Source organism: Polynucleobacter necessarius, from assembly GCF_900095175.1.
Lineage (GTDB): Bacteria > Pseudomonadota > Gammaproteobacteria > Burkholderiales > Burkholderiaceae > Polynucleobacter > Polynucleobacter necessarius_I.
In genome coordinates, this window is the sequence record NZ_LT606946.1 from 1,376,736 (window position 1) to 1,433,116 (window position 56,381).

Below are 56,381 nucleotides of genomic sequence, written 5' to 3' on the forward strand. Positions count from 1 at the left end.
CGCTACCTGCATGCCAATAAAGGAGCGGGTAGGCTTACCTGCTTTTGCCTGACGAATGATCTGCAAAACACCTGAGGAGATCACCCAGAATGCTAATAAGAAACCAAGGCTACTGAGCCAAGTAAATTCACCCATGATGAAGGGAATCAAAGCGGCAGCAATCACCGCCACTAGAGCTGCAATCCATAAGCGCCTAATGACATCCACAAGATTGGAGTTCTTCCAATTGGTCCAGGGCCCAATTCCCATTAAGACCAGCAAAGGAATCATGATGGGCACAAATACGCTATTGAAGTATGGAGGACCTACTGAGATCTTTCCCAGGTGGAGAGCAATCAGCAAGGGATAGAGCGTACCCAAGAGCACTGATGCGGCCGATACCACCAAGAAAACATTGCCGAGCAAAATAAAGGTTTCGCGGGAGGTGAAAGTGAACTTACCACCCAGCGTACTTTTGGGAGCGCGCCAAGCGTAGAGAGTTAAAGAAGAGCCCACTACCAGTACCAAGAAAATCAAAATAAAGATGCCGCGCTTAGGGTCAGTTGCAAATGCATGTACTGAAGTGAGCACTCCAGAGCGCACTAAGAATGTTCCTAAGAGTGAAAGCGAGAAAGCCGTAATTGCCAACAGCACTGTCCAACTCTTAAATCCACCACGCTTCTCAGTAACCGCAAGCGAATGCAGCAAAGCAGTGCCAACTAACCAGGGAATGAATGAGGCATTCTCAACAGGATCCCAGAACCACCAGCCACCCCAACCCAACTCGTAATAAGCCCACCAAGAGCCTAGTGCAATACCCAGAGTTAAAAATACCCAGGCAGCCGTTGTCCAAGGGCGTGACCAGCGCGCCCAAGCAGCATCAAGGCGACCAGATAATAAAGAAGCAATTGCAAATGCAAACGCTACTGAAAAGCCAACATAACCCATATACAACATGGGTGGATGAAATACCAATCCTGGATCTTGTAAGAGCGGATTAAGTGATCGCCCCTCCTGAGCAGCTGGCAACAATCGCTCAAAGGGGTTAGAAGTTAAAAGAACAAATAAGAGTAGTCCCGTGATGACCAAGCCCAATACACCAATGACACGAGCCACCATAAACTCATCCAAGGCTTTGGAAAGTTGGGCCACTAAAAATGTCCAAGTCGATAGCAAGAAAACCCACAACAATAGAGAGCCTTCATGACCACCCCAGACCGCACCCAAACGGTAGATGACTGGCATTTGTGAATTGGAATGATCTGCAACATAGAGCACAGAAAAATCATTCCTATAAAAGCTCCACGCCAAGATGACAAAGGCAATAGCGAGCAATAAGAAAACGGTTTGCGCAGCTGGCCTAGCTAACAAAATCCACTCACGGCGACTTTGATGTGCACCGACTAATGGAAGAATTCCCTGAAGAATGGCAACACATAAAGCGAGGATTAACGCGTAATGCCCAAACTCAGGAATCATTGTTTATTTCCATTTTTTTGAGCCTGCTCCAAAGCATGCTTGGCCTCTGGTGGCATGTAGTTCTCATCATGCTTAGCCAGCACTTCGCTAGCAACAAATTGTCCATCCGGATTTAGGTGACCTTGAATAACCGCACCCTTTCCTTCTTTAAATAAATCCGGAAGAATGCCTGTATAGGCAACAGGAATATCTTTCGCCATATCGGTAATCACAAAGTGGACAGTCAAACCATCTCGCTTGACTGATCCATCTTTGACCATACCGCCAATCCGAAAGACTTGACCAGCGGGTGACTTACCAGCAGCAACTTCGCTTGGGATGACATACAAAGCGATATTGCTATTTAGCGCATTCAAAATTAATACTGCCGCGATGCCAATCGCAATGAGTGCGCCAACAATAATGGCGGCCCGTTTATGTCTTGGTTTCACTTGCCGCCCTTTTGATCAAACCATTCCGCCATCACTTCACGCTGAAATCTTCGCACAATAAGCTTGTGTCGCGCCCGAACAGCCAAGGGCTCAAGCAAGAGCACTAAGGCACAAACGCCAAAGCTACTCCATACATAGAGCGCATAACCCTCCATTGCAAAGAATTCAGCCGGACTATTCCACATCAACGCTTTACCTCGTTTAATTGCTTAACCCAGTCAGTATGGGCCTCGCGCTCCAAAATGATGGCGCGCACACGCATTAACCCTACTGCGATTGAGTACATCCAGAAGCATAAAGCCATTAATAACATTCCCCACAGCATGGTCTGGGCCATGGCCGGAGCCTTAGTTAGGGAAACAGAGGCACCTTGATGCAAGGTATTCCACCATTTCACTGAAAAATAAATGATGGGGACATTGACTACGCCAACTAAAGCCAAAATTGCACCTGCTTTATCAGCACGGCGAACATTATCAATCGATGCTTGCAGGGCGATAAATCCAAGGTATAGAAAAAGCAGAATTAACTCGGAAGTTAAGCGTGCATCCCATACCCACCATGCGCCCCACATGGGTTTACCCCAGAAGGCTCCAGTCCATAGAGATAAAAAAGCCATCCAAGCACCAATTGGTGCAAGCGCCTGAGCCATCATGGCCGACAAACGCGCATTAAATATCAAGCCTAATCCAGCCCAAGCAGCCATCACTAAGTAGATGAACATCGACATCCAAGAGGCAGGTACGTGAACAAAAATAATGCGATAACCCTGACCTTGAACAGCATCTACCGGTGCCACAAAAAAACTGACCCACAATCCAGCAAGACCAAAAATAACCGTTAGCGCCCAAAACCAAGGAATCATTTTTCCAGCGAGTGGATAAAAGGTGCTCGGGCTCGAGAATTTGAACCAGTTAATGATGCGACTAGAAGATGGATTGTTTACATTACTCATTCGATAGCAATCTTTACTGCAATAGCACTGACCCAGGGGATAAATGCTAATGCCAAAATCAATAAGGCGCCCAATAGGGAGAAATGTCCCGTGATATCAAGCCCTACGCTGCTGGCGTACACAGCACCAGCACCAAAAATCAATACAGGAATATACAGCGGCAGAATCAGCAGGCTCATTAAAACGCTGCCACCCCTTACCCCTAGAGTTAAAGCAGCTCCAATCGAACCCACTAAAGATAAAACTGGTGTCCCCAACAATAAAGATGCCATTAATACCTGCAAAGACTGAGCATCTAAATCAAACTGAATTCCAATCACCGGCGCCAGCAAGACCAAAGGCAGTCCGCATACCAACCAATGGGCAAGCACTTTGCCAAACACCGCTACTGTAAAGGAATTCGGGGACAAGGCCAATTGCTCTAGAGTGCCATCCGCGTAGTCAGCCGAGAACATCCGCTGCAAACCAAGTAATGTAGAAAGCAAGGCAGCAACCCAAATGACGCCGGGCGCAATTTTTCTTAGTAAAGCAGTATCAACTCCGATTCCCAATGGGAACAGGCTGGTTACGATGACAAAGAAAAATAATGCAGTTAAGACCTCGCTCTTGCGACGCATCACTAGCAATAGATCACAATGAACAATGGCTACAAAGTCGTTCATAGATCTAACACTCGCAGACCAGGAATAGATAGGGGTTGATGACTTGTGAGCACCACCAAACCATTGCGCTCAAGATGATCTGCTATCAACCCTAGCAGCTCCTGGGCTGCATGAGTATCTAGGGCATTAAAAGGTTCATCCAAAATCCAAACTTGCGCCCGTCGCGTCACCATGCGAGCCATCAAGACACGCTTTTTTTGACCTGCAGACAAGCAATTGACAGGCAGATCTTCGCGTCCCTTCAGACCAAATCGCCATAGGGAGGCAAATGCATCTTGATCAGAAAGCAAGATGCCGTCAATCGCGGCATACATGCGCAAATTTTCAAGAGCGCTGAGATCTTCTTTCAAGGCATCGCGATGACCTAAAAATAAGAGCTTGCTGTGATACTCCGATGCCACTTCTTTGATGGAATGGCCATTCCATAAGATGCCACCAGACTCAGGGGAAGCTAAGCCGGTTAGTAAACGCAAAAGGCTGGTCTTACCAACCCCATTCTCACCCCGAATATGGAGGCACTGACCAGTAAGCAGCTGAAAATTCAATCCTGAAAACAACGTCCGCTCGCCTCGCACGCAAGCAATCTCCCGAGCTTCAAGAGCTGTATTTGGAGATGCTGGGAAGGAAGAATAAGTGGCTGTCATCGGAAGAAATGGCTTGAATCAAGCCACCTCAGGCATTGTCCAAGACCCACCAGGGACTGTCAAACGACCTAAAACAGCAATCGGAGAATAAATCTCTTTTAATTCAATCGCTTAGCTAATTATAGAGGCTATTCAAGCAGAATAGGCGCCCAGAACACCTAGGATTGCCTATGGCAAAGCGCCTTATTTCCAAAAAATAGCCAGTTTTTGGGGTCCAGGGCCCTGAATGAGTAAAGACTTCTTCTGGATGCTTCCCTGATAAGAGGCTTCGATCTGATATTGACCAGCAGTCAAATTAATCAACATATAGGGTCCATCGGCCTGTGCATCGAAAATCACTTGATTCTTTGTATTTAGCACTTTGATCTTTGCGCCAAAAATCCAAACGCCACGACCATTTTCCAATTGCGACAACTCAAGCAATAAAGGCCATTGCTTTGACTCTGTCAAGATCGCTTCTGATTCTCCCTCGCCAACCCCGCCAGAGATATAAGAGATTCCTTGGGAATATTGGGTGTCTGGTATTTGTGCAAACACCATTGAAGAAAACGCGAGACATGCTGCAGAAAGAATCAATCGGGCATTGAATTTCATGTGAGCCTCATTTCATTAGCGTAAGTGCTTACAACTTATTTTACAGCTAAGTGGAATGTTCAAGTAAGTTAAAGGGCAAGTAAAAAGCCCCGCGCAAGCGGGGCTTTTCAACAAACTGATTTAACCAAGCCAATATGCGGTAACCCACATTAAGGAATCATGATGATTGCACCCGAGACTTTTCGTCCTTCGGCTGCTTTATGTGCTTCAGCAGCTTGTTCAAGCGTGAACTTGGCACCAATTTGCACCTTCACTCGACCCTGTGCAATCGCATCAAACACCGCACGAGCATTTTCTTGAAGCAGTTCTGAAGTAGCGTTATGCGGAAATACAGAAGGTCTGGTTAAAAAGAGGCAGCCTTTCTTATTCAGAATCTCCGGCTGAATCTCTGGGGCTGGGCCTGAGGTAGCACCAAATAAGGCAACCATGCCAAATGGTGCAGCACAATCGAGCGATCCCAAGAATGTCGTTTTAGCAACCGAGTCATAAACCACATTCGCTTTACGTCCACCTGTTGCCTTGATCACTTCTTCCACCCAATTTGGGTTGGAATAATCCACCACAGCATCGCATCCCGCTTCCTTAGCTGCTGAAAACTTGGCTTGAGAGCCAACAGTGCCAACAACAAAAGCACCTAATGATTTTGCCCAGCCAGCCAAGATTTGACCAACACCACCGGCAGCAGCATGAACTAGTACGACATCGCCAGATTTCACCTGATATGTTTTCTGAATTAAGTACTGTGCAGTCATTGCCTTAAAGAACACCGCTGCAGCGACTTCATCGGATACGTTGCCTGGCACTGAGACCAACTTATCTGCTGCGACATTACGTGCGCTCGCATAAGCACCAATACCAGCATTGATATACATCACACGATCACCGATTTTGAATCGAGTGACACCTTCACCAAGCGCCTCAACTACTCCAACCGCTTCATGACCTAAGCCTGTTGGCAGCTCGAGTGGATAATAACCAGAGCGCTGATAGACATCAATAAAGTTAAAACCAATCGCAGTTTGACGAAGCTGAACTTCCCCTTTTCCTGGAGCTGGAAGCTCTTTATCAATTAACTGAATCACATCAGCATTGCCGAGTTCTGAAAGACTAACAATTCGAGCAGTTGTCACAAGTCACCTTATTATTTTTATAGAAAAAATTGTCTTACCGCAACAGCAGAAGAGACAAGCTCTTCATCCTCAACAACAGCCCAGGTGCTATCTCCGAGCTTTTTGACCGCCATAGAATAAGTCCAGGAATCAGGAATACCGCAACTCCATTGATCTGGGCCATTCTGAATCAGTACATTGGCACCAATGCGGCCATCAAAATACAGATGATATGTTTTGCCATGCAGAGGGTTAAAACTGAATTTGGCACTATGAACCATCTCAGTGGCATCTAATCGCGCTTGAAGCGAGCGCGCTTGCTTCATTAATACTTCAGCCTGCTCCATAATGCGATCGTATTCGAGCTTGGCATTTTGACGAGCAACATTGACTGCCTTGTCTTTTTCTTCCAAGACTTTAATCGGCGCAAACACAGGCGCGCCCACCTCCATAGGATATTCAATGCCGGCATGCCGTGCTGGATCGGTGTCTTCTATTCTCATGGCTTAATTAACCCACTGATTTATATAGCGAAAGTGTGACACAAATTCACAAAATGCGTTGCTGCCGCTTACAGAGAAAATAAGTCGACTATAGGGAGCTTAAATCCTTCAGAAGCCCTTTGGCATGCAGCTGGATTTCGTGCTGATCAGCATCGCTAATACGGGATAAGTTGGCAGTCATGAGTCTGATCCGAGGGCTAACCTCAAACTGCTGACGATGCTTTATTAAGAAACTCCAATAGAGGTTGGTCATCGGGCAAGCGCCTTCCCCAAACCGGACATCAGGCTTATATTGGCAAGAGTCGCAATAGTTGCTCATTCTCTTAATGTAGGCGCCACTCGCAATATAGGGCTTGCTGGTAAAGCGACCGCCACTCGCAAATAAGGCCATGCCCGCCGTATTAGGCAACTCCACCCACTCAATCGCATCGATATAAATAGCCAGATACCAATCACACACCTCTTTTGGCAGAATTTCTGCGAGCAAGGCAAAGTTACCCGTCACCATCAAGCGCTGAATATGATGAGCATAGCCATACTGCAAAGTCTGCCCTATCGCCTCTTGCATACATTTCATATTCGTTTTACCAGTCCAATACCAATTGGGTGATGGATTGCGATGGTCGTAAAAATTATCCTCAGCCATTTGGGGCATATCAAGGTAGTACATGCCGCGCACAAATTCTCGCCAACCTAGAATCTGACGAATAAAGCCTTCTACTGTCGCCAACTCCAAGTCATCTTTTTTCCAAGCCAGTAAAACGGCATTAATAACTTCTCTGGGGTTGAATAACTTTAAATTCAGCGAACTCGATAGTAGGGAATGCCAACCAAAAGGTGTATCTGTCCACATCGCATCTTCATAGATACCGAAGGTCGCTAAGCGGTGCTCAACAAATCCCTCGAATGCTTGGAGTGCTTGTTGGCGAGTCACCGGCCACTGAAAGTGAGCCAGCGATCCAGGGTGATCCGAGTAACGCTCTTCTACTTCAATCAATACGGCTTTAGTAATCGCATCTGGTTCAAATAATTCTGGAGGCGGAATAAGGCCTGGCCCCTTCTTAGGGAAGGGTTTGCGATTATCTCGATCGAAGTTCCACTGCCCACCCTCTGGATTGCCTTCTTTATCAACCAGGATGTTGTGGGTCTTGCGCATGAGTCGATAGAAATACTCCAAACGCAACTCTTTTTTGCCTGCAACCCAGTTAGAAAATTCATGGCGTGAACAATAGAAATGGGGATCCTCCTGCATCTCTAACTCAATACCTAATTCAGAGGTTAATGTTTCAATCTCACACTTGAGTCGATACTCCCCAGGCTCAAGACAAACTAAATGAGTGCAGTTATCTTTTTTCAGAATTTCCCGCAATGTGTCAGCAATCGATTTGGGGGATTGCTTGATATATTGCAGCGGTATACCAAGCCCCTCTAACTCCTTAGCGAAGTGACGCATAGCCGACAAAAACAAAGCAATTTTTGCCTTATGGGACCAAACATACTGAGCCTCATCCGCAGACTCAATCATGACTACCTGATCAGCCTGAGGATTGAGATTTTTTAATACCGGACTATTAATATCTAGCTGATCACCCAGAATGAGAACAAGCTTCTTCAAATATGTTTCCTCGCCAATCGCCGGGCTTAGCGCTTATAAAAGCTCAAGGTAACCTCACCAAGATCAATTCCAAATTTACTCATCTTGGCTTTATTCAGCATGGCCTTGGGTGTGACAAGGTACATCCAATCGTTAAATTGCACGTGATAAATTGTGCCGTCTACTGGCAATGCCAAGGTGTAAGCCCAGTTAAGGGCATTACCCGCTGATTCACCCAACGCATCACCCACCACATCATCTGCCCTGCCAATATATTTACCAGGAGCAGTTTCAGTCAAAGTCCAGATACGTTTTTGCTTAGTGCCATCGGAATATTTAAAGCTTTCATCGAGGGTGCCCACTTTTTTACCATCAACAACTTTCCACTGTGCCACCAAGAGAACCGTAAATCGCTTTTTAACTTCGCCGCTTCGATCGGTAAAAATTCCATAGGCATCTATGGTGCCATTAAAGTATTCACTCAGATCTAAATTGGGTTTCTCATTAGCGTACTGCGTTACCGAAGGTGAAGAACAGCCAAATAGACCGAATGCAATCAAGCAAGCACCCAAGCACTTTGAAACGACATGAATCTTGCGCATTAACATGCTCCTGAAATGAGTGGTGGTGGGCAGCCCCGTCCCAAGAGTTCTGTCCTGAGTTTTGGGACACTTGTTTTTGAGTCCAACCAAATGCCAAAAAAGGCTTTCGCAAAATCAGCACCCTGAATTTGCGATAGCTTCCTGCCCTCATAAAAGAAGCTGGTGCCCTGCCTAGGAATATAAACAGCAGCAATAGTCTGGCCAGGCTCCACGTTAGGGAGAATGCCTGCCAGCTCCTTACCCCAAGATGTTGCTTGGGCATCGGAAACACCCAAGCTTTTCATTTCATCAGCCGTACGGTTGGCAATTGCCTCACCTGAGAATGCCCTCTGATACTTCAGCTCGAGTGCGAACTCTTGAGAATCCTTAGCGGCACCACGATATAGATTGGCATCATAAACATGAAAGCCCCAAAAGTTGAGTCTGCCCAGCCCCTGCAATTGGGTTTGACCCATCATACTTTTAATATGCGGCGGCTCTTTAGCGAAACTCACAGGAGTAGCTGCGCCAAGGGCTAAGGTGATTACCAATATACGAGAGAGCTTCATATCCTTATGCCTTTCTATTCACCAGTCGCAAAGCAAGCGGTCCCAGTAGAGCTGAAATGGCATGGCGATGCTTTGCGAAGAATCGATAGCCCATATTCCAAATCGGCTTGAGTGTTGGCCTAGAAAATAGCCATGCCAATTTAGGAAGATTGGCCCGGCTATAGGCCGCTGAAAATACCTCTACTCCTTGGATCAGCTCTCCATCATCATATTGGGCGCACATAGAAGCCAAAGCTTGGTCGCAAGAGACACCAACACGATCAGGGGCATATTGCTCCGAATTAATATCCACGAAGCTGAGCAAGCCTGCTTGATTACGTCCAGAAAGAAACTGAATTTCTGCCTGGCATAAAGGGCACAGTCCGTCATAGAACATGGTCAGCTTTTTCATGATGCCGATTTTTGCTTGTACTGAGTTGCGCAGTAAGCGCGGTTTACCAATTTACTGCGTAGGGCGAGATGCTTAGTTGCTCTGCCAGTCACCCTCTTACGCCACAATTCAAAGGAGTTGCGTTTCAGCTGCTTTCTCATCAAAGCAATCACTTGGGGCTCTGAATACCCAAAAGTAAGTTCGATAGCATCAAAAGGCGTGCGATCCTCCCAGGCCATCTCAATCAACCTTGAGAGGTCCGCTTCTGAAAGCGTCTGGGGTAGTCGTGATGTCATCGAGCAAGTTTAAGACTTATTCAATAAACTGGCTGAGACCTCCTTCAATTACCCTATTCATGCCATTACTTCCAAATTCCTTCCGCGCACTCGTGATTGGCTCATCCGGAACCATCGGCTCTGCCTTCATGGAATTGCTGGAACAGCATCCCGCATGCACGAAAGTAATAGGCATACATCGAAACTCTGCCAATCCGATTGATTACCAAGATCTCAACACCATTGAAGAGGCAGCAAAAGCTCTTTCAGGAGAGGCGCCTTTTCAGCTGATCATCAATACCATCGGCATATTGCACTCTCCTGATTGGATGCCAGAAAAGAAACTAGATGATCTCAATGCCGAGCAATTGCAGCTGTTGATGCAAATGAACGCCATTGGTCCTGGATTAACTATCAAGCACTTTTCTAAGTTACTGGATCCAGCCAACTCGGTTATGGCAACGCTCTCTGCAAAGGTTGGGAGCATTGAAGACAATCGTCTCGGCGGCTGGTATAGCTACCGCGCCTCTAAGGCAGCACTCAATATGCTGATCAAGACGGCATCGATTGAATTCTCCAGAACTAAACCCAACACTGCACTTGTGGCACTTCACCCGGGGACAGTGAATTCTCGCTTATCAAAACCGTTTAAGGGCGAGCAAATTGGTAGACCTCCTTTGGATGCCGCCAACGATATGTTGAATGTTCTTCTCTCGCTCAACAAAGAAGATTCTGGAAGCTTCATCACCTACTCTGGCGAGAGACTGCCTTGGTAGGCAGCTCCCTTATTTAACTCCCCATCACGGAAAATATTTATGCAACACGATGCATCTTTGAATGTTTTAGGCCAACCACTGGTTCCCTGTTCTTTTGATCCTTTGACGGGATTTTTTCGAGATAGTTGCTGCAAAACCAATGAACAAGATCTCGGCAGTCATTTGGCCTGCGCAATCGTTAGCAATGACTTTTTGCAATTTAGCCTGAAGCGCGGCAACGATCTGATTACTCCAAGACCGGAGTACCAGTTTCCAGGGCTCATTGCAGGTGATCAGTGGTGCCTATGCCTCAATCGCTGGATCGAAGCTCTGGAAGCTAACTGCGCGCCAATGATTAAGCTAGAGAGCACCCACATCAAAGCTTTAGAGAAAGTCTCTCTAGAAGTGCTCGAGCAATATGCGGCAGTGGAACAGCTATAAGACCCGGCTAAGACGAGAGCCAAAGCTTGCGGTAGATTTCTTTTGGATCGTGATCCTGAGTTTGCTTGGCCACATTGAAAGGTCTACCACCTCTAGGGTCAGTGCCGCGCCCAGCGATATAGAGCCAATTACCTTGATTGCTGTAAACGTCATAGTCTATTAATTGAGACTCAAACCATGCAGCACCTGCACGCCAGTCACCCTGCATGTCAGATATCCAGTAACTAGCCACAATCTGACGCATCCGATTGGAGAGGTAGCCACTCTGATGCAGCTCGCGCATCCCTGCGTCCACTAAAGGAGTGCCGGTGTTGCCTGTGCGCCACTGCTCAAAGCTGGGCGCATAGGATGGCTTTACGGGCACACCAGTTAAACCACTGGCGCGATATAACTTCTGACCGTACTTAAAGTGAATAAAGCGGAAATAATCTCTCCACAGTAATTCAAACCAAAGCCAATAAGTACCATCATTAGCACCATAGCGATTTTCATAATCGCTTAATTGCGCCGCAATATCCCGCGCTGAAATACAACCTAAGGCAAGCCATGCTGAAAACTTACTGGAGTAATCCATACCAATCAGTTGATTGCGAGTCTCCTTATAGCTATCAGGCAAACGCCGCTCTAGATATTGCTTCAAATGGGTCTGGGCATGACTAGCCCCTCCCACAAAATACGGATGTGAAGCTGATTGAGTGCTAGAAGGTGCTACTGAGCGCTGAGGCAAAGACCCTGGTAGCAAAGGAATCTTCTTGGGCGCATTGATGGGCTGTGCAAACTTGAGCCCTGCCCGCTCGACCTCACGTCTAAATGCCGTAAATACATCGGGCATGTTTTCTAAAGCAAATGGCAAGTCTTGTGACTCCAACATACTCGATTGCCAGAACTCCTGAACCTCAACTCCCTGCTCTTGCAAAATTCGTACTTGCTCTATTTCTTCAGGTGCTTCAATTTGCTCGCAATAAATTGCTGTTGCAGCAGTATCCTGAACTAGCCGCAACAATATCTCTGTCGACTTGCCAGCCAACTCGAATAGATCTGATCCCTGGGCTTGTAGCTGAGCCTTTAGGTCATCGAATGCGGCTGGCAAGAAGGCTTTTCGATGCAGCCCTTGTCACTCAAAACCATAAACCATGTCTTGCTCTTTGGAATCATGGATGTACACCAGCAAAAGAGAATCCGCATTTAAGCAAGCTTGTGCAAATGCTGGGTTATCTGCCAATCGCAAGTCATTTCGAAACCAGTAAATTAAGGTGCGCATCGATTACACCTCAGCCTTACTGCCGGACTTTTTGGAGCGGCAGGCATCAGAGCAATATTTGACCTCATCCCAATTTTTGGCCCACGACTTACGCCACGTCATCTCCTTGCCGCAGACCAGGCAGGTCTTACTGGGCAAAAATGATTTATTCCCCTTAAAACCTGCTTTTTCAGATCGAGCCATGCCTACCTATAGAAATCGAATAGACTATTCAACACAATTAAAAGTCAAATGAAAACAAGATTGCTTTGAAAGCTTTTTATACCGACCACTATGTTTTACCACTTCCACTGGGACACCGCTTTCCGATGGAAAAGTACAGCCAGCTGCGCGACCTAGTTGCACAACTAGAGGGCATCGAGCTCGTAGAGGCACCTGCTGTTACCGATACACAAATTCTGTATGCACACGACCCTAGCTATCTCATGAAAGTGATTGCGGGGGATTTAAGCACGAAGGAGCAACAGGAGATTGGTTTTCCTTGGAGCGAAAAAATGGTGGAGCGATCACGTCGCTCTGCTGGTGCTACTGTGGCAGCGGCAAAGGCGGCGCTAGATGAAGGTTTGGCGGCAAATCTAGCGGGCGGCACCCACCACGCCTATCGGAATATGGGTAGTGGATTTTGCGTATTTAATGACTCCGCGATTGCAGTGAGAGTCTTACAAAAAGAAGTGAGCTCAACACTGAAAGTAGCCATCGTCGATTTAGATGTACATCAAGGAAATGGCACAGCATCTATTCTTCAACATGACAAATCCATCTTCACGCTATCGATTCATGGTGAAAATAATTTCCCATTTACTAAAGAGCAGAGTGATCTAGATATTGGCCTGCCCAATGGATGTGAAGATGAGGATTACCTCAAAGCTTTAGATCAGGGATTAGAGATGCTAGATACATTTAAACCTGACTTCATCATTTATCTAGCTGGTGCAGATCCCCATGAAGGGGATAGGCTAGGAAAGTTAAATATCAGCAAAGCGGGCATGCTGTCCATCAATAGATGGTTAGCAAAAACTGATCGATCGCATCCGCATTCTTAAAGAGAATAATTTGATATTGATATTGATCTTGATATCCCGCACCAATGCCCTCACCGGTTTTCATGGCTTGCATAAAAATAGGTTCTGGACGGCACTTATCAAATAAAGCACCCTCACCCCCTAGCTAGTACTAATAAGACTACATTGACATTAGTAGTGCTAAAGACCGCATATCCTGGAGCGGTCTCTATATCTTTCTTAATCGCAGGGTTTTGCTTAATGAGAGCAGCCAAACCCACCTTAGACATTTCGAGTGTTGCCTCTCTTTTCTGCGCAATCTCTTGAGCAGTTAAAGGCTTTCCATCGGCACCTGTCGACTGGCAGCCAGATAGCATCACCAAGCTAAATGCCATGCATAAGGCTGGAGATCCTTAATTTATAGACCTTATATCAGTTTTATAAAAGATATAGAAATGCACATTAAAATCGCCAGACTATGTTTAGGATTAAAAATCTCCTCATGCTAATGGCTTTTGGGCCAGGTTTAGCTTGGGCGATCGATTTACAGCCGAACGATATTGTTGCCCCTGCACCCAATAAAAACTACTTAACTTTGAGTTACATCAATTCAGAGAACACCACTCAATACAGAAACGGCTCCGCGCTACCTGGCAATCCAGTGATTGGTACGCAAAGCGCAATTTTGCGTGGCTCTCGCACCTTCAATATCGGTGACTTGCCTGCAGTCAGTTATCTACAGTTACCTTATGGAGCGATCAGTCCCGCCGGATCTTTTGCGAGCGCACCTGGCGATACCGGCATTGGCGACCTCAGCTTTGCTACAGCGATCTGGCCCTATGCCAATAAAAGCACCAGAACCTATTTGGGAATAGCTGGATATCTCATTACTCCAACAGGAAGCTACTCCAGCCAGAGAGCCTTTAATCTTGGTGAAAACCGTTTTCGAACAGACTTGCAGATCGGTTTTCAGACTCCAATCACTTCAAACGTCGATGGCATGATTGCCGTAGATACGATGTGGTTTGGTGGGAATAGTCAGTGTGGAGCAGCTTGCGGACTCAGTACCAACGGCGCTCCTTAAGCCAAAAACCTCTCACCACCACACAGCTTGGCCCAATCTATCGTATCAACCAAATCTTTACTGTTGGTGCCTCCTATTTTTATGTAGCAGGAGGCGCAACCTCAATTAATAACAGCTATCAAAATAATGTGGTGAACACCTAAAGATTTTTGCTAAGCGGTCAGGCGCACACACCTATTGGAAGATTCTCCCTGCAATACGGCAGAGATATGGAAATCAAAAATGGGTTTGTGCAGACTCGAGTACTCGCAATAAGACTCGCGAAAGAGTTTTAAAGCTATCTTGTGGGTGGTAATGGGGAGCCGCAAGAAGAGCAATAGTGATCCTCAAGGCCATATCCATCGCGCATACAAATTAAACAGGCACGATCACCATTTGCTCGATGCGCCCTTTTTGTATAAGACATTTCTGCTGTAACAATTCCGGTGGGTGCTGCTAGAGTTCCCCAGCCCATTAGCATCATGAGCAAGGCAATTAACTTACCCAAATCTGTTTGTGGGGTGATGTCACCAAAACCTACCGTGGTCATTGTGGTGATCGCCCAATAGATCGAAACCGGGATGCTCGTATAGCCATGAGCTGGGCCCTCAACCACATACATCAATGTTCCCATCACCATCACCACCATGAGAACAACAGATAGAAAGACCAAAATTTTTCTTCTGCTAGCTGCCATCGCATCAGCTAGATGCTGATATTCAGACATGTATTGAGTCAGCTTAAAGATTCGGAAGACCCTAATGAGGCGCAAAATTCTGACATCAATTAAGGCGTGCAACTCTGGGAAGATTAAAGCTAAATATGTTGGCACGACAGCAAGAAGATCGATGATGCCAAAAAACTGGTGATGTATTTAATACGATTCGGGGCAGAGTAGATTCTGACAAGACATTCCACCGTAAAGAGTCCCGTAAATACCCACTCAAGAAACGAGAGCTCTGTATGGAAGTTTTTCGATACCGACTCGATGCTATCCAATACCACCACAAATAGGGAGAGTAGTATGGCAAAAATTAATACCTGGTCAAATCGAAGACCTAAAGGTGTGCTCGTCTCAAAGACAATTATTCTCAGCTTTTCTTTGAAGGAAATTTGTCTAGGCATTTTGTCTACTCAGCCCCATTCGATCTAGATGAAGTCCAATACTTTTGCATCTCGATAAAGAGAAATGAAGCAGACCAGGTGATCAGGATGAAGCCTGTGAGAGCCTCTACTCCAGTCAAATAACGTAAGTAGCCTTGTGCCACGATCTCACCATAGCCTAATGTCGTAAAGGTAACAAATGACAGGTAGGCGCAATCTAATAACATGCCATGGCCTGAAAGCTCCCCAACGAGTCCACCCATAATAGGGAACTGCAAGGTAAAGAAGTAACCTAAGGCAAATAGCCAGATCTCCACCACGTGCGCCATGAAGATGGCGCCGACCCCTATTAGCACCCGAAAACGCGGTGCAATGTGGGCTAGCTTGGGGAGCAGCTTATCAGGCTGAAAAAGGGCCTCGTAATGCAAGAGGATCGCAATAAGTGCTAGAGATCCATTGATGACGAAGGCAGTAATGAGCAACATCGTTAAATTATCCCCCATTTTCAGGGGGATAAAAACATCAACCAGTAATAACGGTATCGCCTTTTAGAGCATCTACTTTGGCAAAGTACTTTTTAGCGTAAGCCAATAATTGCCCATTGGTAGGATGATCTACGGTTTCAATACCAACTACCTTTTCAGCAATAGTGTGATCGTGTTTAGCGGCATGCTTCATCAAATCCAATTTTGCAGAGCCAGGGCCCACAATCAAAATCTCTTTAGATTCCATCACCGCTTGAATCACTTCATGTAAGTAATGCTGATCTGGTTCAGCACGTGCGCCACTGACAGAGCCACTTTTGTGATGAACATTCTTATGAGTAGATCTAGTCTTAATGACTTCGCTCTCACTAGCAGCGGGGTTGAAGTAAATAACGTGCGCCTCTTGATGATCTATCCAAATTACTGAGTGATTAAATGACATACTTTCTCTTTCAAATTAAAACAACAAAATATTAAATACAGTAGACCAGGAATACTTAATCTAGAACTAAGTCATGACTAAACACATGTACTGCGTCATCTACTGCATGACCGGCTAGAATTTTATTTTCCGCAATCGATAAGAGCTTTAGCTGATGATTCTGGAATAAACGCAAAGAATCCTTTTCGACTCCATCTGAATCCAAATCTTGCAGCGCTTCAAAGCTAAAAATACACTGCATTGGCTTAGCATCAAGTAATGCCGGAAATGCCACATTACCATTCTCTAATAGGCTGGCAGGGCCAATAAACTCAAGCTTCATTATAAGACTCACTTTATTTAAAAATATACAAATCGCTTTCTTACTGTGGTCTTATTTGGTGTGAAAGTGTTGATATATATCAAAGATCTATCTTTCGCACTCAGAATGAGTCAAATTTCTTTGTAAAAGAAAATTCTGCGCCGTTCTAGGAAGATGAATTTCATGGGATTTACTGAGCTGGGCAGATCGACGCAATAAATCCTCGGCCGATATCTTTAATGAATCCCCTTTACAGACAAAGAGAATTTGATTCATCCGATCATCCTCCATGACTGCGATAGATTGATATTCAAAAATGCGATCAATCCTCTCCTGATAAACCTGATTTAAGCCTGCAGCTCCAGACAAATTAATAGCCATGATTCCGCCTGGATTCAAAAACGCTAAGCAGCTGGCGTAAAAGTCTTCACTACAAAGCTGGGGCGCTTGCCCTGACTTGGTATATCCATCAATGAGCAAAACATCAAATGATTCCTCAGTATTTCTGAGGTATTCGGCGCCATCCGCCTTAATCACCTTAAAACGTGCATCGTTATCAGGGATGTGGAACTGATTCTTTAGCGCCATGACCTTGGCATTATTTTCTAGCACCAGGATGGAGGATGCAGGCAAATGATGATGGCAATACTTAGCAAGAGATCCGCCACCTAAACCAATCATGGCAATACTCTTGGGGTCAGGATGAAAGAGGAGGAAGCCCATCATGGTCTCGGTATAGCTGACTACCAAGCGCATGGGTGCCTGCATATCCATCAGGCTTTGAGTGGACTCACTATCAAAATAGAGCGCCTTGAACTTCCTGCTCTCAACGATATAGGGCTCACCCTGAATACCATCAAACCTTTCTTTTAATTTAGAAAGGCTCTCCTTGAGATTTTGCATTCCAGATGACGGGATGTGAGACATCCCTCATCATAAAGCCCCACCATCAAGGATTACGTACTAGTTTAGGGGTCTGGGTTTCTTAGTTTCTGAAACGGGAATCACCTTGCCACCCAAGATAGTTGCGAGAACAGAAACATTTTTAATATTGTTCACAGGAATTGTCTGCGGGTCAGAGTCAAGGATAGCGAAGTCAGCAAACTTACCAGTCTCAATAGTCCCAACTTTGTCTTCTACCCCTAGGGTGTAGGCGGCATTAATCGTAATCATCTTCATGGCGTCTGATGCCGTGACAGCTTCAGCGGGAGCCCAGACTTTGCCGTTGTTATAGACATCCTTACGAGTAACTGCTGTCCAAGCCTCTTTTAAAGGGGCAGGCGCCGATACCGGTGCATCAGAGCGAATAGAGGTCACGATGCCACTTTTAACTAAAGTGCCCAATCTTGTTGCATAAGATGCACGATCCATTCCAAGGGCCGGGTATTCCAAATTGGCGCGCTCAGAAATATAGGACATATTGGCACTCACAACCGCACCAAGCGCCTTAATCTTCATCACCATTGCTGTCGTTGGAATTCCAAAATGATTGATGGTGTAACGATGGTCAAAGCGGGGTTTTGCATCAATCATGAGTTGCAAAGCATTGATGGAGTGCTGGTTACCAATATCTCCATTGCTATGGATATGAATGTGGAAACCGGCGTCCCACCATGGCCTCATGGTGTTAGCAAACTCTTGTGATGACTTGAAATTAGAAGAGCCTAAGGTGCCATTGGTATAGCCTGGGTGCTCCATGCGCATCGTCTCTGGAAGATAACCCCCCATCGCTATAAAACTTCACACCTTGAAAAATGAGGCGATCGTTATCTTGTTGCTTTAAATTCTGAGCTTCAGCAATGGCCTTATCTCCATACTTCTGAATAAATGGCTCTGCATAAACCACTGGGACAAGACGTAATGCAGTATTGGGAGATTGGGTATATGCCTTGGAAATCTTGGTTTCCATGTCAATATTCATAGTGCCAAATGCCAAATCTCCCGATGTCGTAATGCCAGCCTGCTGCATCAAGTCATTGATATACATAAAATCATTTGGAATCTCATGTGGCTTCAGAATATCTTTCCCTGCAACTTTGAGAATGTATTGCATTGCTGCAATCTCTAAAAATTGTCCATTTAACTGACCATCTTTATCTAAACCCACACCTTTGATATTTTTTACCTGATCTGGTGTGATTCCGTAGGACTTAATAAATGCACTATTAACGTACATATCATGGCCGGAGATATCCCACACAATAATCGGCCTTGTTGTTGATGCTTGGTCTAAAAGCTGGCGATCAGGCTGCTTTCCCATTGACACCGCGTCATACCCCCAGGTCAGCAGAGTCTCATTGGGGTCCTTGATAGGATCCGAATACTTCTTTAACTGCGCCATTGCAGCCGGCAGGGTTGGCACACCAGGAAACGGTGCACCCCATGGATTGGGCATTGGAGATGATGTTAGTAGTGGCTTATTAAATAGAATGCCCGCTAGCAAAGGATGAGCATGTGGCTCAATAAATCCTGGATACATTACTTTGTTTGCGAATTGGCGGTCAATTTTTGTTGGGTATTTATCTGTCCAAGGCTTCATATCTTCCAATGAGCCCACCGACAGAATACGGCCATCAGCTATAGCAACTGCAGTGGCATTTGGAATCGCAGGATCCATCGTCACAATTTTCTTAGCCACAAAGACAGTTACTTCAGAAACCTTGGGGGTTGATGGCGGATCAATCAGTTGAACAGCAGAAGCCATTCCTGAAACAAGCCCCAGTGCACATAAATAAATAATTTTGATTTTAGATTCATAAGAACTCCATCAGCCTCTTCATCTCAGATGAAATAAATTCTCATTAATTTGAGCAAAAAGAAACACCCGCATCAGCGAGTGTTTCTTTTACAAACTGTATTGATTAGGACTTACTTAAGACTCACCCGCTTACCATCAACCCAAGTTGCCTTGACTTTGATATTACGAATTTCTGCAGGTGGTGTCTTACGTGGATTCTTCTCCAATATCACCAAGTCAGCCCGCTTGCCGACTTCTAGGCTACCAACAAGATTGTCAGCAAAGATTTGATATGCGGCATCGATCGTAATCGCACGAATCGCATCATCAACCGAAACGGCTTGGGTTGATCCAAGCACTTTCTGCGGAGGCAGTTGCCATAAGCGTGTTACTTCTTCGCTCACATAGTTCAAGGGGCCAACATTAGAAACTGGCGAGTCACTATGCAGCGTAAATTTACCGCCCGCACGCTTAAAGTCTCCTGCCGGATCGATACGCTCAGCGCGCTCAGACCCAATAATATGGTTATTAAACGCTGCGCCCCAGTAATCAACGTGGCCGATAGTAAAGCTTGGTATCACACCCAATTTGACTGCTTTTGTAACGTGATCTGGATGATTGACCGTGAAATGCTCAATACGCAAACGACGCTCTTGCGGCTTAGGATTACCCGCCAATAATTTAGCGTAGCTATTCAGAGCCTGATCAATTGCCTTTCACCATTGGAGTGAGAAGAAATTTGCCAGCCTTGATCAAAGTATGACTTCATAGATGCATAAATATCAGCATCCTTATAGTTGAGTGAGCCACTCCATTTACTATCTTTGGGATAGCTATACGGCTGATTGAGTGCCGCAGTTAAACCCTGAGTAGAGCCGTCGGTAATATATTTAATACCGATGAAGCGTAACTTATCGTCCCCCTCATTCGGCTTAATAGCCTTATACCCAGGCGGCAAAGTCTCGCTGAATAAGTATCCACGAACTCGAATCGGTGATGCATTCTTTGCAAAAATAGCTTTATAAATAGCTACTTCTTTATCAACACCAAAATTACCACCAACACTCATATCGGAGACTGTTGTTACTCCAGTGGATGCCATTTTCTTCATGGTGCCTTCAATAGCAGCAAACAATTGCTCTTCTGTTGGGTTTGGCATTTTGGTCATAAATGGCAAATAAGTTGGTGGCTCCACTAACTTGCCAGTGAGCTGACCCTTTACATCTTTCACATAAATACCGCCGCCAGCAGGATTTGGAGTTTTGCTTGTAATACCGGCAAGCTCTAAAGCCTTGTGATTAACGTAGCCGATATGTCCAGATTGATTGACGATAAAAATGGGGACGGTCGTTGATACTTTGTCCAAATCATCGGCAGTGAGTTCTGCCATAAATGGCGTTGTACGTGATGGATCAACACCAAAACCAAATAATCAACCACCAGTAGGCACATCCTTTAGTCCTACTTTCATTTTTTGAATTAAAGTTTCTTTAGTGTCATAAGGCAAAGTGAAGTTACTTAAATTCAATCCTAAGCCCTCAAAGACTGCAGTCACCATGATGTGCACGTGAGGCTCTACAAAGCCCGGCATCAGTGTTTGGCCTTGCAGATCAATGACCTTAGTATTGCCAGCCTGCCACTCTTTGGTAACTGCATCTTTAGCCCCAACAGCAACAATCTTGCCATTTTGGACAGCTAATGCTTGAACTTCTTCGTTCTTCGCATTAACGGTAACGATAGGGCCGCCATAAAAAATAGTGTCGGCATTGCCTTTAGCAAAGGCAAGGGCACAATGAGCCATCAATAATGTGACTAGTAATTTTGGTGCAAATTTCATACTTATTTCCTTGATGTAAATAGCGATTATTTGAGACTTACTTAAAATTTGAATGTCACTGCTACTTGTGGGCCCTGCATAGTGGTCTTTTGCAATACGCCACCATCCTTCATATCGTAGTAGAGTGCGCGATAAGTTAGCGAAGCATCAACCAAGCTACCAAATGATTATCCTACGCCGGCCATTACCTGCCATGTTAGGTTAGTAGTGCCTCCACCGCTACCAATATCAGCATACGCAGGGATATACCAACTAGAGTCTGCAATACGGTAGCGCCCCTTAGCGCCAATAATCGGATCTATCGTAGAAGTCGTTTTAGAAATAGACTCCTTTTCAGTTGTACCAACGAGGTTACCAAAAAGCGTAGCGGTAACATTAATTGATCGTACGCCAAGTAAACCATCAACGTAGGCATCTTTCGTATTAGCTAGCGTATAAGTAGCAGCACCAGTTAAAACAGTCTGCTGCAAAGTAATTCTGTCTGCAACAGTAGCAGCTCCACCCGACACTGGAATTGAACCTGAGTTTTGTAAGGTAGCTGAAATGAGGTCGCCCATAATCCCCCAATTACCTTTATGCGCCTCCGCTGCGATCATGCCGCCAGACTTCAGGTTGCTAAGAACATCGCTAGAAGTAAAACCCGCAGATTTAGCAATGCCGTTATCAAAATTCATAGTGCCTTTGATACCGGTAAGCCAAAGATAAGGGGTTACTTCAAAGCGCCACTCATTTGAGGCCCTGGGAATTGGAGAGACTTCTTGGGCAAGAGCAAAACTTGAGGAAGCCAGTAGTGCGAAGATCCCAAAGAAAGCATTAAAGATGGGATTTTTCATAAGGGGTGAATAATTCAGAGTCAATTAGGAAGGTGATAAAAATAACAATCATTATTTTAAAGGGCTTTACCTATTTAAAGGCTTATTGGAAACCCCAATAATGGTGGTGACTCTGCAATTAAACCTAGCCTCCGCTAAACTCATTTGAAACAACCATACACAGCCTAAAAGGATGAAAAATGAGCTTAATTGATAAATTACAGTGGCGCTACGCGACCAAAAAGATGGATGCCAATAAGCTGGTTCCAGAAAGTAAGGTCGAGCAAATTCTCGAGGCTATTCGTCTGACTGCAAGCTCAAGCGGACTGCAGCCCTACGAAGTGATTGTTATTACCAATAAAGATATTCGCCAGAAGATTAGAGCAGTTGCTAATGATTAGTCTCAAGCAACCGATTGCTCCCATTTACTCGTTTTTGCTGCATGGAATAACTACACCGCAGACCGTATCAATGCTGCCTTTGATATGACTGAATCCATTCGTAACTTTACTAGCGAATCTGGCACCGCATATCGCCAAATGCCCCTTAAAGCATATCCAGCTAGAGACGCTGAAACAAACTTCACCCACGCTGCTAAGCAGGCCTATATTGGTTTAGGTGCGGCTTTAATTGCTGCAGCCTATGAACAAGTTGACCGCACTCCTATGGAAGGTTTTAATCCAAGCGCAGTTGATGACATTCTGGATCTACCTGCCAAGGGCCTACGAAGCGTGATCTTGCTTCCCTTGGGATATCGTAATGCCGATGAGGATTGGCTTGTCAAACTCAAAAAGATACGGAGAGTGAAAGAGCAATTCATCTCTTGGATTAAATAATGCAATATCAGTTTGCATTCAATCTAGATTAAATGCCCGGTCTTAACAAAGATCGTGCAACCTTCTTTACTAAAAGGTTGATGCAAGCTCATATGAGGACTGCGAATCCATGAACCAGCTGGATAGCGTCCATGCTCATCCTCAAATACGCCATCGACTACGAAAATCTCTTCGCCACCATAATGCTTATGTGGGTTGAAGTAAGTTTGAGGCGCCCACCTAACTAATGTAAAGCCCACACCCTGCCTCATCAGAGGCATTACGGTTAAACCAGGCACCATCCCCTGAAACCATGGCGCAGAGTGGGTATCGACAATCTCGCGCTCAATCTGCTCAGACCCCAAGTGTCGTAACTTTACAAAAAGAGTGCAGCCATTCTCGCTAAAAGGCGCATGAGATGAGCCAGGAGGATTCATGATGTAGGTCCCGGCTGGATAGTTGCCAGTCTCATCACTAAATACCCCATCCAACACCAAGATCTCCTCTCCAAATTCATGGGTATGGACTGGAAACTTCGCTCCGGGTTCGTATCTAACGATCAAAGTAGCTCTCGCCACCTCATCGCCCTGTCGATCAAGCATGCGCCTCTCAACACCCTTTATGGGGCTTGAGGCCCATGGCAAATCATGATGATTCAGTACTACACGCTTACTGTAGTCAGAATGAATATCCATAAAAATCTTTTTAGTAATTAATGATTGGATATAAGAATAACAATGGAACAGAATTGCTGCTCAAAAGAGAAAAAACCACCCGAAGGTGGTTTTCTTGCTTATGAGAATTACTAGACCTACTTTTGAGGGCAACTATTCGCCAATGGTTTTCCAGCCATGCGGTCTTTGACCCACTCCAGATACATGGGCGCTGAGACGCCAGGCGTTGAAAAGTGCGTTTGCTCTCCTGGAAGCTGAACTCTGCCGATATTTGCCCCCATGGCGCACATCTGCTTTTGATAAAGCTCATGCATGATTGGAGGAACCGCGGTATCTTTAGTGCCCCAGTAAATCACAACTGGTGCTATTGGTTTTACCGGTTTCACACTGCCAGCAATAAACGCCTTAACCCACGCTAAAGAGTTGCTTGGCTCAGACTTCAATAGTGATTTGTATTGATCCCCATAAGCATAGCTAAAAGTATCTGCCAGTACATGCATGCATTTATTGCTGGATAGCTTATCAACAACCTTTACACCCTCATCAGTCAATACATCGCTTAGTTTTAGATGAGGATATGCAGCTTGAGCGCCCCAAAGCCCCATTACATAATGGGCAAATAAGAATACATTCGGAACATTGGCTTGCGTAAACTCCTTCATGAGCTTCTTTGCCCCAGCTTCATCACTTGGAACTACTGGCAGCATGGCTGCAACATCATCTGGCGCCAAGGCAACATAACCAAGATACTGAAGATTATCCGCAGCAGTCCCTTTAAGGGCCTGATAGTCCAGTAAGCTTGCAGCAGCAATAGTAGCTCCACCACCCTGTGACCAACCATATACAACGGTCTTTTTACCGGCTGCCACTTCTTTCATGGAGCTAGCTGCCCTTGCGGCATTGATAACGTCTCTACCATTTGTGCCAGCAACCGCATATTGATGCTTGCCGCCACCACCTAAGCCTTGGTAGTCAGTGGCAACAATCACATAGCCTTCTTTAATAAATTGCTCCACATTAGGAATGCCGTAATCCGTCCAAGAGTTGCCATCCATTAAAAAATATTCATTCAAAGGGGCTGTTGGATCAATCACTTGAGATGGTCCACAATTTTGAGCAGAGCCTGTTGTCCCATGAGCCCAGGACATAATGGGTCTACCTTCTTCTGGGGCAGCCCCATTAGGCGCAATGATGGCCCCGGTAGCAATCGTCTTACGCTCGCCAACATCAGATGAGATGTAAGCGATTCTCCAAGCTTGTGCGCCTTTAACAGAAGTTTCTATCTTTTCCCGCTTGACTACTTGCCCCAACTTACCCTCAGGAGCCATTTTCATTACAGAAGAATAAAAAGGCGGCATTGGTGGATCAGCATAAACAGCAGCGGAGAAAATGCCGAGAGCTGCGCTAATCGCAATAAGTGAAAGACGTGTAATTTTTTTCATGATCCAGGGAAATAAAAAAGGTATAAGTTCAATACTAAACGACAACTTTACATACTAAATTAGGGACGAATATACAGATCTTTACCATTTTTAATCGTCTTCACAATCTGAATATCTTTAATCTCCATTGGATCAATCTTCAAAGGATTGCGATCAAGCAGCACCATATCAGCAAGCTTTCCAGCGGTGATACTGCCCTTTGATCCCTCTTCCTTGTATTGATAGGCGGGGCACAGAGATAAGCGCACGAAGAGCAAGATACGGGTCGATACGCTGATCGGGGCCCAAAACTCCCCCTCCATAGATATTACGGTTTACAGCGGTCCCAATCGTAAACCAGGCGCTTGGGCCAGATGAGGGGGTGTCATTATGAATACCAAATTGCATCCCTTTTGTATGAGCCAAATTGAGCGGCACCATATTGCTAGCCCTCTCTTCTCCAAGAATTTTTCTATACACATCACCATACATCCAAATGTGATTAGGCATAAATTGAGGAAGGATCTTATTAGTCTTGTATTGATCTAACTGATCATCGCGAATAAAGAATGAATGGGCAATTAATGTTCTGCGATCTTCAGTAATGCCTGTTTCTTGAATTGCTTTAGTAATCCCAGCATCGCCGTTGGAATAGCCGTAATACTGAATATTCTTTTCGTAGGCTAGCTTTGCATAACGATTAACTAAATCCTGAGTGGCGACAGCCATACCACGCCAATCTTTTGGGAAGCCCGTAGTGTCTGCATAGGGTTTCGTGAAATACGCTAAACGTAGCTGTGGTGCGCCATCAGTAGAAACCAAAATTCCAGCAACCTTAAAACCACCATCGCCTCTTGTATAAATACCAAATGGATAGTTTTGGTTTGTTTCTAGTAATTTATCAACCACATCATAAGTTGGCAGTGCAATCAGATCCAGGCTAATCACATTGCGATCAACTGCTTGACGCATATTGCGAATATCCTCAAGTGTAGTTTCATAACTCTGTGCAGTCGTAAATCCATTAGAGGCATAAATCTTTTCGGCTTTGCGATAAGTTTCCATCATTAAGTCTTGGGAAGACTTACCGAATACCTTAGCGGTTGCACTGATATTGGGACTGCCAATCAATTCACCGGTAAGTTTTCCTGTTTTTGGATCGACAGGAATTATCCCTTGCACAACTTTGGTGGACTTAGTAATTCCTAATTTTTTCAAGCCTGCTGAATTCACAATCCCCGTCAAGGTAGAAATGTTATTAACAAATACCGGTTGATTGGGAAATGCTTCATCCAATTGTGCAATTGTCAAAGGCCCATCAGTTAGGAAAGCATCTGCATACTCGGCCCCAATGATCCAACCATTAAATGGGCGAGTCTCAGCTTTCAATCGACCTATTAACTCTTGGGTTGTATGAGGAGGCTTCTTTGAAAAATAACCCAGATTAACGCCCAAAGTATTTTGAGCAATTAAAGTAAAGTGGCCCCAAGCATCAATAAATCCCGGAATTAAGGTTTGGCCTTTTAAATCCTGGATATCTGGATTAGCCCCAGCCTCATTTAAAGCCTCTTGCATATTACCGACATAAGCGATCTTCTTACCCTTAACCACAACCGCTTCAACATACTGTGGCTTATCACCCTCCATCGTCAGAATGTCACCATTGAAATAGATGCTTGCGCCACTAGCCAATGCATGGGTAGCCATCAAATACAAGAAAGCAGGTAAACCTATTTTGAGGATTTTCATGATTGAATCACTAATTAGTGGATAGGGAGTTCAGTTGGGCAAGACTGCAAAAAGCAGGGCTAACCAAAAAATGGATGACCCATTATTACAAAAAGCGAGCCTTAGCCCAACAAAAAACCACCCGCAGGTGGTCTTTTTCATACTGAATAAATCAATTACAGAAGATTAGCTCAGGAAATTAATTGACTGGAACCATCAATTTTGGTTGATCCAACTTTGTGTACTTAATTTCTTTTGCATTTACATCCATCTTCTTCATATCAAAAGTATAGATATTAGTGTTTGCATACATTTTGACGTTGTAGGTCATGCTCTTGTTGTTTGCAACAACAACCCACTCGGTAGTTTCATATCCACCTGCGCCACCACCATAAGGATTGCTAGCTGGCAATGTGACTGACCCTGGAGGAATATCAAAGCTACCTAAAATATGCCAGGCTGCAGAATCCATTTCGGCAGTTGTAAAGGTCTTCGGAACTGAATCAGCTAAGAAGAGCGCACGAATAAAGCGGCTAGGACTCAAGTAATCCCCTGGAAGGCCATGCAAGCCATTGCCAGAGCTGGGCGCTGGGAACACGACGCCACCAATAACTCGCGGCGCTTGCTCGACCTTAGAGAGATTCGAGTAGTTATCAATATTATTGAGATGATTTTGAAATGGCGGATCATTTGTCATTACGCCTACTGGGTTATCAGCAAGCACCAACTGCCCTTTGATGTACTCAACTACTACACTTTTTCCGGCAGCATCATGGAAGGTGAAATGCGCAGCAGGCACTTGATTGCCATAGAACCCAAGCTTTGCGCCATTCACTTTGAGGCTGCGTAAGCCAGCCTTAATCTCATCTACCGTTGAATAATTGGTCAGCACGTAAGTCAGCAACTTACTTGCGTTGATGCTATTCGCTGAGTCTGCTGGAGCAACCACTGGAAAGGATGCGGTATTTGGGAAATTCAGAAGTCCAGCACTTAAACCTTTTTCATTCATGCCATCAAATAAGATTGGCTGATTGAGCCCATTCATTCCTGCTGCGGCGTACTTGGTAGTCCAACTCATTCCAGAGCCATATTTACCATCAGCTCCAATGCCCTTAAATTGATAGCCTCTGGGAATGGACGTCATCTGCGAGCCCAACTCCAAACCAAACTCCATAGAGCGACCATAGACGGTGCCGCCATCACTGCCTTTAAGCAAGAAGCTGGTGCAAGCATTACTTGTCAGAGGGGCAAATGCCAAAGTAGCAGAAACCGAAGCAGCCACTATTTTTTTAATCATTTTTTGTTTCACTAGAACTCCTTAGAACAGATCAAATTCATATTGAAAGCATAGCATTGATGAGGCATCGATAGTTGTCAGCCACCAAGGAAACTTCAACCCATCAGAATCTAAGCGGACATCCAAAAACGTTTCATCTCTGGGAGATCTTGCATGCCCCGCTCATACCCATACTTGATGGCTGGCTCCATAATTTCTGGGTCTACAACACTCATGGTTTTCCTACCTGGCAACATACCCACCACTACTAGTTTAGTTTTGGTTCCGCCCGCTTCCAAATCTTTTACTTCTTGCTAAATCGTATTAGGCAAATGATTCAAACGCAGACCTTCTTTTTCCTGCTGAATCGTATCTGCTAAAGCAACGACGAGAGCCCTTCTTGATCCAGCCACAATATCGCAATGCGTTTCTGTCGATCCAATACTTCCATCCATACAAACACGATCTTTTACCCATGTAGGTCCAGTAACACCCGGTGCGGAAGCGCTGGCAGCACATGCGTCAATCACAGATACGCCCGAATCCGGAGCAATCACTAAACGCTCAGCGGTGTAGCAATCTATGGTGGTGATATACATTTTTTTCGGGATGGTCTTCATGTCACCCAGGAATACTTTAATGTTTGTTTGAAACTTGTCAGATGGAATTGATCTTGCAGCCATCGCTGCATGACCAATCGCCTAGATAGTATCAGGATTACCATCCTTAGCATTGAGACCCATCTTCATTACCCGCTCTTGGCTGGGTGAGAATTTCTTGGTTGGAACTAACTTGGCCATGATCTTTGGATAATCAGCTAATAAATTAAATTCTGCAGAAAATAGATCTAGACGGCTACCCAATAAAGCGCTGCCCAATACTGCACCTGCCGAGGTGCCCACAACGATATCAGCCAAGCGAAGATCAATGCCATTTGTCAGCATGGCATGAAAATAGCCAACTAGAAATGAGCTCATGTATTCAGAGCCACCACCCAAAACGATTGCCCGATCCTTGCCTTTTCCTGGAGGATTTTTATACGGTATAGGATGCGCTAGGCCATCATTCCAACCTGAGGTCGTTTTCTGAATTTCTTTAGCCTCTAATGCCCTGACCTCGGCTATCGTTTTCTTTGACGGGGCTGGGGATTGTGAAAATGCCTGAGTGCTTGCGACAGCGGCAACACCCGCGGCAGAGGATTTTAAGAAATGACGTCGAGAATGTCGATGCATGGTAGCCCAGTTAATAGTTATCCTAATAACTATCTTTATATCAAAACTTTCTTGATGTACTGGAATCCCTATCCCTCGAAAAGTATCTGCACCCTGCTTGGATACCTTAAGGCGACAATAGAAGAAGACTTAGGCATTTTTTCCTAAGTTATTAAGCTACTTTATAAATTTGACTGCTGCGCCTGATGCTGGCATCCAAAGAGGGCCGTTTAGTGAGCCAGTCATCACAACAATCACGCCTTTACTATTTTTGTAAGTAGCAATTTCATTACCCTCACCCGGATTAATGCCGCCGCCAATCATAAAGAAAGGACTCTCAAATTGTGAGAGATCTTTCATTGCGTAAATAATTCCATTTGCTTTTAAAGTAGCTGAGCCAAAATTATTCCCCATTGTTAATGCTTGCACTGTAAATGGGTAATCCTTACCCTGAAATGTAAGGACTCCTTTAGAAGTTGGCAGAGCGGTTTCACCCGAGTACATTGGGAGGGCTTTTACCTCCAGGGTAAAAGTGCCTGATGCAGTTAAAACTGGATCCGCCGCAGATGCACTGCCCCAAATAAACCCAAGAGTAAAAATAGGGGTTATTAATAATTTGACTATATTTTTCATATTGTTAAATGCAGGGCAATTTAGATCGGAAAACTATAGCAGATATCAACTTCAAAATCCCGCATACAAATGAAGATGAGAGCATTGATGCTCCTCATGGTACTGGCCAATTAAAAAGCCACCCGAAGGTGGCTTAATAAATAAATAAGCTAGATTTACTTATAAAACAAAGTAAAAGCATCGGCCCCAGCCTGATCAATCTCATATGTATTGATCGACTTTAACTCCTTCACATCATTGAGTTTGTTCAAATCAATCACTGACCAATTTAATGAGTTGATGGTGCGAACAAAGAAAAGATTTCTAGACAAATCTTGTAGGAACATGACCCAAGAAACTTCCGACGATTGGGCATCCCCTCTAGGACCATCACCTTCTCCACCTGCACCATCAACAGTAAGATCGTAAGGGCGATCAAAATTGTTCATGATATGGCCCAATGTAGTAATGGCTTCACCTGGAGTGTTGGCCTTACGAACATAATTTGCGTAAAAAGCGGCTTTAACAAATCGACCAACGGATGTCTGGGAAGATGGCAATGCAGTTAAGGCAATACCAGCATCAGTAGAGTTAAGGTTAAGCTTACCGAGCTGCCCAGTATTCTGATCCAGATTAGAGAAGGTGTAGTTATTCAAATTCTCTAAATGCCATGGAAACTCTGGTTGATTTGTCATGACATTAACTGGATTGTCGTAGACATTTAATTTGCCATGCTGGAATTCAATAACAATTGCTCCGCCATCTTTATCAAAAACCCCAAAGTGCTCAGCATAAGGAGTATTTCCAAAATACGTCACCGGGGGTAGCCAAAATTCTGTTTCCCCACTCAAAAATGCTGCTTTAGTTTCAGCAGCAGTCTTAAAGTTAGCCAAAATCCACGTTCCAAGATCGGCAACTGAAAGTATTTTTGAGGGATCGTTGCCAATAGCTGGGCCACTTGATTTTGTTAATGTATTTGAAGAAAAAGCGAGTCCCTGGTTATTTTGCCCATGAAACACTGCAGGAGTTTTGGCAGTGAGGATGGCTTCACCTACAAACGCAATAAATGGATACTGAGTAGCAAAGGTTTTACCTTGCTTCCCATCGGGTGTTGATGACTCGACGGTAGTGCCTTTAGGCACATAGTTAACCATTGTAGGTAACAAACAGGAATACTCAATTCCACGACCTACATAAGTCTTGCCGCTTGCATCAAACGTCATCAGAGTTGTACACATATTGAAATCCTTTTTTAGTTAAATTTTAGTTACACAATATAAGCGCTCTGGAAGACAGCATTTCCATCATCCAATATCACAAGCTGTTAATGAGCCGCCATCAGTCTCGACAACTCTAGAGCATATCCTGTGACCACCCAGGAAAATTTGTACGCCGGTTGCCAGCAAAATAAATGCAAAAAGGCGCATCAAAACATTGGTTCCATTAGCCCCTAAAAGCTTCTGAATGCCTGATGACTCTCGATAAACCAAATAAATCACAAGTGATGGCGCAAGTAGCGCTGATGTGGCGCCAATTACTGCTGGCATCTCAGCCACAAAATGAAAGTTTTTATCATCCTGTGCTGCTGCGGCTAGTGAAATGGCCGTTGCAATAGATCTAGGGCCAACAGTTAAAGGCATTGTTAGAGGGAAAAAAGCACTACTAGGTGCTGTGGCATCTGTAATCCCAGAAGAAGAATTTGTGTTGTGGTCTGATGCACCTTGTTGATTGAGTAAATTCCAGCCCACCGCTATAACCACCGCTCCGCCGGCAAATTTAAGTGCTGAAAGTGAAATCCCAAAAAATAGCAGCACTTGAGGTCCAATCAACATTGCCCCAAAAAGTAACGCGAAACAATTAATACTGACACTTCTAGCCAGTTTTTTTCTAACATCTTCAGAGCATCCCTGAACCATATTTAGATAAAGTGGCCCATCTCCTAAAGGATTAACAATTGGAAACAGTGCAGCAAAGACTGCTACAAAAGATGCAAAGGCGGTGGAAATCATATTGTTATGGAGCTACTTACACAAAGGGGTATCGCTAAATTAACAGTCCAAACAGGCATGCACTACGTACTTAGGTACAGTCAAGCTAAGAATTGGTCTAGTAGAATGAAATCATCATTTTTCGAACTAGTTACAGTCGCCATGAATGCACTAGCAGCCCTAGGGATAACCTACCTATTCATCACAATATGCTCTGCAAGCATTCTTTATTTTTCATTTAATGGGAAGATTGATGCTTCTGGCAAATACTTCTTTCTTGGTGAATTGAGCATCATCCCCGGAATTATTGGGGTTATCTTGGGTAATTTGAATTCTGTATTCATAGCCTCACCCTTCTTATTCATCATTAATCTCTCAACATGGTCTTCGCATGTATGCGTGCTATTTAGCATTTATGCATTATCGAATAGCAGCAATAATAAAAAATTTATATGGGCCATTGGTGGCGCACTACTCTATGCCTCGATGATTGAATTCGTACGCCAAACAAACTCTTCAGTTCAAGCTACAACCTTATTGGCGAGTATTGCAGATGCGTCTTTTAGTATTTGGACTTATGCAATCTGCAAATATTCCAAAGATACAGATCTCAGAAAGAATCTCTTTTTTACTTGGATTAAAAATATTGAGTTAATGCTTGGTTTATTTACCATCATGCGAATTGCAAGCTGCTTTATGACAGAGACTCCAATTAATGTCCGATTCCCAACCCCAACAATCATTACTTTTTATATCTTTTTCCTAATCCTCAATATATTCCGTTATATCTCTTATCAATCGCTCAGAATTAGTTGGGTAGACAATAGAACCCTCAGCATTAATCCACTAAACAGAAATCTGGTAGTTGTTACCCAAGAAAAAAATAGCTTGTTGCAGGACTTAATCGCATCGAATCGAGTTATCGGGATTGGCGCATTGGCTAGCTCTTTAGCCCACCAGCTCAGCCAGCCATTAACTGCCATTGGTTTACAAACTGAAACCTTGAAGCGCGACCTCAATAATTCAGGCGGAAACCAAGTCGCCGCAATCATGCTGGATAAGATCAATTCACGATTGAGCAAGTTAACTAACCTAGTAAAAAATCTCAGGCAGTTATTTAATACCAATATTCATGATTTTCACAAAGTTGATTTGGCATTCGCTGTAAATGAGTTATTAGAAATCATTGAGCCCACTCTTGAAGCAAAGAAAATTCATCTAAGGAAATCAATCAGCAGCAATATCTCTATTTTGGGTGATGCCATTCAAATTCAACAAGTCTTAATCAATCTTTTCAATAATGCGATCGATGCCATTAGCTCTGCTGATCCTCAGTCTCGTGAGATCAGTATTTCCGTTAGATCTGATGATCAATTTGCACTGATTGACATAGAGGACACGGGTGCTGGCATTGACATTAAAATGCTCCTCACCATATTTGAGCTATACAAGACCTCCAAAAAGGATGGCCTTGGTATTGGTCTCTGGTTATGTAAGACGATTATCAATAAACATCATGGGGAAATTTCTGTATCTAACCGCTCCGATGGTGGCGCAAGATTCACCATTCAAATTCCGCTATCCAAAACACTCTCATGAAAAAAATAGGGTAATCGTCGTAGATGATGATCTTGATGTTCGAGACGGTCTCGAGGCTTGGCTTACTCAAGACTATCAAGTGGAGAAGTTTGACTCGGCAGAATCACTTCTCACAGCTATTCATGACTTTGACTTTGAAGATGGAGTGCCAACGTGCATATTATTGGACTTCCAAATGCCGGGTATGAATGGGGTTGAGCTACAACAAAGACTCAAGCAAATTAACATTGAATTCCCCATCATCTTTATGAGCGACAATGCTCAGCAGTCTGACGTCATTGATGCCTGGCATGAGGGCGCGGTTGATTTCATACTAAAGCCATTTATTCCAGGGAAAATTAGCGATTCCCTGGAAAAATTATTTGTTACAGCCCATAAAAATAAGGAAATGATTAGGTCATCTGAAGACAATCAGATTCAAATTGAGCTACCCATCACCCAAAGAGAGGCCCAAGTTCTCCTTCTATTAGGAAAAGGGCATGAGCAACAGGAGGTTGCGGAGATTTTGGGTTTATCACTTAGAACGATAAAGATGTATCGTACTTTTTTGAGAAATAAGCTCAATCTTCACACACTCATGGAGTTGGGCCGCTATTGCGACAAGCATCGGTCATCCATTGAAAAATTAGCAATGTTGAAACAAGCATTTGATTAAGCAAGCCCAGAGAACGCAATGACGGGTGGTATAAACGCCAGCCAGTCAGTACAGTTAAAGCCAGATTTCTGGTTGTTGCATCAAACCTAGCAGCAAATAAAAAGCGCTGTTACCTAGCCTTTAGCGTATTAATCTCCAAATTACTTATAAAGACCCTTACAAATAATGGGGCTAGTAGAGTTCTTTTGCCACTCTTGAAAGCAAGCATTATCTTTGGGTAGAGTTAATGGCAAAGCCGCCTGCCAGATTCTCTCAACAACCTTTTGTTGCTGATTGGTCCAAAGATTTTGATTTTGGTTGGTTGCAAAAACAACCTGATGTGCAAGCTCTTTATCTTTTGGAGCTATGTTGGGTGGATAGAAGCCCTCCTCAAGAACGAGTGAGTACAAAGCACTTTGGCCTACATCACCATGGGCGCCATTGACGTAGTTGGCAACCAAGGTAAATGCTTGAGAATGCTGTGCCATTGAGAACCAAATGAACATACCTTTATTGGACTCCTCTGGTATCAACCCCTTTGGAATCTTGACATCACCGCCGTAGTCTTTTTGGTTATAAGCGACTGGAACGAGCAATAAGTTAGCGCGCTTCAACATATACATGTCAGTCACCTCTGGAATGTGTGCCTCATCATTAAGGACTACACCAATACGCCCAATCGGTGAATTGAAAACAGGCAATTCATTACCAGCAGTTGCCCATGTCTTCTCAACTTCATTGAGATGGGATTTTCTATAAAGGCCAATCTGCTTACCCGTGAAATCAAAAAGGATGGCAGTCTCATAGTACTTTCCATCAGCAACTTCAGGCATGCTAAAAAGTAAATTCACTTGATATTTTTTTGCCAAGTTAGCCGCTATGTTGTAGCTCTTGCCATTTAATGGCTCTGCAAATTTAGCCACATTTTCCTTGGTAATAGTTTCATTACCAATGAATGAGTTAAATGGCAGGACAGCTAGATTAAGACCTTGCCCAAGGATTTTTTCATCAATCAACCGATCAATTACTTTCGAGTTTTCTTCAACTGCACCTGTCTTAGGCTCATACTGAACCAACACCGCAGAAACCTGTGCCGAAACATTGTTCACATTACTATCATGAGTTGGTCGATAGAAGTTGTAATCCGCATATAACTCAGGACGACGAGTCTTCAACCAAAATTCACGCTGTGGATTTGACTTGCTTGTATTAATGGTGGCGTACACAACCTTAGGCTGCTTAGGATCTGTGAAGTTTGTCGCTGATGCCGATGCAAGTACGTTACCCTGAGCACCCCAGATGGATGAGCCCCCAGGACCGATCAGAGTCATCTCCATAACCTTATCGACGCCACTTGAGTCTGCTCCCACCACATTAATACCAATCCAACCTGGCAAAGTTGCCATAGATCCTATGGTGGTGTGATTATCACTGCCGCCTGCTTCACTTTTAGGGTTGTATAAAGATGCGGTTAGATAAGCAATGATGTCTGCATTTCTGAGTGCAGGCAACAAAAGAGACTGTAATTGAGTGTCGTCGTAACAAACGAGCAGAGCAATTCTTCCAATTGGCGTATCAAATACTGGGAAGCCTAGATTACCAGGAGCCCTCCAAAGATTGTCATCGCCCACAGCCAATTGATGTTTTCGATAATTTCCTTTAAACCCATTAGGCCCAACGATTGCGGCGGAGTTATAAGCTACCCCAGTTGCTGGGTCGAACTCTATGTAGCCCCAGGCAATATAGGTATTATATTTTTGTGCTACCCGCCCAAATGCTTCCGTTGCTTTACCTGGAAATGTATCCATGTTGGGTTTAGCTTCATTAATGGATGGGTAAAGAAATCCTGTACTGGACATTTCAGGAAAAACTACCAGCCTTGCTCCATTTTTGGCAGCAGCTGCAGATATCTCAGACATTTTTGGAATGTTATAGGCCTGATCTTTCGAATGAAAAGATACGGCAGCAACTTTCACCTCTGCGGCATTTGCCACCGAAAGCCCAATTGAGATTATTAAAAGGAGGGTTGAAGTTATTTTTTCATATGGTGATAGCTGTCTCAATAAACATTGGTATGTATTTCAAAATTGACTTTTATTTTCAAGTCAAGAAGTAAATCTTTAAGGATCCTTAATTTCAAGAATAGCTGATGCCAAATAACGGTCTAATTGAAAATTTTAAGCTTATTTTCTTCGGGCATACAGAGCACATAACTTATAGTTAAAAAAGTATTAAAGGCTTTATAGAAAAACCCAAGCTAAATCAATCTGCCCTTATTAATTTACAAGGTATTTAATGGATGGGGATAGAACCGAGTAACCACAGCACTCACTTGAAACTTCAAGTTGTTAAAGAGGTGGAGCGGGAAGCATTTTCCCTGGATTAAGGATGTTGTTTGGATCAAATACTGCTTTGATTGCACGCATGCATTCAATCGCATCGGCACCATGCTCTTCAAGCATAAATTGTATTTTATGCATGCCTACCCCATGTTCACCTGTACATGTCCCGCCCACACTAAGGGCGTCTTGAACAATAAGTCGATTCAATCTCTCCGCTTCTTGAATATCCTCAGCACGATTAGGATCAATGATGATCAAGGCATGAAAATTACCATCACCTACATGGCCTAGTATGGCGCTCTTTAGATGGGATTGATTGAGCATGTCTCGGGCCCGATCAATGCAATAGGCCAACTTGGAAATTGGCACACAAATATCAGTATTGAGGATGCGCGCTCCGGCTTGCATTTGTAAACAGGCGTAATAAGCATTGTGCCTAGCCTGCCACAGCCTGGTACGATCCTCTGGATTTGCGGACCACTCAAAACCACTTCCATCGAATTCTGAACAGATCGATTGAGTATTTTCAGCCTGTTCTTGCACCCCAAGCGGAGATCCATGAAACTCAAAAAATAGGGTGGGCTTCTCCTGTAGGCTCAACTTGGCATAACGGTTAATCGCCGTTATAGCAGTCTCATCCACTAGCTCAACACGCGCAATCGGAATGCCGTATTGAATAATGGCAATAACCGCTTGAACCGCAGCGCTCACCGATGGGAAAATACATGTTGCGGCAGAAATTCCCTCTGGCAAGGGGTAAAGCTTTAAGGTAATTTCTATAATGATTCCGAGGGTACCTTCACTGCCAATGAAAAGCCGCGTTAGATCATATCCAGCAGATGATTTACGTGCACGAGAACCAACTCGAATGGTAGCTCCAGCGGAAGTGACTACAGTTAAAGCTACGACATTCTCACGCATGGTGCCGTAGCGCACAGCATTAGTTCCAGAGGCCCGGGTGGCACACATTCCACCAATACTGGCATCTGTCCCAGGGTCTACCGGAAAGAATAATCCCTGATCTTTGATTTCCTGATTGGGCTGCTTACGCAGTACTCCAGCCTGCACAGTCACTAGAAAATCATCGGGTGAAATTTCTAGAATGGCATTCATTTGACTTAGATCGAGACATATTCCACCATGAATCGGCAATACATGCCCTTCTAAGGATGACCCTGCACCATAAGCTACTACTGGCACATGATGTTCATTGCATAGCTTAACTACACAAGCCACTTCTTCATTGGTCTGGACAAATACTACGGCGTCTGGAGCCAATTCGGGATAAGGTGATTCGTCACGCCCGTGTTGATCTCGCACCGCCTTTGCCATGCTAAAGCGATCGCCCAGAAGGGCTTGTAATTCTGTAATTACTCCCAGAGGCAATAACATCCCAGGAACTCTCTTTCAATAGATTTATCTGTTCTACTGGATATTATCAGCGTTAAATTAGCTCTCACAAGCAAAAACATAAACATTGCTTCAATCAACCTTCAAATGACAAAACCCCCACCATTGCTGATGAGGGTTTGCATTTCTGGTGGGCCCACCAGGACTTGAACCTGGGACCAAAGGATTATGAGTCCTCTGCTCTAACCAACTGAGCTATGGGCCCGTTAGTCTTTGGATCAATCTTCTTCGAGGAAGGTCTTGAGTTTATCGCTACGGCTTGGATGACGCATTTTTCTCAAGGCCGTGGCTTCGATCTGACGAATACGCTCACGCGTTACGTCAAATTGTTTACCAACTTCTTCGAGAGTGTGGTCTGTGCTCATCTCAACACCAAAGCGCATACGCAATACTTTTGCTTCACGTGGTGTCAATGAATCTAATACGTCTTTAACCACATCACGCATAGAGTCATGCAATGCCGCTTCAGCTGGAGCCAATGTATTACCATCCTCAATGAAGTCACCCAGATGAGAATCTTCATCGTCACCAGTTGGTGTTTCCATGGAGATAGGCTCTTTAGCGATCTTCATAATCTTACGAATCTTGTCCTCAGGAATTTCCATCTTGAGTGCCAAGGTTGCAGCATCTGGCTCATGGCCAGTCTCTTGCAAGATCTGACGGCTAATACGGTTCATCTTGTTGATCGTCTCAATCATATGAACTGGAATACGGATCGTACGCGCTTGGTCAGCAATCGAACGAGTAATCGCCTGACGGATCCACCAAGTTGCATATGTAGAGAACTTATAACCACGACGGTATTCAAACTTATCTACCGCTTTCATCAAACCAATATTGCCCTCTTGAATCAAATCCAAGAACTGCAAACCACGGTTGGTGTATTTCTTAGCAATAGAGATCACCAAGCGTAAGTTGGCTACAGTCATCTCACGCTTCGCTTCACGCGCACGCTTCTCGCCCGCAATCATTTGCTTATTCACTTCTTTTAATTCTGGAAGTGGCAATACAACACGAGTCTGAATATCAATTAACTTCTGTTGCAGTTCCTGAATGGCCGGAACATTACGTTGTAGCAATGCTGTGTATGGCTTGTTTTCTTTTAGGAGCTTTGTTGTCCACTCCAAATTCATGGACATCTTCGGGAAGTCTTTGAGCACTTCACCACGATTGACGCCTACCTTATCTACCAACAAACTCACAATACCGCGTTCAAGCTTCCAAACCTCATCCACTTGTGAGCGCATGGTGTCGCATAACTTCTCAACACTCTTGGCGGTCAAACGGAAACCAAGCAACTCACCACGAATAGCCTCTTGTGCCTTGATATACGCTGGACAGTTGTAACCCTCTTTATCAAAAGCACGACGCATTTTGTCAGCTTGCGTGCGCACAATTGCAAACTTCTCTAATGAGATTTGCTTCAATTCCTCTAACTGCTTGGCGTTAGCCGTAGCTGCGCCACCGCCTCCACCGCCGCCTTCATCTTCTCCACCCTCTTCAGCATCTGGGTCAATTTCAGGTTCTTCTGGTCCAAGCTTAATATCTTCGGCATTAGGATCAACCAATCCATCAACGAACTGATCAATCTCCATCTCGCCGCTAGCAATCTTGTCTACGTTAGCCAAGATCTCGCCAATCGTGACTGGGCAAGCAGCCAAAGCCATCACCATATCTTTAAGGCCTGCTTCGATCTTCTTCGCAATGACGATCTCGCCTTCACGAGTCAAGAGGTCAACAGTACCCATCTCGCGCATATACATGCGCACTGGATCGGTTGTTCGTCCAAACTCTGAATCAACAGTCGCTAAAGCAGCTTCCGCCTCTTCTTCAGCCTCTTCTTCGGAAGTGGTTGCTGAAGCATTTTCATTGAGCAAGAGTGTTTCAGCATCTGGAGCTTGCTCGTAAACAGTGATGTTGATGTCATTTAAAAGACTAATCAATGTTTCCAATGCATCTGCATCAGACAATTCATCTGACATAACGTCATTCATTTCGCCATGAGTTAAGTAACCCTTGGACTTACCCATCTTGATCAATGTCTTCAAACGGGTACGACGTAATTCTTGCTGCTCTTCAGATCCTAACTGTTGTGCTGCAAATTCTTTTAAGAGGGCTTTTTCTTTTGCTTTACGTTCACGCGCTTTTTGACGATCAGTCAATACAGGCTCAACGCCTTCTGCAGGAGCATCGGCTTTTGGCTTGCGACCTTTCTTCACTTCTTCAGTCGCAACAACCTCAGCCTCTACATCAACTGCTTTCGTTTTTTTACCCTTAGCTTCTTTTGTCTTTTTCACTTCTTTTGCGGGCTTAGCTTCCTTCACGGCTTCAACCTTAGGAGCAGCCACCTTACCCTTTTTAGAAGCGTCAACTTTTTCGGTCTTTGCCGGTACTTTTGCAGCAGTCTTAGCAACTACTTTAGTTGGTGCTGGCGCTTTTGCAGCTGGCTTTGCTGGTGCCTTTACTGGCTTAGCAGGTGTCTTCGCTTTTGCTGCAGGTTTAGCTGGGGCCTTTGCTTTAGCAACTGGTTTGGCGGGCGTCTTGGCTTTTGCCACTGGCTTGGCTGGTTTAGCTGCTGGTTTTTTCTTAATGTTTGGCATTTATTCGCACTTACTCACGTTACTGATGATTGTTCTCTACTGCTTAGGCGCAGCCACTTTGTCCACTTGCCCCAAATTTCTTCAAAATAAAGCGCAAGTGGCTGAATTAAATCGGTTTTTTTCTGGGAATAGAGGATTATAGTCGATTGCGACTTTTTTACCCCTTCCACCACTAAAAATATGGGGTAATTTTCGGGTTTTTCTAGGGCTAAATCAGAAAATTCTTAGGAGAATTTCAATCTTTCGCCCAGCTCGCGATATCGAGCCCGATCTTGCTCTGTAGCAGTGCTTGCAGCGATCTTTTGGGCGATTTCTGTCATTTCCGTTTTGAGATGGGTGAGCTCAAGCTTTTTGAACGCCCCTTCGAGATCTGCAACCGCCCCTTCGAGATCCAAATCCGAACCCATGACCCGTTTTCTCAATACTTCATAGAGTGGGGCAAGCTCACTGCGAGATAGCTGTTCTTGAAATAAAGCGAATGCGCCAGCACCTACTGCAGGTGGCTTGCCATTCTCACCAGGAATCAACTCGACCTGATCACATTGAGCTAATAAATCTTTCATCAGCTCAAGTGCTTTTGTAGAACGTAATTCAGAGGCTTGCAAAGCAAGAGCCCTCTTATTGACATCTAGCGCTTTGCCCAAATGTGGAAACTGAATCAAGACCCGTAACATCTGCTCAGCTAAATCAGTTGGTGCTTGTGGTGGCGCAATATTTTGTGTTGCGACTCGCTTAGCGGAACCCTTGGATGCATGCCATGGAGCACCTTGAGTTCTATTACCAGAATTGCCTTGGTTGAAATTGGGTGCACGCTGATTGGTACTGGAGTAAGAGCCTTGCTGCACTGGTGCAGGTGCCACCGCTAATCCACAGAAGGACTCCAGCTCGGCAGGTGTCGAATTTGTTCGAATAGCCAACTCGCGCAAAATTTGCGTACGCAGCGCAATTGGTGGCATGGATAGCAATAACGGTTTTGCAGCGTGATGAGTTTGCGCTCTACCTTCTGGAGTTGTCAGCTCATGATTTTGGCTAACGATCTTAAAAAAGAAGCTTGAGATTGACATAGCTTCTTTAATGACCTTCTCAAAGGCAGGTGATCCATAAGCACGAACATAACTATCGGGATCATGCTCAGTCGGCAAGAATAAGAAGCGAATCTCTTTGTCATCAGACATTAATGGCAGACATGCTTCTAATGCACGCTGTGCAGCACGCTGACCAGCGGAGTCGCCATCAAATGAAAACACCACTTTATCTGTTTGGCGTAACAACATCCGTACGTGATTTGCAGTGCAAGCTGTACCCAAAGTGGCCACCGCATTAGGGAAACCTAATTGTGCGAGTGCCACTACATCCATGTAGCCCTCGCATACGAGAACATATTCTTGCGAACGAATGGCTTGTCTTGCTTCGAATAATCCGTACAGCGTATTACCTTTAGAGAACAGTGGTGTCTCAGGAGAATTTAAATACTTTGGCTCACCTTGATCTAAGATGCGCCCACCAAAGCCGATAGTCTGGCCTTTGGGATTACGAATCGGGAACATGATGCGATCACGAAAACGATCATAGCGCCGAGTTGTTTGATTCACAGCCTGCTCGTTCTGAATAAGCAGACCACCTTCAAGCAAAGTCTTGGCCACTTCATCGTTTGCATAAGTACCAAAAACCGCTTCAAGACCCTGCCATCCATCCGGCGCATAACCTAAGGCATAGCGTTTAGCTATCTCGCCAGTCAGGCCGCGCCCCTTAAGGTATTCCACTGCACGAGGCGCTGTTTTGAGTTGTTGGCGATACCAATCAGCTGCTGCACTCATGACTTCACTCAAAGCCATAGTCTGCTGTTGGCGTGCAATATCATTCGCAGTATGCTCTTCACGCGGCACATCCAATCCCGCAGAGCGCGCCAAGTCTTCTATAGCATCTACATAGCCAAGACCGGAGTACTCCATGAGAAAACTAATCGCAGAGCCATGTGCTCCACAGCCAAAGCAGTGATAGAACTGCTTGGTAGGCGATACAGAAAAAGAAGGGGATTTCTCAGAATGGAAAGGGCACAAACCTTGAAAGTTCGCGCCCGCTTTTTTTAACTTTACGTGCTGCCCAACCACATCCACGATGTCAACCCGATTTAACAAATCGGCGATGAAGGATTGGGGAATGAGAGCCATCAGTAGTGGGTGAGGCTTTTTTAAGTGTTGAGTTTTAGCTTATTTCAAGCTTACTTAGCGAGCGCAGCTTTAACTAAACCAGAAACTTTGCCCATATCAGCTTTACCAGCCAACTGACCTTTCAGAACGCCAATTACTTTGCCCATGTCTTGTGGGCCAGCCGCTCCAGTTGATGCAACTGCTGCAGCCACTGCAGCCCCTACTTCAGCATCAGATAATTGTGCAGGCAAGTAGTCTTGCAGAATGACCATCTCAGCCACTTCAATTGCGACCAAATCATCACGATTGGCTTTTTCAAATTGGGAGATGGAGTCCTTACGCTGCTTAATCATCTTCTCAACGGTAGCGATCACACTCGCATCATCCATCACAATACGATCATCTACTTCACGCTGCTTGATGGCCGCCAATAAAAGACGAATAGTTCCAAGGCGCGCTACTTCTTTTGCACGCATCGCGTTTTTCATATCTTCGGTGATTTGATCTTTCAGACTCATGGCATTTTTCCCGGTATTCAATATCTAATAAATTGCTGGTGATTCAAAAGCAAAAACCCGCTGCGTTTCACCGTCAGCGGGTTTCAAAGCCTCTCGGTGAGGAGAGCTTTTAAATTCGATTAGTAAAGCTTTTTAGGCAACATCTGGCTGCGAATACGCTTGTAATGGCGTTTAGCAGCAGCGGCCTTCTTACGCTTACGTTCAGCCGTTGGCTTCTCGTAGAACTCGCGGGCACGCAAGTCTGTCAAAAGACCATTTTTTTCAATGGTGCGCTTGAAACGGCGCAATGCCGCTTCAAAAGGTTCGTTCTCACGGAGGCGGACTGTAGTCATACTTGTTTAACTCGTATATGCTCGAAAAATATCGAAAAATTAACTGAAATGTGATTCTAGCACGACCAAGCAAAAAAATGATTGTTTTAGGCATAGAAACTTCTTGTGATGAAACCGGGGTGGCCCTCTACGACACCTCCCCCTGGGAAAACCGCGCCCCAGCTCATCAGGGCATCCTAGGGCAGGCTTTGCACTCCCAAATAGCCATGCACCGGGATTACGGGGGCGTTGTCCCAGAATTGGCCTCCAGAGACCATATAAGACGGGTTTTACCCCTTTTGGACGATGCTTTACATGAAGCCGGGCTCAAATTAAAAAATATTGATGCGGTAGCCTATACCCAAGGCCCAGGATTAGCTGGCGCCCTTCTCGTGGGTAGCGCTTTTGCCAAATCCTTGGCTCAAGGCCTGAATTTGCCCTCCATTGGGGTGCACCACCTCGAAGGACACCTACTTTCACCGCTTTTAGGGGTTTCTGTACTGGAATTTCCCTTTATTGCCCTCTTAGTCTCCGGTGGGCATACCCAGCTGATGCTAGTGAGCGGGGTTGGTAAATACCAACTTTTAGGTGAAACCTTAGACGATGCTGCCGGCGAAGCCTTTGATAAAACCGCCAAATTATTGGGTTTGGACTACCCCGGCGGTGCCGCTATCTCCAAATTGGCAGAAAAAGGACAATCTGGACGATTTGATTTGCCCAAACCAATGCTGCATTCAGGGGATTTAGATTTTTCTTTCTCCGGACTGAAAACAGCAGTTTTGAACCAGGTGAAAAAATTTAAGTCACTAGGCATTACCAATCCAGAAGAGATTGCAACATTTCATGCAGATCTTGCACGTAGCTTTGTCGATTCTTTGGTGGCGGTCTTAGTAAGCAAATCAGAGAAAGCGCTGAAGCAAACAGGTTGTAAACACTTGGTACTAGCTGGTGGCGTGGGTGCCAATTTGCAGTTGCGCGCAGCTCTCAATGCCAGCGCCAAGAAGAATCGATTTGAAGTGCACTACCCACCAGTGGATCTCTGTACCGATAACGGCGTCATGATTGCATTTGCTGGAGCGCTGCGCATGTTGGCAGAAAATAATGGTTCAACAACTTCGGGTGCTTTTGATATCAAACCCCGTTGGGATTTGGCGAGCAATAATCTGGGTTGATTACTTAGCTAGACTAATTTTGGCGTAGGCACTGTGATTGTGAATCGACTCAAAATTCTCAGCCTCAACCACTAAAGATAAAATACGATCATCGTCCTTTAGTTGGCCAGCAACATCACGCACCAAGTCTTCTACAAACTTTGGATTGTCATAAGCGCGCTCAGTAACCCACTTCTCGTCAGGGCGCTTGAGCAAGCCCCACAACTCGCTTGAGGCTTGGCTCTCAGCGGCTGCAACCAAATCTTCTACCGTCATCTTGGTCCGCGGATCAAGCTCTACAGACATGGTTACGTGTGAGCGCTGATTGTGTGCGCCATATTCAGAAATCTCTTTAGAGCAAGGGCACAAACTCATCACTGGAACTAAGGCGCGGAGGTTTAACTCAACGTCGATTGCACCAGCCGCATTTTGTTTTGCTTTCGCAGTCCACGTCACTTCGTAATCCATCAAGCTTTCAACACCAGATACGGGTGCAGCCTTTTTTACGAAGTGTGTGTAGGTAAATTGAATGCGACCTTCTGTTGCATTGAGTAGCGGCAACATCTCACGGACCATTCCAACTACAGATGCACTATCAATTGGTTCATTGTGTTTTTGCAAAAGCGCAATGAAGCGGGACATGTGAGTACCCTTCACATGCGCAGGCAAAGCTACATCCATTTCAAAATTACCAACAGCTGGCATCACACCTGTCTGAGTGCGAATACTTAATGGATGACGCAATCCCCGAATACCCACCCGCTCAATTGGTAAAGCACGCTCATCATGCGAGGACTGAATGTCCGGCATGGTTTGCGGTTTGAGAAAGGCGGTGTTGATGTCGTTCATGACTCTATTTTCAGGCAAAAATGAGTTATTTGCCCGCGGCGACAGGATTTGCAGTGGTTTTAACAGGAAAACGCGAGGAAATCGCCTTTGCAATCCCTTCGGAGTCCAGGCCACATTTACTCATCAGCAATTTGTAATCGCCATGCTCCACGAATTCATCTGGAAGACCTAGTTGCAATAGAGGCTTATTGATACCCATGGCGGAAAGCGCTTCTAAGCACGCACTACCAGCACCACCCTGAATCACGCCATCTTCAATCGTTACAAAATAATCATGGTCTTGCGCCAAGGATTTGAGAAGATCCAGATCTAATGGCTTTACAAAACGCATATTGGCAACGGAGGCATCAATTTTCTCAGCCACTTCAAGCGCTGGGTAGAGCAAAGTTCCGAAAGCCAAAATTGCTATGCGCTGGCCTGCAGGTGCATTGGACTTGCGGCGTAACTCACCTTTGCCTAATGGCACTGTACGCAATTCTTTCGAAGGAATCGTTCCCACACCGGCACCACGTGGGTAACGCACTGCGCTTGGGTGGGGCTGATGAAAAGCCGTGGTCAATAAATCACGGCACTCCGCTTCGTCTGCTGGCGTCAATACCAACATATTCGGAATGCAGCGTAAGAATGGAATGTCATATGCACCCGCATGTGTTGCGCCATCTGCGCCAACTAAACCAGCGCGGTCCAATGCAAACAGCACCGGCAAATCCTGAATGGCTACATCATGAATCAGTTGATCGTAAGCACGTTGCAAGAAGGTTGAATAGATTGCGACGACTGGCTTCATACCTTCGCATGCCATACCCGCAGCAAAAGTCACTGCATGTTGTTCGGCAATGCCGACGTCGTAGTAACGCTTCGGGAAATTCTGCTCGAATTCAACGAGACCGGAGCCTTCACGCATTGCTGGTGTGATGCCAATCAATAGTGGATCGGCATGCGCCATATCGCAGAGCCACTCGCCAAATACTTGGGTAAAGGTTTTTTGAGTTGCACCGGTGGACTTCTTCACACCCTCTTCCGGATTGAACTTACTTGGTCCGTGATACAGAACTGGGTCCGCTTCAGCTAACTCATAGCCCTGACCCTTACGCGTCACGACATGCAGGAACTGTGGGCCACGGCCTTCAAGTGCCAAGCGGCGTACGTTTTGCAACATCGGAATGAGCGCATCTAAATCGTGGCCATCAATGGGCCCGAAGTAGTTAAAGCCAAATTCTTGAAAAATCGTAGAGGGTGAGACCATGCCCTTGGCATGATCTTCTAAGCGTTTTGCAAACTCACGTAAAGGGGGAGCAATCGATAAAACGCTATCAATACCTTTTTTGGTTGCAGAGTAAATATTGCCACTCAGCAATCTAGCGAGGTGTCGATTGAGCGCGCCCACTGCTGGCGAGATCGACATATCGTTGTCATTCAGAATGACTACTAATGGCAAGTCGTCATACACACCAGCATTGTTCATGGCTTCAAATGCCATACCACCTGTCATCGCGCTATCACCAATCACTGCAACGGCAACTTGTTTCTCGCCTTTGGTCTGGAAGGCACGCGCCATACCCATCGCCGCAGAAATACTCGTAGAAGAGTGGCCGGTACCAAAAGCATCGTATTCACTTTCAGCGCGACGAGGAAAACCAGACAAGCCATCGAACTGACGCAAGGTATTCATGCGCTCGCGACGACCAGTTAAGATTTTGTGTGGATAACTTTGATGACCCACATCCCACACCACACGATCGGCCGGCGCATCAAACACATAGTGCAGCGCGATTGATAGCTCGACCGTTCCTAAATTAGAGGAAAGGTGTCCCCCTGTTTTAGAAACAGAATCCAAAACAAACTGACGCAACTCATCTGCGAGTGCAGGAAGCTGCTCACGGGGAAGTTTTTTTAAATCTGTAGGGGAGTGAATAGAATTTAAAGTCATCAAATCTTCAGTAATCTTATTTGCCTCTATTAACCACTAACAGAGCCAAATCTTTTAGGGCTTGGGCTTTAGGGCCAAAACTCTCTAAGCTAGCAATTGCTGTTTCTTGCAAATCTTTTGCTGCTTTCTTAGCATAGTCTAAACCCATCAAGGTCACATAGGTTGGCTTGTCATTGGCAGCGTCTTTCCCAGCAGTTTTACCCAGGGTTTGACTATCTGCAGTGGCATCGAGCACATCATCCACAATTTGAAAAGCCAAACCTAAGGCTTGGGCGTAATTTTGTAGATGCTGCATTTGGGTGGAATGGAGTTTGGCAGCAATACCACCCATCTGTACCGAACAAGAAAGCAGGGCTCCTGTTTTCATCGCATGCATTTGCTTTAAGCCTGCGAGATCCAGTTTCTTTCCCACACTGTCCAAGTCGATTGCTTGCCCGCCCGCCATACCGCGCGAACCAGATGCACTAGCTAATGCACTAATCATCGCTAAGCGAATGTCGGCGTCGCACTGTGCGTTTGCCAACACTTCAAATGCGCGAGTCTGCAATGCATCGCCAACCAACATAGCAGTCGCCTCATCATAGGCCTTATGTACTGTAGGTCGACCACGACGCAAATCATCGTCGTCCATACAAGGCAAATCATCATGCACCAAGGAATAGGCGTGGATACATTCGATTGCCACAACAGCAGCATCCAATGCACTTTGATTTGTGTCGTCATTCAAAGCACCAGCGGCATAAACTAATAAAGGACGAATACGTTTGCCACCACCTTGAGCGGCATAACGCATGGCTTGATGCAAGCGCGCAGGGTTGGTATTAGCAGCATCAAGCAAATTGTCTAAAGCCAATTCAGTTCGTTGCCCGTGAGCACGAACCCAATCCTCGAATGAAAGCGTATTGTTCATGAAGGCTTAATTTGCGCGTAACTTAGACTTCAAATACTCGAACTTGCTGCTCAACTTGAGCCAGCATGGCCTGGTAGTGTTTCAGGAGCGCCGCACCACGCTGGTATGCCAAAAGCGTCTCTTCCAGGGAGAATTTGCCAGACTCCATGTCAGAAATCAGCTTTTCCAGCTCCTTTACAGCCTGCTCATAACGCAAGTTAGGGTCGATTTGAACCTCAAGACCGGGTTTCTGACCCTCAGATTTCTTTGCTGGCATTGGCTTATTTCCTTCAAATTTCTTACAGATACAGATATAGCCCTACATATTAAAGCGAGATGGGGGCTAGATGGGTATAATCCCCTCCTTCCTTTCCAATATCGATCCGTCGATGGTTGGATTGGTTATTCCGCTTAGCTTCGGCTGACGTTTTCGGGGTGGGGAGAATGACTAATCTGGCTACCGCGCAGCAGCTTGCGCCGTCCAATTTACAACTGCCGGTTTCGGCTTATTTTGACGTTGAACCCTATCAACGTGAAATTGAACTGCTTTTTAAGCAGGGCCCGGGCTATGTTGGTCACGAACTCATGGTTCCTGAAGTTGGCTCCTACCAAACCTTGACCTCAGAAAATGAAGGTCGCCTCTTGGTTCGCAATCAAGAAGGTATTGAACTCCTATCCAATGTCTGTCGTCATCACCAAACACTCATGCTCAATGGCAAAGGCAAAGCGGACAATATTGTTTGCCCATTACATCGTTGGACCTACGATTTAAATGGTCAACTCATGGGCGCACCCCATTTTGAAGATAAGCCTTGTCTTAATTTAGGTAAATCGCCTTTGCAGAATTGGCAAGGACTCTTGTTTGAAGGTCCACGTGATGTGCGAGCTGATCTTGCCAAACTCGGCGTGGCTGATGATCTCAACTTTGAAGGTTATGTACTGGATCACGTTGAAGTCCATGAATGCAATTACAACTGGAAGACTTTTATTGAGGTCTACCTCGAGGGCTATCACGTTGTTCCATTTCATCCAGGCTTGGGTAAGTTTGTTTCTTGCGAAGACCTGCGTTGGGAATTCGGTGACTGGCACAGCGTACAAACTGTTGGCATTCACAAGAACCTAGAGAAACCCGGATCACCGGTTTATCAAAAGTGGCATGAAGCAGTACTGCGTCACCACGAGGGCAAAACACCGCGACATGGCGCCATCTGGCTGACCTACTATCCGAATGTGATGGTGGAGCGGTAGCCAGGCGTGCTATGCGTCTCCACCCTGCACCCAATGGGTCCGAATAAAACTCGGAACGTGGTTGAGTTCTACTACCCAGAAAAAATCGCCCTCTTTGAGCGTGAGTTTGTGGAGGCAGAGCGTGCAGCCTATATGGAAACCTGCATCGAAGATGATGAAATTGCAGAGCGTATGGATGCCGGTCGCGCCGCCCTGCTAGCCCGCGGTCAAAATGAAGTAGGTCCATACCAAAGCCCGATGGAAGATGGCATGCAACATTTCCATGAATGGTACCGTCGCGCCATGAGTTATGAAGGCGCATAATTTAGCAACACCCATCCCGCTCTCAATAGGAAGCCATCATGACGCCTCTCATCACTGCAAACCAGTTAGAAGAAATCATTAACAGTGGCGAGAATGTATTGCTCTGTGATTGCCGCTTTGATTTAGTTGATCCAGAAGCTGGTCGCAAGTCTTATTTAGAGGGGCATATTCCTGGCGCTCTTTATGTCGACCTAGACCACGATTTGTCTGGCGAAAAGACGGGCAAGAATGGCCGTCACCCGCTACCTAGTCCTGAGGCTTGGGCACAAACTAAATCACGCTTGGGTATTGATTCAAATACCTTGGTAGTTGCTTACGACAATCAAGGTTCCGTATATGCCAGTCGCTTATGGTGGATGCTCAGAGCTACTGGCCATGCAAATGTGAAAGTGTTAGATGGTGGCCTAGATGCCTGGAATGGCCCGATTGGCACGATGCCACGTGAAGCAAAGCCCACAACAACACCGGTACCCGCAATGCCTTATGTTGGCCTAGTAACGGTAGAGGAAGTTGTTCACAATCTCCGAGCCAAAAATAATGTAGTTGTGGACGCTCGTGCAAATGATCGCTTCCATGGTCAAAATGAAACCTTAGACCCTGTTGGCGGGCACATCCCCAATGCGATTAATTATTGCTTCAGAAAAAATCTCTCCAAAAAAAGTTTCAAGGCTCCAGAACAACTTTACAAAGACTTTGTAGGTCTTCTGGGATCAACCAAAGCCTCTGAAGTCATTCATCAATGTGGCTCTGGAGTTACAGCCTGTCATAACCTATTGGCAATGGAGATCGCCGACCTCAAAGGCTCACGTCTGTATGCAGGCAGCTGGAGCGAGTGGTGCGCCGACCCAAGCAGGCCAGTAGCGCTTTAATGCAGTAGCGAGAGCAAGATTACAAACCCAACGCCGCAAGCAATCAAAATCGTTTGACGTAAAGACTCGGCCCAATGTGGGCGGCGATGCATTTGTGGAATGAGATCACTCACTGCAATGTAGATAAAACTACTTGCAGCAATCACAAGCAAGTAAGGCATTGCCGCATTCACTCTCTCTAAAAAGAAATGCGCCAATACCCCGCCCACCACTGCAGATAAACCACAAATCAGGTTGTACATCAATGCACGAGTGCGAGTGAATCCTGCATTGAGTAATACGATGAAATCGCCAATTTCCTGCGGGATCTCATGAGCAATAATCGCAATCGCAGTAAAGATACCGACTTGGTAATCAGCCATAAATGCAGCCGCAATCAAAACACCATCAACAAAATTATGCAGTCCATCGCCTACCAAAATCATCCAACCACTGCGGCCCGCAACTTCCGCATCATGTCCGTGGTGATGGCCATGACCATCCCCTTCGTGGTGATGGCTATGACGTAGTAAAGCGATTTTCTCAAGCAAGAAAAAGCCCAAGAGACCTGCAAGCAAGGTAGCAAATAACAACTGAGCATCTACACCCGGCATCGTAAATGCCTCAGGCAATGAATGTAGCAAGGCAGTAGCCAGCAAAATACCTACCGACACACTGACCATGCTGTGAACCATCTTTGACAGGAAAGACAAAGAAAAGCTTGCTGCAACAAGAACGCTAGCAACTCCTGCTAGCGCTGTTACCAACAAAATGCTTTGTAGTGCTGACATGAAAATTAAGCAACCCCGTTTTGTTTAAACCAGGAAATACACTTTTCCCAGCCATCTTTAGCTGAGCCTTCGCGATATAAAACGCGATAGTCTGCGTGGAAGCCATGGGGTGCTTCTGGATACACCTCAAAACGAGAAGCTTTAGCAGCTCGATTTTTGGGGGCTGCCGCCGCTAGTGCTTGACGCATCTGCTCAACCGTTTCTAAAGAAATGCCAGCATCTGCCCCACCATACAAGCCAAGCACTGGAGCCTTTAGGTCAGCTGCAATATCCACTGGGTGACGAGGATTGCCTTCAGTTTTTTCACCAACTAAACGGCCATACCAAGCTACACCAGCCTTGACCTGAGGTAGCGTAGCTGAGAGCCAAGTAATACGGCCACCCCAGCAAAATCCTGTGACGCCAACTTTTTTCACATCACCACCGTTTTTGCCAGCCCATTGAATGGCTGCCTGCAAATCATTTAAGACTTGAGAATCCGGAGTCTTGGCAACAATATTGCTCATGATCTCGGCAGTAGTTCCATAGGTATTAGGATCGCCTGCACGGATAAAAAATTCTGGGGCAATAGCCATGTAACCCAATTTAGCAAAGCGTCTAGTAACGTCAGCAATGTATTCGTGTACGCCAAAGATTTCGCTAGCGACGATCACAATCGGCAAATTACCTTTGGCTTTTTCTGGACGAGAAACATAAGCTGGCATCTGAAAGCTGCCGACTGGAATCATTTGCTCACCCGCTTTAATGTCCTTGAAATCGGTTTCGATTGCTTGCGCCATTACAGGCTCTGAAGCGGCTACAAAACCAATTCCCATCGTGGTTACTGTAATGGCAGAGGCTTTCATGAAACCTCTTCTGTCGGTAGCAACTACTTTTGAATCCAGATCTTTTTTAGCAGTCATTTTTTGTCTCCTCGCCTGTAATTAATGCGCTTCTTCCCAATTATCGCCAATCCCAATACCAACTACCAAAGGAACCTTTAGATCGGCCACCTTACACATCAAATCAGGCAGCTTTGCCTGCAAGAGCTCCAGCTCATCTAAGGGTACATCAAATACCAATTCATCGTGCACCTGAAGCAACATGCGGGTTTTGAGGCCCTCTTTTTCTAGCCAATTCTCAACTGCCACCATGGCCAATTTAATCAGGTCAGCCGCAGTACCCTGCATAGGGGCATTAATCGCAGCCCGCTCCGCACCCTGGCGACGAGGGCCATTGGAACCCTTAATCTCCGGCAGCCAGAGGCGTCTACCAAAGACTGTCTCGACATAGCCATTCTCCCTAGCTTCCAGGCGAGTGCGCTCCATATACTGAGCGACCCCCGGATAGCGATCAAAGTATTTGGCAATGTAATTCTGAGCTGCCGAGCGTTCAATACCTAAGTTTCCAGCTAGACCAAAGGCGCTCATACCGTAGATCAAGCCAAAATTAATCACCTTGGCATAGCGACGCTGTTCTGAAGTGACGCTTTCCAGCGGCACACCAAAAATCTCAGCGGCTGTAGCTTGGTGCACATCTTTACCAGCAGCGAATGCAGCTAGCAAGTTTTCATCTTCAGCAATGTGCGCCATGATGCGTAATTCAATTTGAGAATAGTCAGCAGAAAGAAGTTTGCAACCTTCAGCTGGAATAAACGCCTCTCGAATTCGTCGACCCTCTTCTGTACGAACAGGAATATTTTGCAAGTTCGGATCGCTTGAAGCCAGGCGCCCTGTCACTGCAGTCGCTTGAGAAAAACTCGTGTGAACGCGGCCGGTTTTAGAATCAGCCATGCGTGGCAGCTTCTCAATATAGGTCGACATTAACTTAGCAAGACTGCGGTAGTCCAAAACACGCGCAGGCAAAGGATAGTCTTCAGCTAACTTTTGTAAAACCTCTTCATCAGTAGATGGTGCGCCCGATGGTGTCTTCTTAATCACAGGAAGCTCTAGTTGTCCAAACAAAATTTCTGCGATCTGCTTGGGGGACTGAATGTTGAATGGCTGTCCAGCAAGCTTATGAATCTCTCCCTCCAAGGCAAGCAAACGCTTGCCTACCTCTTGGCCTTGCTGAGATAGCAGCGCAGAATCAATCCGAATGCCATTGCGTTCCATGATGCCAAGCACACGCATTGCTGGCATCTCAATGTTTTCATAAACATAAAGAAGGCCTGGGCTTGCCTGGATTTGCGGCCATAGCACTTGATGTAAGCGCAAGGTAATGTCAGCATCTTCTGCCGCATAGTCTGTAGCAATCTTCAGATCAACTTGATCAAAGCCAATCTGATGCACACCTTTACCGCATACCTCTTCATACTTAATAGTCCTCATGCCGAGATGACGCTCAGCTAAGTTATCCATGTTGTGCGGCATGTGCGATTCCAATACGTAAGACTCCAGCATGGTGTCAAACGCAATGCCTTGCAAAGTAATGTCATAGTTTGCAAAGATGTAGCTGTCGTACTTGAGGTTTTGCCCTACCTTCAGATGGGTAGCGCTTTCTAGCCAGGATTTCATGCGCGCTAAAACCAATTCGCGGCTCAGTTGAGCCTCTCCATTACGGTGCGCCACCGGGATATAGCAGGCCTCTCCGGGAGTGACGCAAAGCGAGATACCGACTAGCTCAGCAGCTAGCGCATCCAAGCTAGTAGTTTCTGTATCGACAGCTGTTAATTCTGCACCTTCAATTTTTTTAATCCAGCGATTTAGTGCAACTTCATCAACAACACACTCATAGTGCTTGGCAATAGCACCTTGCAGATCCGTTGTTTCTTGCGATAAGGCAGTTGTTGCCTCTGTAGCAGTGGGGCCGAACTTCTTGGTAGCAGCTTTTACATTTTCTTCCGAAGAGTTTTTGATGGGGCTACCGGCTAAATCAAAACCGCCGCTAGCTTCAGGAGCCGCTCCACCCAACTGCTTCTCCACATCACGCAACCAAGTCTTAAATGCGTAGCGTTCAAATAGCTCACGCAGAAGTGGTGCATCTTCTGGTTTTGCATGTAGATCATCTAAGCCAGGAAGGTGAGGAGATAAATCACAATCCGTTTTAACTGTAATGAGTTGACGTGCTTTTGGAAGCCATTCCAAACTATTACGTAAGTTCTCACCAACAACGCCTTTCACTTGATCGGCATTTGCCATCAAGTTGTCTAGGTCGCCAAACTCAGCTAGCCACTTATTTGCTGTTTTAGGGCCCGCCTTCGGAACACCGGGTACGTTGTCAACGGTATCCCCAATGATCGAAAGGTAGTCGACAATGCGCTCCGGAGGTACGCCAAATTTTGCAATCACCCCATCGATGTCTAATTTCTCGTCGGTCATCGTATTAATCAAGGTGACTGAGGAATTCACTAACTGGGCCAAATCTTTGTCGCCAGTAGAAATAATGGTTTCCCAACCAGCTTGAGTAGCCTGGCAAGCTAAGGTACCAATCACATCATCGGCCTCAACCCCAGAAACCATCAGTACCGGCCAGCCCAAAGCCTTCACCATGGCATGGATCGGCTCAATTTGCTTAACCAGATCTTCAGGCATGGGAGAGCGGTGAGCCTTGTACTCAGAGTACATTTCATCTCGGAAAGTCTTGCCTTTAGCGTCAAAAACACAGGCAATATGGTCAGCCTTGAGTTCCGAACGTGCTCGGCGCATCATATTGACCATCCCATAGATTGCCCCCGTTGGATCGCCCACCCCATTTCTGAGGTCTGGCATAGCATGAAAGGCGCGATAGAGGTAGCTAGAACCGTCTACCAACAAGAATCTATGTTTAGTCATACCGCAATCGTACAATCTAGTTGCTAACTGCCTACAGATCAGGTTCAAATCCTCCTGAAAAGAGGTCTAAAAAGGTGAAAAATGATGCAAGCTCTAACTAACTTACTCCACTCTTCTGTGAGTCAACCCCTTGTTCTAACAAGCTTTTTAGTGGCTTTTGCCTCTTTTGGCCTCAATTCAGCACATGCCCAAAACAATTCTCAGGCATTGAGCCCAACAGAGCTTCAACGCATCAATAACCAGCCATTAGCACCAGCCGTCAGCGCATCTGAAGTAACTAATGCACCTGAAGGTCGCAAACCGAGCTTTCAACATAAAGAGGCTACTGGCACTGAAATTACTGAATATAAGGATGCGAATTCACCAACGCAAGTGGACGTAAAAACACGCTACACCACTTATGAAATGGCGCCCCCAGCTACCGTCATGCCTGGCGCACCAAAAGAGACTGATCTCATTAGCGTTCCTAGCATCAGCATTCCTTTTTAATCATTGACACTCTGCGCCTCACCATTCGCATCTTTCATTTTTAGTCATGGCTGTTTTCACACCTGTTGAATTGAGCGATATCTCACATTGGATCGCAAGCGATTTTGATATTGGCCGAGCGGTCGATATTCGTGGCATTCATGGTGGCATTGAGAACTCTAACTTCTTTCTCGACACTGAAAAGAATGGCAAGAAACAGGAATATGTTCTCACTATTTTTGAAAGACTGTCAGCGGAGCAGTTGCCGTATTACTTAGAGTTGATGCGTCACTTGGCCAACAAAGGTATTCCAGTGCCTAAGCCGCTCGAGAATAAACAAGGGCAGATTCTATTTACCCTAAAAGATAAGCCTGCAGCAATTGTGAGTAAGCTGCCAGGGATCTCCAGACTGGTCCCCGAAGCAAGACATTGTGCAAGGGTTGGTGAAAATTTAGCAAAGATGCATTTGGCAAGCACTGACTTTCAACGCACCCAAGAAAATCTTCGCAGCCTTTCTTGGTGGAGAAAAACTGCTCCTCTGGTACTCACCCACTTGAGCGATTCTCAAAAAGAATTACTCACAACCGAACTCGCTACTCAAGAAAAATTCTTTGCCTCTGAGGCATATACTTCGCTGCCGCAAGGGGCAAGCCACTGCGATCTTTTTAGAGATAACGTACTATTCGACCCCCAAGGTTTTGGCGATAGCTCTCAAGATCAGTTAGGCGGTTTCTTCGACTTTTATTTCGCCGGAACAGATAAGTGGTTATTTGATTTAGCGGTGACGGTAAACGATTGGTGTCTTGCCGAAAACAAACAGGATTTAGATCCTGCTTGCTTCACAGCGCTAATGGATGCCTATCAATCTGTTCGACCACT

Annotated in this window: 58 protein-coding genes, 1 tRNA gene and 5 pseudogenes (2 of these 64 cut by a window edge); 12 read left to right on the forward strand and 52 right to left on the reverse strand. The window is 45.4% G+C overall.

Translation table 11 applies throughout. The features are described 5' to 3' along the window. The 14 genes from DXE44_RS07195 to DXE44_RS07260 all read right to left on the reverse strand — a co-directional run. Window positions 1-1,458: the 5' portion of a heme lyase CcmF/NrfE family subunit gene (locus DXE44_RS07195; RefSeq protein ID WP_114653826.1), read on the reverse strand. It extends 459 nt beyond the left edge of the window; 1,458 of the gene's 1,917 nt are visible here — the first part of the coding sequence; the start codon lies at window positions 1,456-1,458; its stop codon lies off the left edge, out of view. After that, complete coding sequence (ccmE, locus tag DXE44_RS07200; RefSeq protein WP_114653828.1) at window positions 1,455-1,889, reverse strand: cytochrome c maturation protein CcmE; 435 nt, start codon at window positions 1,887-1,889, stop codon at window positions 1,455-1,457. Before ccmE ends, DXE44_RS07195 begins: the two co-directional genes overlap by 4 nt. Beyond that, window positions 1,886-2,074 (reverse strand): heme exporter protein CcmD, encoded by a 189-nt coding sequence (ccmD, locus tag DXE44_RS07205; RefSeq protein WP_114653830.1) that lies wholly within the window; start codon window positions 2,072-2,074, stop codon window positions 1,886-1,888. The genes ccmE and ccmD overlap by 4 nt, the downstream gene beginning before the upstream one ends. Next, on the reverse strand, window positions 2,074-2,844 hold the full coding sequence (gene ccmC / locus DXE44_RS07210; protein ID WP_174221125.1) for a heme ABC transporter permease CcmC: 771 nt from the start codon (window positions 2,842-2,844) through the stop codon (window positions 2,074-2,076). The genes ccmD and ccmC overlap by 1 nt, the downstream gene beginning before the upstream one ends. Further along, window positions 2,841-3,506: a heme exporter protein CcmB gene (ccmB, locus tag DXE44_RS07215; RefSeq protein WP_114653831.1), complete on the reverse strand. Its 666-nt coding sequence runs from the start codon at window positions 3,504-3,506 to the stop codon at window positions 2,841-2,843. The genes ccmC and ccmB overlap by 4 nt, the downstream gene beginning before the upstream one ends. Beyond that, the gene (gene ccmA, locus DXE44_RS07220) at window positions 3,503-4,150 is read right to left on the reverse strand and encodes a cytochrome c biogenesis heme-transporting ATPase CcmA (protein WP_114653833.1); all 648 of its coding nucleotides are present in this window, start codon (window positions 4,148-4,150) and stop codon (window positions 3,503-3,505) included. The genes ccmB and ccmA overlap by 4 nt, the downstream gene beginning before the upstream one ends. Before the next feature lie 183 nt (window positions 4,151-4,333). Next, a complete protein-coding gene (locus DXE44_RS07225) occupies window positions 4,334-4,744 on the reverse strand; it encodes a carboxypeptidase-like regulatory domain-containing protein (protein ID WP_114653835.1) in 411 nt (136 codons plus the stop codon). 149 nt (window positions 4,745-4,893) lie between these two features. Then, entirely contained in the window at window positions 4,894-5,874 is a 981-nt protein-coding gene (locus tag DXE44_RS07230; protein WP_114653837.1) for a quinone oxidoreductase family protein, read from the reverse strand. Between the two features lie 17 nt (window positions 5,875-5,891). After that, window positions 5,892-6,356 carry a DUF2452 domain-containing protein gene (locus DXE44_RS07235; protein ID WP_114653839.1) on the reverse strand — a complete coding sequence of 155 codons (465 nt, stop codon included), beginning with the start codon at window positions 6,354-6,356 and terminating at the stop codon, window positions 5,892-5,894. 88 nt (window positions 6,357-6,444) lie between these two features. Beyond that, window positions 6,445-7,971: a cryptochrome/photolyase family protein gene (locus DXE44_RS07240; RefSeq protein WP_114653841.1), complete on the reverse strand. Its 1,527-nt coding sequence runs from the start codon at window positions 7,969-7,971 to the stop codon at window positions 6,445-6,447. Window positions 7,972-7,997: 26 nt separating this feature from the next. Further along, on the reverse strand, window positions 7,998-8,552 hold the full coding sequence (locus tag DXE44_RS07245; RefSeq protein ID WP_114653843.1) for a DUF3833 domain-containing protein: 555 nt from the start codon (window positions 8,550-8,552) through the stop codon (window positions 7,998-8,000). Further along, a complete protein-coding gene (locus tag DXE44_RS07250) occupies window positions 8,552-9,100 on the reverse strand; it encodes a chalcone isomerase family protein (RefSeq protein WP_114653845.1) in 549 nt (182 codons plus the stop codon). Before DXE44_RS07250 ends, DXE44_RS07245 begins: the two co-directional genes overlap by 1 nt. Window positions 9,101-9,104: 4 nt before the next feature. Next, window positions 9,105-9,491, reverse strand: a complete 387-nt coding sequence (locus tag DXE44_RS07255) for a thiol-disulfide oxidoreductase DCC family protein (RefSeq protein WP_197712863.1) — start codon at window positions 9,489-9,491, stop codon at window positions 9,105-9,107. Beyond that, complete coding sequence (locus DXE44_RS07260; protein WP_114653847.1) at window positions 9,488-9,766, reverse strand: TIGR03643 family protein; 279 nt, start codon at window positions 9,764-9,766, stop codon at window positions 9,488-9,490. Before DXE44_RS07260 ends, DXE44_RS07255 begins: the two co-directional genes overlap by 4 nt. Window positions 9,767-9,825: 59 nt before the next feature. Between DXE44_RS07260 and DXE44_RS07265 the strand changes: the two genes are divergently transcribed. Continuing rightward, entirely contained in the window at window positions 9,826-10,521 is a 696-nt protein-coding gene (locus tag DXE44_RS07265; protein WP_114653849.1) for an SDR family NAD(P)-dependent oxidoreductase, read from the forward strand. Between the two features lie 39 nt (window positions 10,522-10,560). Beyond that, window positions 10,561-10,941, forward strand: a complete 381-nt coding sequence (locus DXE44_RS07270) for a DUF2237 family protein (RefSeq protein WP_114653851.1) — start codon at window positions 10,561-10,563, stop codon at window positions 10,939-10,941. A gap of 7 nt (window positions 10,942-10,948) precedes the next feature. On the opposite strand, the pseudogene DXE44_RS07275 reads toward DXE44_RS07270, so the two are convergent. Together DXE44_RS07275 and DXE44_RS11420 are read right to left on the reverse strand one after the other, a co-directional pair. After that, window positions 10,949-12,202, reverse strand: a pseudogene (locus DXE44_RS07275) (DASH family cryptochrome). 3 nt (window positions 12,203-12,205) lie between these two features. Then, entirely contained in the window at window positions 12,206-12,385 is a 180-nt protein-coding gene (locus DXE44_RS11420) for a DUF2256 domain-containing protein (protein ID WP_114653853.1), read from the reverse strand. Between the two features lie 65 nt (window positions 12,386-12,450). Between DXE44_RS11420 and DXE44_RS07285 the strand changes: the two genes are divergently transcribed. After that, complete coding sequence (locus DXE44_RS07285; RefSeq protein ID WP_174221126.1) at window positions 12,451-13,245, forward strand: histone deacetylase family protein; 795 nt, start codon at window positions 12,451-12,453, stop codon at window positions 13,243-13,245. 113 nt (window positions 13,246-13,358) lie between these two features. Here DXE44_RS07285 and DXE44_RS07290 read toward each other — a convergent pair whose 3' ends face one another. After that, a complete protein-coding gene (locus tag DXE44_RS07290) occupies window positions 13,359-13,598 on the reverse strand; it encodes a hypothetical protein (protein ID WP_114653854.1) in 240 nt (79 codons plus the stop codon). Window positions 13,599-13,681: 83 nt separating this feature from the next. Here DXE44_RS07290 and DXE44_RS07295 point away from each other — a divergent pair, with 83 nt between their 5' ends. Continuing rightward, a complete protein-coding gene (locus DXE44_RS07295) occupies window positions 13,682-14,287 on the forward strand; it encodes a transporter (protein WP_114653855.1) in 606 nt (201 codons plus the stop codon). 277 nt (window positions 14,288-14,564) lie between these two features. On the opposite strand, the pseudogene DXE44_RS11425 reads toward DXE44_RS07295, so the two are convergent. From DXE44_RS11425 to DXE44_RS07350, 10 genes and pseudogenes are all read right to left on the reverse strand, one after another. Continuing rightward, window positions 14,565-15,391 (reverse strand): annotated as a pseudogene (locus DXE44_RS11425) (ion transporter). 5 nt (window positions 15,392-15,396) lie between these two features. Then, window positions 15,397-15,855 (reverse strand): potassium channel family protein, encoded by a 459-nt coding sequence (locus DXE44_RS07305; RefSeq protein ID WP_197712864.1) that lies wholly within the window; start codon window positions 15,853-15,855, stop codon window positions 15,397-15,399. Between the two features lie 37 nt (window positions 15,856-15,892). Further along, the gene (locus DXE44_RS07310) at window positions 15,893-16,297 is read right to left on the reverse strand and encodes a translational machinery protein (RefSeq protein WP_114653857.1); all 405 of its coding nucleotides are present in this window, start codon (window positions 16,295-16,297) and stop codon (window positions 15,893-15,895) included. A gap of 55 nt (window positions 16,298-16,352) precedes the next feature. Continuing rightward, window positions 16,353-16,619, reverse strand: coding sequence for a DUF1488 family protein (locus DXE44_RS07315; protein ID WP_114653858.1), 267 nt, complete (start codon window positions 16,617-16,619; stop codon window positions 16,353-16,355). An 87-nt stretch (window positions 16,620-16,706) separates the two neighbouring features. Further along, on the reverse strand, window positions 16,707-17,525 hold the full coding sequence (locus tag DXE44_RS07320; protein ID WP_114653859.1) for a spermine/spermidine synthase domain-containing protein: 819 nt from the start codon (window positions 17,523-17,525) through the stop codon (window positions 16,707-16,709). Between the two features lie 36 nt (window positions 17,526-17,561). Continuing rightward, window positions 17,562-18,296, reverse strand: a complete 735-nt coding sequence (locus DXE44_RS11045) for an amidohydrolase family protein (RefSeq protein ID WP_269460679.1) — start codon at window positions 18,294-18,296, stop codon at window positions 17,562-17,564. Next, a complete protein-coding gene (locus tag DXE44_RS11050; RefSeq protein WP_114653861.1) occupies window positions 18,253-19,302 on the reverse strand; it encodes an amidohydrolase family protein in 1,050 nt (349 codons plus the stop codon). Before DXE44_RS11050 ends, DXE44_RS11045 begins: the two co-directional genes overlap by 44 nt. 164 nt (window positions 19,303-19,466) lie before the next feature. Beyond that, window positions 19,467-20,725 (reverse strand): annotated as a pseudogene (locus tag DXE44_RS11430) (amidohydrolase). Window positions 20,726-20,767: 42 nt separating this feature from the next. Continuing rightward, complete coding sequence (locus DXE44_RS07345) at window positions 20,768-21,172, reverse strand: amidohydrolase family protein (RefSeq protein ID WP_114653864.1); 405 nt, start codon at window positions 21,170-21,172, stop codon at window positions 20,768-20,770. Between the two features lie 167 nt (window positions 21,173-21,339). Beyond that, window positions 21,340-22,005: a hypothetical protein gene (locus DXE44_RS07350; protein WP_197712865.1), complete on the reverse strand. Its 666-nt coding sequence runs from the start codon at window positions 22,003-22,005 to the stop codon at window positions 21,340-21,342. Between the two features lie 179 nt (window positions 22,006-22,184). Between DXE44_RS07350 and DXE44_RS07355 the strand changes: the two are divergent. Continuing rightward, a pseudogene (locus DXE44_RS07355) lies at window positions 22,185-22,820 on the forward strand (nitroreductase family protein). Between the two features lie 23 nt (window positions 22,821-22,843). Here DXE44_RS07355 and DXE44_RS07360 read toward each other — a convergent pair. The 11 genes from DXE44_RS07360 to DXE44_RS07405 form a co-directional block, all read right to left on the reverse strand. Further along, window positions 22,844-23,494 carry a cupin domain-containing protein gene (locus DXE44_RS07360; RefSeq protein ID WP_114653865.1) on the reverse strand — a complete coding sequence of 217 codons (651 nt, stop codon included), beginning with the start codon at window positions 23,492-23,494 and terminating at the stop codon, window positions 22,844-22,846. A 116-nt stretch (window positions 23,495-23,610) separates the two neighbouring features. Beyond that, complete coding sequence (locus DXE44_RS07365; RefSeq protein WP_114653866.1) at window positions 23,611-24,915, reverse strand: lipase family protein; 1,305 nt, start codon at window positions 24,913-24,915, stop codon at window positions 23,611-23,613. Between the two features lie 59 nt (window positions 24,916-24,974). Then, window positions 24,975-25,163: an amidohydrolase family protein gene (locus DXE44_RS11055; RefSeq protein ID WP_162785901.1), complete on the reverse strand. Its 189-nt coding sequence runs from the start codon at window positions 25,161-25,163 to the stop codon at window positions 24,975-24,977. Next, window positions 25,084-26,643 carry an amidohydrolase gene (locus DXE44_RS07375; protein WP_114653868.1) on the reverse strand — a complete coding sequence of 520 codons (1,560 nt, stop codon included), beginning with the start codon at window positions 26,641-26,643 and terminating at the stop codon, window positions 25,084-25,086. The genes DXE44_RS11055 and DXE44_RS07375 overlap by 80 nt, the downstream gene beginning before the upstream one ends. Before the next feature lie 178 nt (window positions 26,644-26,821). Further along, on the reverse strand, window positions 26,822-27,931 hold the full coding sequence (locus tag DXE44_RS07380; RefSeq protein ID WP_162785902.1) for a linear amide C-N hydrolase: 1,110 nt from the start codon (window positions 27,929-27,931) through the stop codon (window positions 26,822-26,824). A 98-nt stretch (window positions 27,932-28,029) separates the two neighbouring features. After that, window positions 28,030-28,155, reverse strand: coding sequence for a hypothetical protein (locus tag DXE44_RS11060; RefSeq protein WP_269460680.1), 126 nt, complete (start codon window positions 28,153-28,155; stop codon window positions 28,030-28,032). A gap of 57 nt (window positions 28,156-28,212) precedes the next feature. After that, window positions 28,213-28,581, reverse strand: a complete 369-nt coding sequence (locus DXE44_RS07385) for a patatin-like phospholipase family protein (protein WP_114653870.1) — start codon at window positions 28,579-28,581, stop codon at window positions 28,213-28,215. A gap of 18 nt (window positions 28,582-28,599) precedes the next feature. Next, the gene (locus DXE44_RS07390) at window positions 28,600-29,130 is read right to left on the reverse strand and encodes a twin-arginine translocation signal domain-containing protein (RefSeq protein WP_114653871.1); all 531 of its coding nucleotides are present in this window, start codon (window positions 29,128-29,130) and stop codon (window positions 28,600-28,602) included. A 156-nt stretch (window positions 29,131-29,286) separates the two neighbouring features. After that, window positions 29,287-29,742 (reverse strand): hypothetical protein, encoded by a 456-nt coding sequence (locus tag DXE44_RS07395; protein ID WP_114653872.1) that lies wholly within the window; start codon window positions 29,740-29,742, stop codon window positions 29,287-29,289. 155 nt (window positions 29,743-29,897) lie between these two features. Then, the gene (locus DXE44_RS07400; RefSeq protein WP_114653873.1) at window positions 29,898-30,959 is read right to left on the reverse strand and encodes a linear amide C-N hydrolase; all 1,062 of its coding nucleotides are present in this window, start codon (window positions 30,957-30,959) and stop codon (window positions 29,898-29,900) included. Window positions 30,960-31,025: 66 nt separating this feature from the next. Continuing rightward, window positions 31,026-31,730 carry a MarC family protein gene (locus tag DXE44_RS07405; RefSeq protein WP_114653874.1) on the reverse strand — a complete coding sequence of 235 codons (705 nt, stop codon included), beginning with the start codon at window positions 31,728-31,730 and terminating at the stop codon, window positions 31,026-31,028. Between the two features lie 141 nt (window positions 31,731-31,871). Here DXE44_RS07405 and DXE44_RS07410 point away from each other — a divergent pair, with 141 nt between their 5' ends. Both DXE44_RS07410 and DXE44_RS07415 read left to right on the forward strand, forming a co-directional pair. Further along, window positions 31,872-33,308, forward strand: coding sequence for a sensor histidine kinase (locus DXE44_RS07410; protein WP_231970620.1), 1,437 nt, complete (start codon window positions 31,872-31,874; stop codon window positions 33,306-33,308). Continuing rightward, window positions 33,256-33,963, forward strand: a complete 708-nt coding sequence (locus tag DXE44_RS07415) for a response regulator transcription factor (RefSeq protein WP_162785904.1) — start codon at window positions 33,256-33,258, stop codon at window positions 33,961-33,963. The genes DXE44_RS07410 and DXE44_RS07415 overlap by 53 nt, the downstream gene beginning before the upstream one ends. Window positions 33,964-34,103: 140 nt before the next feature. Here DXE44_RS07415 and DXE44_RS07420 read toward each other — a convergent pair whose 3' ends face one another. The 7 genes from DXE44_RS07420 to rpsU all read right to left on the reverse strand — a co-directional run bounded on the left by DXE44_RS07420 (window position 34,104) and on the right by rpsU (window position 43,294). Then, window positions 34,104-35,936 (reverse strand): carbon-nitrogen hydrolase family protein, encoded by a 1,833-nt coding sequence (locus DXE44_RS07420; RefSeq protein ID WP_162785905.1) that lies wholly within the window; start codon window positions 35,934-35,936, stop codon window positions 34,104-34,106. A 354-nt stretch (window positions 35,937-36,290) separates the two neighbouring features. Then, window positions 36,291-37,676: an FAD-binding oxidoreductase gene (locus tag DXE44_RS07425; RefSeq protein WP_114653878.1), complete on the reverse strand. Its 1,386-nt coding sequence runs from the start codon at window positions 37,674-37,676 to the stop codon at window positions 36,291-36,293. Window positions 37,677-37,822: 146 nt separating this feature from the next. Next, window positions 37,823-37,899: transfer RNA gene (locus DXE44_RS07430), tRNA-Ile, on the reverse strand. A gap of 13 nt (window positions 37,900-37,912) precedes the next feature. Beyond that, window positions 37,913-40,294 (reverse strand): RNA polymerase sigma factor RpoD, encoded by a 2,382-nt coding sequence (rpoD, locus tag DXE44_RS07435; protein WP_114653879.1) that lies wholly within the window; start codon window positions 40,292-40,294, stop codon window positions 37,913-37,915. Window positions 40,295-40,518: 224 nt separating this feature from the next. Then, a complete protein-coding gene (dnaG, locus tag DXE44_RS07440; protein ID WP_114653880.1) occupies window positions 40,519-42,465 on the reverse strand; it encodes a DNA primase in 1,947 nt (648 codons plus the stop codon). Between the two features lie 50 nt (window positions 42,466-42,515). Continuing rightward, window positions 42,516-42,962 (reverse strand): GatB/YqeY domain-containing protein, encoded by a 447-nt coding sequence (locus DXE44_RS07445; RefSeq protein ID WP_114653881.1) that lies wholly within the window; start codon window positions 42,960-42,962, stop codon window positions 42,516-42,518. A gap of 119 nt (window positions 42,963-43,081) precedes the next feature. After that, window positions 43,082-43,294, reverse strand: coding sequence for a 30S ribosomal protein S21 (gene rpsU, locus DXE44_RS07450; RefSeq protein WP_114653882.1), 213 nt, complete (start codon window positions 43,292-43,294; stop codon window positions 43,082-43,084). Between the two features lie 77 nt (window positions 43,295-43,371). On the opposite strand from rpsU, the gene tsaD reads away from it, so the two are divergent. Beyond that, the gene (tsaD, locus tag DXE44_RS07455; protein ID WP_114653883.1) at window positions 43,372-44,445 is read left to right on the forward strand and encodes a tRNA (adenosine(37)-N6)-threonylcarbamoyltransferase complex transferase subunit TsaD; all 1,074 of its coding nucleotides are present in this window, start codon (window positions 43,372-43,374) and stop codon (window positions 44,443-44,445) included. Here tsaD and folE2 read toward each other — a convergent pair whose 3' ends face one another. From folE2 to xseB, 4 genes are read right to left on the reverse strand one after another with little or no spacing between them, the layout of a single operon-like run. Further along, entirely contained in the window at window positions 44,446-45,273 is an 828-nt protein-coding gene (folE2, locus tag DXE44_RS07460; RefSeq protein ID WP_114653884.1) for a GTP cyclohydrolase FolE2, read from the reverse strand. Window positions 45,274-45,298: 25 nt separating this feature from the next. Then, window positions 45,299-47,203 carry a 1-deoxy-D-xylulose-5-phosphate synthase gene (gene dxs / locus DXE44_RS07465; RefSeq protein WP_114653885.1) on the reverse strand — a complete coding sequence of 635 codons (1,905 nt, stop codon included), beginning with the start codon at window positions 47,201-47,203 and terminating at the stop codon, window positions 45,299-45,301. A 16-nt stretch (window positions 47,204-47,219) separates the two neighbouring features. Next, window positions 47,220-48,113 carry a polyprenyl synthetase family protein gene (locus DXE44_RS07470; RefSeq protein ID WP_114653886.1) on the reverse strand — a complete coding sequence of 298 codons (894 nt, stop codon included), beginning with the start codon at window positions 48,111-48,113 and terminating at the stop codon, window positions 47,220-47,222. Between the two features lie 22 nt (window positions 48,114-48,135). Continuing rightward, entirely contained in the window at window positions 48,136-48,369 is a 234-nt protein-coding gene (gene xseB / locus DXE44_RS07475) for an exodeoxyribonuclease VII small subunit (RefSeq protein WP_114653887.1), read from the reverse strand. Window positions 48,370-48,536: 167 nt separating this feature from the next. Between xseB and DXE44_RS07480 the strand changes: the two are divergent. Then, window positions 48,537-49,643, forward strand: a pseudogene (locus DXE44_RS07480) (aromatic ring-hydroxylating oxygenase subunit alpha). A 38-nt stretch (window positions 49,644-49,681) separates the two neighbouring features. Further along, the gene (locus tag DXE44_RS07485) at window positions 49,682-50,512 is read left to right on the forward strand and encodes a sulfurtransferase (RefSeq protein ID WP_114653888.1); all 831 of its coding nucleotides are present in this window, start codon (window positions 49,682-49,684) and stop codon (window positions 50,510-50,512) included. Here DXE44_RS07485 and DXE44_RS07490 read toward each other — a convergent pair. Genes DXE44_RS07490 through polA form a run of 3 tightly spaced genes read right to left on the reverse strand, consistent with a single transcriptional unit; the run spans window position 50,509 to window position 55,034 of the window. Beyond that, complete coding sequence (locus DXE44_RS07490; protein WP_114653889.1) at window positions 50,509-51,282, reverse strand: ZIP family metal transporter; 774 nt, start codon at window positions 51,280-51,282, stop codon at window positions 50,509-50,511. The genes DXE44_RS07485 and DXE44_RS07490 overlap by 4 nt on opposite strands. Window positions 51,283-51,287: 5 nt before the next feature. Then, window positions 51,288-52,184: a dienelactone hydrolase family protein gene (locus tag DXE44_RS07495; protein WP_114653890.1), complete on the reverse strand. Its 897-nt coding sequence runs from the start codon at window positions 52,182-52,184 to the stop codon at window positions 51,288-51,290. Window positions 52,185-52,205: 21 nt separating this feature from the next. Continuing rightward, window positions 52,206-55,034 (reverse strand): DNA polymerase I, encoded by a 2,829-nt coding sequence (gene polA / locus DXE44_RS07500; RefSeq protein ID WP_114653891.1) that lies wholly within the window; start codon window positions 55,032-55,034, stop codon window positions 52,206-52,208. Window positions 55,035-55,115: 81 nt separating this feature from the next. Between polA and DXE44_RS07505 the strand changes: the two genes are divergently transcribed. Together DXE44_RS07505 and DXE44_RS07510 are read left to right on the forward strand one after the other, a co-directional pair. After that, window positions 55,116-55,523 (forward strand): hypothetical protein, encoded by a 408-nt coding sequence (locus DXE44_RS07505; RefSeq protein ID WP_231970621.1) that lies wholly within the window; start codon window positions 55,116-55,118, stop codon window positions 55,521-55,523. Window positions 55,524-55,569: 46 nt separating this feature from the next. Further along, on the forward strand, window positions 55,570-56,381 hold the 5' portion of the coding sequence (locus tag DXE44_RS07510) for a homoserine kinase (RefSeq protein WP_114653892.1). It continues 166 nt past the right edge of the window; only the first 812 of its 978 coding nucleotides appear in the window; it begins with the start codon at window positions 55,570-55,572; the stop codon falls past the right edge of the window.

What these genes read in the sequence shown, in the direction of transcription:
- DXE44_RS07250 (WP_114653845.1), bottom strand. Translation starts at nt 9,100, where the DNA reads ATGAAGCTCTCTCGTATATTGGTAATCACCTTAGCCCTTGGCGCAGCT.
- DXE44_RS07400 (WP_114653873.1), bottom strand. Translation starts at nt 30,959, where the DNA reads ATGTGTACAACTCTGATGACGTTTGATGCAAGCGGCAAGACTTATGTA.
- ccmD (WP_114653830.1), bottom strand. Translation starts at nt 2,074, where the DNA reads ATGTGGAATAGTCCGGCTGAATTCTTTGCAATGGAGGGTTATGCGCTC.
- DXE44_RS07260 (WP_114653847.1), bottom strand. Translation starts at nt 9,766, where the DNA reads ATGACATCACGACTACCCCAGACGCTTTCAGAAGCGGACCTCTCAAGG.
- DXE44_RS07345 (WP_114653864.1), bottom strand. Translation starts at nt 21,172, where the DNA reads ATGAAATTTGCACCAAAATTACTAGTCACATTATTGATGGCTCATTGT.
- DXE44_RS07270 (WP_114653851.1), top strand. Translation starts at nt 10,561, where the DNA reads ATGCAACACGATGCATCTTTGAATGTTTTAGGCCAACCACTGGTTCCC.
- DXE44_RS07305 (WP_197712864.1), bottom strand. Translation starts at nt 15,855, where the DNA reads ATGTTGCTCATTACTGCCTTCGTCATCAATGGATCTCTAGCACTTATT.
- DXE44_RS07505 (WP_231970621.1), top strand. Translation starts at nt 55,116, where the DNA reads ATGATGCAAGCTCTAACTAACTTACTCCACTCTTCTGTGAGTCAACCC.
- DXE44_RS11045 (WP_269460679.1), bottom strand. Translation starts at nt 18,296, where the DNA reads ATGGAGCACCCAGGCTATACCAATGGCACCTTAGGCTCTTCTAATTTC.
- DXE44_RS07405 (WP_114653874.1), bottom strand. Translation starts at nt 31,730, where the DNA reads ATGATTTCCACCGCCTTTGCATCTTTTGTAGCAGTCTTTGCTGCACTG.
- rpoD (WP_114653879.1), bottom strand. Translation starts at nt 40,294, where the DNA reads ATGCCAAACATTAAGAAAAAACCAGCAGCTAAACCAGCCAAGCCAGTG.
- dxs (WP_114653885.1), bottom strand. Translation starts at nt 47,203, where the DNA reads ATGACTTTAAATTCTATTCACTCCCCTACAGATTTAAAAAAACTTCCC.
- DXE44_RS07365 (WP_114653866.1), bottom strand. Translation starts at nt 24,915, where the DNA reads ATGAAAAAAATTACACGTCTTTCACTTATTGCGATTAGCGCAGCTCTC.
- DXE44_RS07255 (WP_197712863.1), bottom strand. Translation starts at nt 9,491, where the DNA reads ATGAAAAAGCTGACCATGTTCTATGACGGACTGTGCCCTTTATGCCAG.
- DXE44_RS07350 (WP_197712865.1), bottom strand. Translation starts at nt 22,005, where the DNA reads ATGAAAAATCCCATCTTTAATGCTTTCTTTGGGATCTTCGCACTACTG.
- DXE44_RS07495 (WP_114653890.1), bottom strand. Translation starts at nt 52,184, where the DNA reads ATGACTGCTAAAAAAGATCTGGATTCAAAAGTAGTTGCTACCGACAGA.
- polA (WP_114653891.1), bottom strand. Translation starts at nt 55,034, where the DNA reads ATGACTAAACATAGATTCTTGTTGGTAGACGGTTCTAGCTACCTCTAT.
- DXE44_RS07360 (WP_114653865.1), bottom strand. Translation starts at nt 23,494, where the DNA reads ATGGATATTCATTCTGACTACAGTAAGCGTGTAGTACTGAATCATCAT.
- DXE44_RS07385 (WP_114653870.1), bottom strand. Translation starts at nt 28,581, where the DNA reads ATGGCTGCAAGATCAATTCCATCTGACAAGTTTCAAACAAACATTAAA.
- DXE44_RS07225 (WP_114653835.1), bottom strand. Translation starts at nt 4,744, where the DNA reads ATGAAATTCAATGCCCGATTGATTCTTTCTGCAGCATGTCTCGCGTTT.
- DXE44_RS07410 (WP_231970620.1), top strand. Translation starts at nt 31,872, where the DNA reads ATGAATGCACTAGCAGCCCTAGGGATAACCTACCTATTCATCACAATA.
- DXE44_RS07320 (WP_114653859.1), bottom strand. Translation starts at nt 17,525, where the DNA reads ATGTCTCACATCCCGTCATCTGGAATGCAAAATCTCAAGGAGAGCCTT.
- DXE44_RS07390 (WP_114653871.1), bottom strand. Translation starts at nt 29,130, where the DNA reads ATGCATCGACATTCTCGACGTCATTTCTTAAAATCCTCTGCCGCGGGT.
- folE2 (WP_114653884.1), bottom strand. Translation starts at nt 45,273, where the DNA reads ATGAACGACATCAACACCGCCTTTCTCAAACCGCAAACCATGCCGGAC.
- DXE44_RS11050 (WP_114653861.1), bottom strand. Translation starts at nt 19,302, where the DNA reads ATGGCTTCTGCTGTTCAACTGATTGATCCGCCATCAACCCCCAAGGTT.
- DXE44_RS11060 (WP_269460680.1), bottom strand. Translation starts at nt 28,155, where the DNA reads ATGTTGCCAGGTAGGAAAACCATGAGTGTTGTAGACCCAGAAATTATG.
- DXE44_RS07470 (WP_114653886.1), bottom strand. Translation starts at nt 48,113, where the DNA reads ATGAACAATACGCTTTCATTCGAGGATTGGGTTCGTGCTCACGGGCAA.
- DXE44_RS07395 (WP_114653872.1), bottom strand. Translation starts at nt 29,742, where the DNA reads ATGAAAAATATAGTCAAATTATTAATAACCCCTATTTTTACTCTTGGG.
- DXE44_RS07295 (WP_114653855.1), top strand. Translation starts at nt 13,682, where the DNA reads ATGTTTAGGATTAAAAATCTCCTCATGCTAATGGCTTTTGGGCCAGGT.
- rpsU (WP_114653882.1), bottom strand. Translation starts at nt 43,294, where the DNA reads ATGACTACAGTCCGCCTCCGTGAGAACGAACCTTTTGAAGCGGCATTG.
- DXE44_RS07245 (WP_114653843.1), bottom strand. Translation starts at nt 8,552, where the DNA reads ATGCGCAAGATTCATGTCGTTTCAAAGTGCTTGGGTGCTTGCTTGATT.
- ccmB (WP_114653831.1), bottom strand. Translation starts at nt 3,506, where the DNA reads ATGAACGACTTTGTAGCCATTGTTCATTGTGATCTATTGCTAGTGATG.
- ccmC (WP_174221125.1), bottom strand. Translation starts at nt 2,844, where the DNA reads ATGAGTAATGTAAACAATCCATCTTCTAGTCGCATCATTAACTGGTTC.
- ccmA (WP_114653833.1), bottom strand. Translation starts at nt 4,150, where the DNA reads ATGACAGCCACTTATTCTTCCTTCCCAGCATCTCCAAATACAGCTCTT.
- DXE44_RS07415 (WP_162785904.1), top strand. Translation starts at nt 33,256, where the DNA reads ATGGTGGCGCAAGATTCACCATTCAAATTCCGCTATCCAAAACACTCT.
- DXE44_RS07445 (WP_114653881.1), bottom strand. Translation starts at nt 42,962, where the DNA reads ATGAGTCTGAAAGATCAAATCACCGAAGATATGAAAAACGCGATGCGT.
- DXE44_RS11420 (WP_114653853.1), bottom strand. Translation starts at nt 12,385, where the DNA reads ATGGCTCGATCTGAAAAAGCAGGTTTTAAGGGGAATAAATCATTTTTG.
- DXE44_RS07425 (WP_114653878.1), bottom strand. Translation starts at nt 37,676, where the DNA reads ATGTTATTGCCTCTGGGAGTAATTACAGAATTACAAGCCCTTCTGGGC.
- DXE44_RS07310 (WP_114653857.1), bottom strand. Translation starts at nt 16,297, where the DNA reads ATGTCATTTAATCACTCAGTAATTTGGATAGATCATCAAGAGGCGCAC.
- DXE44_RS07235 (WP_114653839.1), bottom strand. Translation starts at nt 6,356, where the DNA reads ATGAGAATAGAAGACACCGATCCAGCACGGCATGCCGGCATTGAATAT.
- DXE44_RS07290 (WP_114653854.1), bottom strand. Translation starts at nt 13,598, where the DNA reads ATGGCATTTAGCTTGGTGATGCTATCTGGCTGCCAGTCGACAGGTGCC.
- DXE44_RS07485 (WP_114653888.1), top strand. Translation starts at nt 49,682, where the DNA reads ATGACGCCTCTCATCACTGCAAACCAGTTAGAAGAAATCATTAACAGT.
- DXE44_RS07315 (WP_114653858.1), bottom strand. Translation starts at nt 16,619, where the DNA reads ATGAAGCTTGAGTTTATTGGCCCTGCCAGCCTATTAGAGAATGGTAAT.
- DXE44_RS07375 (WP_114653868.1), bottom strand. Translation starts at nt 26,643, where the DNA reads ATGAAAATCCTCAAAATAGGTTTACCTGCTTTCTTGTATTTGATGGCT.
- tsaD (WP_114653883.1), top strand. Translation starts at nt 43,372, where the DNA reads ATGATTGTTTTAGGCATAGAAACTTCTTGTGATGAAACCGGGGTGGCC.
- dnaG (WP_114653880.1), bottom strand. Translation starts at nt 42,465, where the DNA reads ATGGCTCTCATTCCCCAATCCTTCATCGCCGATTTGTTAAATCGGGTT.
- DXE44_RS07490 (WP_114653889.1), bottom strand. Translation starts at nt 51,282, where the DNA reads ATGTCAGCACTACAAAGCATTTTGTTGGTAACAGCGCTAGCAGGAGTT.
- xseB (WP_114653887.1), bottom strand. Translation starts at nt 48,369, where the DNA reads ATGCCAGCAAAGAAATCTGAGGGTCAGAAACCCGGTCTTGAGGTTCAA.
- DXE44_RS07265 (WP_114653849.1), top strand. Translation starts at nt 9,826, where the DNA reads ATGCCATTACTTCCAAATTCCTTCCGCGCACTCGTGATTGGCTCATCC.